Below are 54768 nucleotides of genomic sequence, written 5' to 3'. Positions count from 1 at the left end.
GCCAGGGTAAAGTTGGTGGCGATTTTGACCACGTTGGCCTGCGCCGGGTCGGCGCCGAAGTGCCAGGTTTTCTGGCCGAGGGCATCGAACAGCGGTTGCGCTTGCTTCAGCCGCTCGCTATCGCCGGCTGCCAGAATATTCAGCTTGCCGGCGGCGGCCACGTCGACCCGCCCCAGCACCGGCGCGGCGAGATAGCCGATGCCGTGTTCCGCATGCAGCGTCGTCAAACGCTTGGCGAGTTCGACCGAGATGGTCGCCATATTGATATGCAGCGCGCCCGGTTTCATCCGCTGCAGCAACCCGCTGTCCACCACCACCTGTTGCGTGGCGGCATCGTCGGCCAGCATGGTGATCAGCACGTCGGCATCGGCCAGCTGTTCCGGCCGTTCGGCCTGCCGCGCGCCGGCGTTTACCAGCGGCTGCGCCGCCTGCGGCGAGCGGTTCCATACCGTTAAGGTGAAGCCCGCCTGCAACAGGTTGGCCGCCATGGCGCTGCCCATCCCACCCAGTCCGGCAAATCCGATCTTCATCATGCGCTCCTTTTTCAGGTTGAAGGTTTTACCCTAGCGCGCCAGGCCAGGAACGCAAATGCCGGAGTGTAACGCCGTCTTACGCGCCGGCGGCGGGCTATTGACGCGCTGCCGCTGCGGGTATACCTTGATGGCATGAATATATCGATGCACTCCACCCACAATCAGTCATGGTGGCGCCTCTTCTGAGGCGGCACGAGTATTCACATCTCTTTTTAATGCCGCCGGTTTGGCGGCATTATTTTTTGTGGCGTTGATCCGGCGGTCTACAGACCTTCAGGAGCACTGTCATGAGTTACACCATTCTTACCGGCGATCGCGCCACCGGCCCACTGCATTTAGGTCACTTCGTCGGCTCGCTGCGCCAACGCGTCGAACTGCAGCACCAGCATAACCAAACGGTGATGGTGGCGGATCTGCAGGGCCTGACCGACAACGGCAACAACCCGCAAAAAATCAGCGCCAACGTGCTCAACGTCGTGGCCGACTATCTGGCGGTCGGCATCGATCCGCACAAGACCACGATCTGCCTGCAGTCGGCGCTGCCGGCGTTGGCCGAGTTGACGATGTACTACCTCAATCTGGTCAGCGTGGCGCGGCTGGAACGCAACCCGACGGTGAAAAACGAAATCGCCGAGAAGGATTTCGCCCGCAGCCTGCCGGCCGGTTTTCTGATCTATCCGGTCAGCCAGGCGGCGGACATCACCGCCTTCGGCGCCACCCACGTGCCGGTCGGCGAGGATCAGCTGCCGATGCTGGAGCAAACCAACGAGATCGTGCGGCGCTTCAACCACATCGTTGGCCAACCGATATTAACGGAGTGTCAGCCGCTGTTGAGCAACGTCGGGCGTCTGCCGGGGCTGGACGGGCAGGGCAAGATGTCGAAATCGCGCGGCAACGCCATCCAGCTTGGCGCCAGCGCCGACGAGGTTCACAAGGCGGTGATGAGCATGTTCACCGATCCCGGCCATCTCAACGTCAGCGATCCCGGCCGGGTGGAAGGCAACATGGTGTTCACCTACATGGACGCCTTCTGCGAAGACGCCGCGCTGGTGGCGGAGCTGAAGGCGCACTACCGGCGCGGCGGGTTGGGGGACGTGAAGATCAAACGGCTGCTGGAGGATTGCCTGCAGAGCCTGCTCGAGCCGATCCGCACCCGCCGCGCCGAATTCATCGCCGATAAAGGCGAGCTGACGCGCATCCTGCAGCACGGCACCCGCCGCGCGCATCAGGTCAGCCAGCAGACGCTGCGGCAGGTCAAGACGGCGCTGGGGCTGGACTTCTTTAGCCTGGAATGATGCGCATGCCGGGGCGGCACGCGTCACGCCCCGGCCATAAAACGATCATCCCACTGTCATAAACTTATCCGTTAATAGGTGCCCATAATGATTAGCCACTGAAACCAGAGAAATCATATGGCTCAGGCACTGTTAAAATTGGCACAGCACGACTTACCAGGGCAGCACGCCGCCGCATCCCGCAAAGTATTATCGGTAAAGGGACTCGGCAAGGCCTATAAAGCGCAGCAGCGCGTGCTGGATGACATCAATTTCGACCTGCACGCCGGCGAATTCGTGGCGGTGATCGGCCGCTCCGGCGCGGGCAAGTCCACGCTGCTGCACACCCTCAACGGCACCATTCCTTCCAGCTGTGGCGAGATGCTGCACTTCGAAGACGATGGCGTGGCGCAGGATATCGCCCAGCTTGCCGGCCGCCAGATGCGCCAGTGGCGCGCACGCTGCGGCATGATCTTCCAGGACTTCTGCCTGGTGCCGCGCTTGGACGTGATGACCAACGTGCTGCTGGGCCGCCTGAGCCACACCTCCACCCTGAAATCCTTCTTCAAACTGTTCGATGACGCCGACCGCGCTCGCGCTATCGAACTGTTGCAGTGGCTTAACATGCTGCCGCACGCGCTACAGCGCGCCGAGCACCTCTCCGGCGGCCAAATGCAGCGCGTCGCCATCTGCCGCGCGCTGATGCAAAACCCGCAAATCCTGCTGGCCGATGAGCCGGTCGCGTCGCTCGATCCGAAGAACACCCGCCGCATCATGGACGCGCTGCAGAAAATCAGCGAAGACGGCATCGCGGTGATGGTGAACCTGCACTCGGTCGAACTGGTGAAAGAGTATTGCTCGCGGGTGATCGGCATCGCCCACGGGAAGATCGTGTTTGACGGGCATCCTTCGCAACTGAACGAACGGATCCTGCACCAGCTGTATGGCGAAGAAGCCAATCAGATCCATTGAAGCACTTTTGACCTTTACCCTTTACACACAAGGCACACCTAATGAAAAAAGTATTGAGTCTGACCACCCTGATGGCCGGCGCGATGATGGTATTTAATGCTGCCGCAGCGGATGCGCCGAAAGAGCTGAACCTGGGCATTCTCGGTGGCCAGAACGCCACCCAGCAGATCGGCGATAACCAGTGCGTGAAGCAGTTCCTGGACAAGGAGCTGAACGTCGATACCAAGCTGCGCAACTCGTCCGACTATTCCGGTGTGATCCAGGGCCTGCTGGGCGGCAAGATTGACTTGGTGCTGAGCATGTCGCCGTCGTCGTTCGCTTCGGTCTACATCAAGGATCCGAAAGCGGTGGACATCGTCGGCATCGCGGTCGACGACGTCGACCAGTCGCGCGGCTACCACTCGGTGGTGGTGGTGAAGGCCGGCAGTCCGTACCAGAAACTGGAAGATCTGAAGGGCAAGGCCATCGGCTTCGCCGATCCGGATTCCACCTCCGGCTTCCTGATCCCGAACCAGGCGTTTAAAAAGCTGTTCGGCGGCACGGTCGACAACAAATACAACAACACCTTCTCCAGCGTCACCTTCTCCGGCGGCCACGAGCAGGACATTCTCGGCGTGCTGAACGGCCAGTTCGAAGGTGCGGTGACCTGGGCGTCGATGATCGGCGACTACAACACCGGCTACACCAGCGGCGCGTTCACCCGCATGATCCGCATGGATCACCCGGACCTGATGAAGCAGATCCGCATCATCTGGCAGTCGCCGCTGATCCCGAACGGCCCGATCCTGGTGAGCAACTCGCTGCCGGCCGACTTTAAGGCCAAAGTGGTCACCGCCATCAAGAAGCTGGATAAAGACGATCACCAGTGCTTTATCAAAGCAATGGGCGGCAAACAGCACATCGGCGACACCACCCTGGCGGAATACCAGAACATCATCGATATGAAGCGCGAGCTGACCAAAGGCGACCGTTAATTCCCGGCTGCCTAGGCCGTCCGAATGAAGGGGTTCAGCGTGCTGAACCCCTTGTTCCATAAAGATGGAAGACCTCTTTTGAATACCGATTTCGCACACTATTACCAACGGATCCGCAGCAAGCAAAAGCGCGAAGCACTGCTGTGGTCGCTCGGGCTGGTGGTGCTGTACCTGGGCGCCGGCAACCTCGCCGAGTTCAACCTGCACACCGTCTGGGTGTCTATTCCGCATTTCTTCGACTACCTGGCCGAAACCGTTCCGACGCTGCATTGGCCTCTGTTGTTCGCCGACGGGCGCACCGAAGGCTCACTGGCCTACTGGGGTTACCGCCTGAATATCCAGCTGCCGCTGATCTGGGAGACCCTGCAGCTGGCGCTGGCGGCGACCATTTTCTCGGTGCTGGTGGCGACCGTGCTGGCGTTTCTGGCGGCCGGCAACACCTATACCCCGGCCTCGGTGCGGCTGGCGATCCGCACGCTGGTGGCGTTTTTGCGCACCATGCCGGAGCTGGCGTGGGCGGTGATGTTCGTGATGGCGTTCGGCATCGGTGCCATTCCCGGCTTCCTGGCGCTGGCGCTGCACACCATCGGCAGCCTGACCAAGCTGTTCTACGAGTCGATCGAAACCGCCTCCAATAAACCGGTGCGCGGGCTGGCGGCCTGCGGCGCCACGCCGCTGCAGCGCATGCGCTTCGGCCTGTGGCCGCAGGTGAAGCCGGTATTTCTCTCCTACAGCTTCATGCGGCTGGAGATCAACTTCCGCCAGTCGACCATTTTGGGGCTGGTGGGCGCGGGCGGCATCGGCCAGGAGCTGATGACCAACATTAAACTCGACCGCTACGATCAGGTCAGCATGACGCTGCTGCTGATCATCGTGGTGGTTTCCGTGCTCGACTACGTGTCGGGCGAGCTGCGTAAGCGCGTGGTAGAGGGGGCAAAATGATAGCGGGCACTCCGGCATCGGCGGAAACGCTGCGCCAGTTGAAACAGCAGCATCCGGCGATCTTCGCGCAGCAGGGGCGCTACCTGCGCACCGTCGGCCTGATCGCGCTGGCGATCGTGCTGTATTACGTGTTCTTCTTCCTGGTCTTCGGCATTACCTGGCCGCAGTTTATCAACGGCTGCCAGCAGCTGGGGCGCTATTTCCTGCGCATGTTCGTCTGGCACGATTTCGTCAACTGGCCGTTCATGTACTACTTCCAGCAGATCGGCATTACTATCGCCATCGTGTTCGCCGGCACCATTACCGCGTCGCTGATCGCGCTGCCGCTGTCGTTTTTCGCCGCGCGCAACGTGATGTCGACGCCGCTGCTGCGGCCGATCTCCGTGCTGGTGCGCCGCTTGCTGGACGTGCTGCGCGGTATCGATATGGCGATCTGGGGGCTAATCTTCGTGCGCGCCGTCGGCATGGGGCCGCTGGCCGGGGTGTTGGCTATCGTGATGCAGGACGTCGGGCTGCTGGGCAAACTGTACGCCGAAGGGCACGAGGCGGTGGACAAGTCCCCCAGCCGCGGCCTGACGGCGGTGGGCGCCAACGGGTTGCAGAAGCACCGCTACGGCATCTTCACCCAATCGTTCCCCACCTTCCTGGCGCTCAGCCTGTACCAGATCGAGTCCAACACTCGCTCTGCGGCGGTGCTGGGCTTCGTCGGCGCCGGCGGCATCGGCCTGGTGTACGCGGAGAATATGCGGCTGTGGAACTGGGACGTGGTGATGTTCATCACCCTGATCCTGGTGGTGGTGGTGATGATCATGGACAAGGTCTCGTCGATGCTGCGCAACAAGTACATCATCGGCGAAGACATCCCGCTGTATCAGCAAAAAAGCCAAATCGATTGAGAAACCCCTTGCCGATCCCTATACTGCCGCACATTCAAGGTGTGCGGCCATACCCGTCATACTTGGAGCTGCCTCTTTGTTGGCTGCATTTGCGCGCCCCGGTCACATAGTTAACTATGCTCCGGGGGCTTACAAATTTGCCGCCGCGATGCAACTCCAACTATTTTGGGTATGGGGCATTTTTTTACAATGCGCACGTCCCCGTTAGACAAGTAAAGGCAATGCAATCCCATGATGAACAACGACGTGCTGCGCAGCGTGCGCTATATGCTGAGCATTAACAACGCCAAAATGGTCGAGATTATCAAACTGGACGATTTCGAGGTGGCGGTGTCGGCGATGGACGCTTACGTGATCAAAGAAGGCGAGCCGGGCTACGAGAAGTGCCCGGACGAAGTGATGGCGCACTTCCTCAACGGTCTGGTGTTCTTCAAGCGCGGCAAGGACGACAAGTTCCCGGCGCCGGCGGTTGAGCTGCCGATCACCAATAACCTGGTGCTGAAAAAGCTGCGCGTGGCGTTCGAGCTGAAAGACACCGACATGCACCAGATCTTCACCGCGGTGGACTTCCGCATCTCCAAGCCGGAGCTGAGCGCGCTGTTCCGCAAAGAAGGCACCAAGAACTACCGCCCATGCGGCGATCAGATGCTGCGCTACTTCCTCAAAGGGCTGGCGCAGCGCGTTCGCGGCGAGTAACGCGCTGCGTTCACCGAGCCTCAGGCGCAATCGCAAGGTTGCGCCTTTTTTATTGCCATTCTCCCGCCCGCCGTTGTTGTACTGGCCCTCAGCCATCCGCCATCGATGGAGGGCGGGCCGCCCCTCCGGTTACTTTCTCATGGTCAATTCAATCACCCAAACCATGAGGAAAGCAGGATGCCAACCATCACGAAAACCCAATCACTTTACACGTTGACCCGGCCGGTCTGGCTGGATGCGGCAGGCATGAGCAAAGGTATCGATCACGATCGCCAGCACCTGGGCATCATTCTCGCCGCCGGGCAGGTGCTGCGAGTGCGGCAGACCAACGCGGCGTTTACCGGCAAGCTCACGCTGCGCTTGCTGAATGACGACAGCAAAACGGAGGCTGAATTCAGCGTCGGCGCGAGCTGGGTCGAGGCCCAGGTCAATGCCGTCTCGGTGCCGTTTATCGATACGCCGTACGGGCAGGGCGAACCGGCGCTGGAGTTCGAGTATCCGGACACGGCGAAAGCGCTGCCGGTTTATCGCCGTGGCGAAAACGAAGCCACATTCTTCGCCCGCTGGGACGATCGGGACGCCGAGTTTGCCCTGATCGATGCGGAATACGCCGTGTTGCTGGTGCCGAAAATCAGTAAACCGGCGCTGAAGTCGCTGGGCGAAGCGAAAAACATCGACGGGCTGATCGCCTACTACGACCGCATTTTCACCTTCTACAATGCGCTGACCGGCGTCTCGTTCGAGGCTGAACATGAGTCCGATCGCAATATTCGCAACCGCTACTTTATGAAGGCCGATAAACACGGCGCCGGCGCCGCGTATTATGGCGGCCGCTGGACGGCGGAAACCAGCAGCTCGGTCAGCAGCTTCTGGCTGACGCCGAAAGACAGCAACTGGGGCAGCCTGCATGAGATCGCGCACGGCTATCAGGGGCACTTTATGGGCGACAAATATTTCTCCACCGGTGAGATGTGGAACAATATTTACGCCGCTTGCTATCAGGACGTGATGCTGGGAGAGCGCAAATACCAGGAAGGGTGGCTGTATAACTACGGCAACGCGGCCGGCGTCGAGAAGAAAATCGTCGATCTGATCGCTCAGGGCACGCCGCTCAACCAGTGGGATCTGCGCTCCAAGCTGTTCTTCGCGATGCTGATGGTCGACAAGGCAGGCAAGAACGCCTTCACGCACTTTAATCAGCAGTATCGTCAAAGCTGCAACACGGCGGGCTTCGTGCCGTCCGAACATGCCTTGCTGGATCTGCTGTCGGCAAGCTTCGCCGCGGCCGGCGAGCAAATCGACGTGACGCCGTTCGTCGAGCTGACCGGCGGCGTGATCACCCAAACGCAGCGCGACCTCAACGCGTTCAGCCACGCCAAGGCGGTGTACCCGCTGTATCAACTGGTGGATGCGCAGAGTTTGCCGGCGGTGCAGGCACAGCTGAAGCTGGATTCCTCCCTGCGCCTGGTCGATTCCTGTCAGCTCAAGGTGAGCGGCCTGAAAGGCGATGTCACCCTGAGTCTGGATATCGATGACTTTGCGCAGATCTACGGTGAGGATTTGATCCTGATGGAAGGGGCGCGCTATGCCCACAAGATCCGTATCGACGCGCCGACCCTGGCCCTGACTGCGCTGCCGATCGGCGTCTACACCCTGCGGTTGCCGACCGGCAAAGATCGCAAATATCGGCCGACGGCGGGTTACCTGACGGTGAAACAGGGGAAAAACGCGGTGACGCTTCGCTTCGTGCGTAAAGTTGCTTCGCCGATCGTTTCACAGGAGATCAATCTGTTGGGCCTGAGCGATGCGGTCTTCGCCACCGTGGTCGTCGATCGTGCCAAAGGGGCGGTGGTGGTTGACGTGACCAGCACCACGCCGCACGCCTACTTCCCCAGTGAAACCTATGCCCGGGTGACGCTGCGCGATCGGCAGGGCGCGGTGCGCTTCGCTAAGGAGATTCAGGGCACTCAGGCTACGTTGAGTCATGACGAACTGCCGTTTGCCGAAGGCGACGACATCGAGATTTACCATGTGGAGCCGAGCCGGGTGCGTTTGAATCCGGCGGCGGCCGGCGTCATCGATAACAAAAACAAAACCAACGTGCTGCGTATCGAAACCAGCGGGCTGAAAAACCCGGCGCTGTCCGGCGATCCCGAGCAGGCGCTGCTGACGCGCCTGGAGCAGGCGGCGCAGCGTTTACGCCGTCTGCTGCCGGCTTACTATGCGCCGTCGTCGTCGTTCAAGGATGATATCTATCTGGCGATCGGCGCCTTTGCCGAGCTGCAACGTGAGCCACTGTTGGCGACCTATCGGGATTGCCTGCCGGCCGACAATACGCCGCCGGGCGCTAACGTCGGCAATGCGTTTACCGTGGCGTGCAAAGGGATCGGCGATCGCCAGTTTCTGACCTGCGCCGTCGATCTGGTGAAGAAAACCGTGACCGTGACGCTGGCGGCGGGGATTGCTCACCACTACTTTACCGACAGCTACGCCTTCCTCAGCGTGACGGATGCGGACGGCAACACCTTGCTCAGCTACGACGTCATCGGCAGCCAAAATCAATCGGCTAAAACCTGGGTGCTGCCGCTGTCAGGCTACGGCGGTGAGGTGATCCATCTGCGGCATGAAGAGCCGGACAACCGCCTGGCGATCGTCAACGAAATGCAGCATGTGCGGCTGGCGGAGAAGGGCAAGCAGCAGACCTACTGCATTACGCCGGTCGGTTTGAAACGCATCAACGACTGAGCCACATTGGCCTCCGGGGCGGCGAGTGTCGTCGCCCCGATTTTCCTCTGCATCATCCCCTTATTGCACTCTTTTTGTTCTTCCGCTGCGCGCCGCTGGTGCAGCCCGTTCGTCGTCGCTGTCATAAGTTTTAATTATAATTTATTGAAATCATGAGATTAAAAATTGGCACGCCGGTTGCTCTGTTGAATCCCATCTTGTGTACCAGATGGAATTCAGCCGATGAGCGAACCTGTTGTAGCGTGCGGTTTTACCCTCAGTGAATGGCAGCACCATTATCAAACCCGTCCGGCGGGCGAGCGCCTCGCCTGTGTCAGCGCGACGATCGAAACCCTGGCCGCCGGGCTGAACCCGAACGATAACGCCTGGCTGTATCTCGCCACGCCGGCGCAGCGCGAGCAGCAGTATCGGCAGCTCGCGCAGTTGCTGGCGGCGGTTGACGGCGATCTCAGCCGCCTGCCGCTGTTCGGCGTGCCCTTTGCCATCAAAGACAATATCGACGTCGGCGGTTGGCCGACCAGCGCCGCCTGTCCGGCGTTCACCTATCAGGCCGCGGCGGACGCCACCGTGGTCGCCCACCTGCGCGCCGCAGGGGCGATCGCCCTCGGTAAAACCAACCTCGATCAGTTCGCTACCGGGTTGGTAGGCACTCGCTCACCGTATGGTGCGGTGGTCAACAGCTTCGACAGCCGCTACGTCAGCGGCGGTTCCAGCTCTGGCTCCGCCTCGGTGGTGGCACGCGGCCTGGTGCCGTTTGCGCTGGGCACCGACACCGCCGGTTCGGGGCGCGTGCCCGCCGGGTTCAACAACATCGTCGGGCTGAAGCCGACCAAGGGGCGGTTATCCAATCGCGGCGTGGTGCCGGCCTGCCGGTTGAACGATACGGTGTCGGTCTTCGCGCTGACGGTGGCCGATGCTGCCCAGGTGGCGGAACTGGCGAGCGGCTTTGACGAAGCAGATCCGTATTCCCGCCCCGATCCGCATACCGCGCCGGCGGATATCCCCGCCGCACCGCGTTTCGCCGTTCCCGCCCAGCTGGAGTTTTTCGGCGACGTTCAGGCCGAACGGGCGTTTCACCGTGCGCTGGCGCAGCTGCAGGCGGGCGGTGCCACGCTGGAACCCCTCGATTTCGCGCCGTTTCGCACCCTGGCGGAACAGCTGTATTACGGCCCCTGGGTGGCGGAGCGCACCGTGGCGATTGAGCAGGTGCTGGAAGCGAGCCCGCAGGCCATCGACCCGGTGGTGCGCGGCATCGTCGGCAACGGCCTCGGCTACAGCGCCTGCGACGCCTACAAGGCGGAATACCTGCGTGCCGAGCTGGCGCGGCAGATCGCCCAGCGGCTGGCGCCGTTCGACGCGCTGGTGGTGCCGACCGCGCCCACTATCCGCACCCTGGCGGAGATGGCGCAGGAGCCGGTGCTGTTCAATTCGCAATTCGGCACTTACACCAATTTCACCAACCTGGCCGATCTGAGCGCGCTGGCGCTGCCGGGGCCGCTGCGCGGAGACGGGCTGCCGGCGGGCATCACCCTGATTGCGCCTGCCTGGCATGACCGGGCGCTGGCGGCGTTTGGCCTGCGCTGGCAACGGCAAAACGCCTTGCCGCTCGGGGCCATCGGGCGGGCACTGCCGCCGCAGCCCACGCCGGCGCCGTCGGCGGGGCACGTGCGTCTGGCGGTAGTGGGCGCTCACCTCAGCGGTATGCCGCTCAACGTCCAGCTGACGCAGCGCGACGCGGTGCGGGTGGAGCAAACCGTCACCGCCCCCTGTTACCGCCTCTACGCGCTGGCCGATACCGAACCGCCGAAGCCGGGGCTGGCGCGCGCGGCGCAGGGGGCGGCGATCCGCCTTGAGCTGTGGGACATCCCGCTGGCCCGTTTCGGCGAGTTTGTGGCGGAAATCCCGGCGCCATTGGGCATCGGCACGCTGCTGCTGGCGGACGGCAGGCGGGTGAAGGGGTTTATCTGCGAAGCCTGGGCGCTGGAAGGCGCCACGGATATCACTGAGTTTGGCGGCTGGCGCGACTATCTCGCCAGCCTTAAGGGGCATGAACATGTTTAATACCGTACTGATCGCTAACCGCGGCGAAATCGCCTGCCGCGCCATTCGCACCCTGAAACGCCTGGGCGTCACCAGCGTGGCGGTTTATTCCGACGCCGACCGCAATGCGCCGCACGTCACCGAAGCCGATAAGGCGGTGGCGCTCGGCGGCGACAAGGCCGCCGACAGCTACCTGCGCATCGACAAGATCCTCGCGGCGGCAGCGGCCACCGGCGCACAGGCGATCTACCCCGGCTACGGCTTTTTGTCCGAGAGCGCCGAGTTTGCCGACGCCTGCGAGGCGGCGGGCATCGCCTTTATCGGCCCGACGGCGGCGCAGATCCGCGAGTTCGGCCTCAAGCACCGGGCGCGCGAGCTGGCGGCGTTGGCCGGGGTGCCGATGACGCCGGGCACCGGCTTGCTGGAGAGCGTTGAGCAGGCGGTGACCGCCGCCGCGCGCATCGGCTACCCGGTGATGCTGAAAAGCACCGCCGGCGGTGGCGGCATCGGCCTGACGCGCTGTGACGACGAGGCGGCGCTGCGCGACGCGTACGACAGCGTCAAACGGCTGGGAGAGCAGTTCTTCCGCGACGCCGGCGCCTTTATCGAACGCTTCGTCGATCGGGCGCGCCACGTCGAGGTGCAGATTTTCGGCGACGGCCAGGGGCGGGTGGCGGCGCTGGGCGAGCGCGACTGCTCGCTGCAGCGCCGCAACCAAAAGGTGGTGGAAGAAACCCCGGCGCCGCACCTGCCGGCGGCGACCCGCCAGGCGCTGCATCGGGCGGCGATTGTGCTGGGCGAGTCGGTGAATTATCGCAGCGCCGGCACCGTGGAATTCATTTATGACGCCGCGCGCGACGAGTTTTACTTCCTGGAAGTGAACACCCGCTTACAGGTCGAGCACCCGATCACTGAAATGGTCACCGGCCTGGATTTGATCGCATGCATGCTGCAGGTGGCGGCGGGCGACGCGCTGGATTGGGCGGCACTGCAGCGCGCGCCGCAGGGCGCGGCGATCGAAGTGCGCCTCTACGCCGAAGATCCGCTGAAAAACTTCCAGCCCAGTCCCGGCGTGTTGACCGAGGTGCATTTCCCTGACGACGTGCGGCTCGATGGGTGGGTGGCGACCGGCAGCGAAGTGTCGGCGTTTTACGACCCGATGATCGCCAAGCTGATCGTGCACGGCGCGGATCGGGCGCAGGCGCTGGAAAAATTGCGCGTGGCGCTGGCGGCGACCCGCTTGCACGGCATCGCCACCAACCTCGATTATCTGCGGCAGGTGATCGCCACGCCGCAATTTCAGCGCGGCGACGTCTGGACGCGCCTGCTGGACGATGTGCGTTTCCAGCCGCACTGCCTTGAAGTGCTGCAACCCGGCACCTACAGCAGCGTGCAGGATTATCCCGGCCGCCTCGGCTATTGGGACATCGGCGTGCCGCCGTCCGGCCCGATGGACGACTTCGCGTTTCGGCTGGCCAACCGCATCGTCGGCAACCACCCGGCGGCCGCCGGGCTGGAGTTTACCCTGCAGGGGCCGACGCTGCGCTTTCATTGCGACGCCACCCTCGCGCTGACGGGCGCGAGCTGCCCGGCCGATCTGGATGGCGAGGCGGTCGCCTACTGGCGGCCGATCGCGGTGCGGGCCGGGCAGGTGCTGACGCTGGGGCGCGCCACGCATGGCTGCCGCACCTATCTGGCGGTACGCAACGGCTTCGACGTGCCGGTGTATCTCGGCAGCCGCTCCACCTTTGCGCTCGGGCAGTTTGGCGGCCACGCCGGGCGCACCTTGCGGGTGGCGGACATGCTGGCGATCGCTCAACCGGCGCTGGCGGCCAGTACCACCCCGGCGCCGATCGCTGCACCGCAGGCGATGGACGACAGCCTGATCCCGCACTACGGCGATCAATGGCACATCGGCGTGCTTTACGGGCCGCACGGCGCGCCGGACTTTTTCACCGCCGAATCGATAGAGGCCTTCTTCGCCACCGACTGGCAGGTGCATTACAACTCCAACCGCCTCGGCGTGCGCCTGGCGGGGCCGAAGCCCGAGTGGGCGCGGGAGGACGGCGGCGAAGCCGGTTTGCATCCTTCCAACGTGCACGACTGCGAGTACGCTATCGGCGCGATCAATTTCACCGGCGACTTCCCGGTGATCCTGACCCGTGACGGGCCGAGCCTCGGCGGCTTCGTCTGCCCGGTGACCATCGCCAAGGCCGAGCTGTGGAAAGTGGGGCAGGTGAAGCCGGGCGACCGCATCCGGTTCCACCCGATCGGCTTTCGCCAGGCGCAGTCGCTGGAGCAGGCGCAGCTTGGCAGCATCGAAGCGCTGGCGGCGGTGAAGGCCATTACCCTGCCGCCGCCGGATCTGGCCCCGGCGGAGACCGTTTCCGCCACAGTGCTGGCGGCGCTGCCGGCGTCGGAAGGGCGCCCGGCGGTGGCGTATCGCCAGGCGGGGGACGGTTACATCCTGATGGAGTACGGCGACAACGTGCTCGATCTGGCGCTGCGGCTGCGCATTCATCTGCTGATGCAGTCGCTGCGAGAGGAGGCGATACCGGGCGTGGCGGAGCTGGCGCCGGGCGTGCGTTCGCTGCAGATCCGCTACGACAGCCGGCGGATAAGCCAGGCCGATCTGCTAGAGCGCCTGCTGGCGCGTGAACGGGCGCTGGGGGACGTCAGCCGCCTGAAGGTGCCGACGCGCACCGTGTGGCTACCGATGGCGTTCGAAGATTCGGCCACGCTGGGCGCGGTGGATCGCTATCAACAGACGGTGCGCGCCTCGGCGCCCTGGCTGCCGAACAACGTCGATTTCATTCAGCGCATCAACGGCCTGAGCCGACGCGAGCAGGTGCGCGACATTCTGTTCGACGCCAGCTACCTGATCCTCGGTCTGGGAGACGTCTACCTCGGCGCACCCTGCGCGGTGCCGCTCGATCCGCGCCATCGCCTGCTGAGCTCCAAATATAACCCGGCGCGCACCCACACCGCCGAAGGAACGGTCGGCATCGGCGGCATGTACATGTGCATCTACGGCATGGACTCGCCGGGCGGTTACCAGCTGGTGGGGCGCACGCTGCCGATCTGGAACAAATTCCTCAAAAACCCGCAGTTCACCGCCGGTGAGCCCTGGCTGCTGCGCTTCTTCGATCAGGTGCGCTTCTACCCGGTCAGCGAGCAAGAACTGGACGAGCAGCGCGAAGCGTTCCGCGAAGGGCGCATGCAGGTGCGCATCGAAGAGAGCGAATTCGACTTCGCTGCCTACACCGATTTCCTGGCCGACAACGCCGAGGCGATCGCCGACTTCCAGCATCGCCAGCAGCAGGCGTTCAGCGCCGAAGTGGCGCGCTGGCGCAGCGATGACGACGAGGCCGAGGCGCAGCTGTTGCCGCCGGAGGAAGAAGACGCGATCGACGGCGATCGGGTCAGCGCGGATCTGAACGGCAGCGTGTGGAAGATCCTGGTGGAGCCGGGGCAGGCGGTGGCGGCCGGGCAGCCGCTGATCGTGGTCGAGGCGATGAAGATGGAATTGGCGGTCACCGCGCCGCGCGCCGGGATCGTTAAACGCATCAGCTGCCGGCAGGGGCGGCCGGTCGGGCCGGGCGACGCCCTGCTGTGGCTGGAAAAAGCGGTCTGAACGGAGGAGCGATGATGCAAATCACCAACGGAGAGCACAAGGCGCGGCCGGAGGGGCTAGCGGAGCGCATTTATCTGCAGCTCAAGGCCGACATCTTCGAGTTTCGCCTGCTGCCGGGCGATCGCTTCAGCGAAAGCGACGTGGCGCAGCGCATGGCGGCCAGCCGCACGCCGGTGCGCCAGGCGCTGTTTCGACTCGAGCGCGAAGGCTATGTCGAGGTGCTGTTTCGCAGCGGCTGGCAGGTGCGGCCGTTCGACTTCGCCTACTTCGAAGAGCTGTATGACCTGCGCATCGTGCTGGAACAAGAGGCGGTGAAACGGCTGTGCGAACGTCCGGCTGGGGAAACGCCGGCCGCGCTGGCGGCGTTGAGCCATTTTTGGACCGCAGCGCCGCGCCTGGCTGACGGCAAGGCGGTGTCGCAGCACGATGAGCAGTTTCATCAGGCGTTGGTGGCCGCGGCGGGCAACGGCGAAATGGCGCGCATTCACCGCGAACTGACCGAAAAGATCCGCATCATTCGCCGGCTGGACTTCACCCAGCAGGCGCGGGTGGACGCCACCTACCGCGAACACGCCGCCATTTTGCAGGCGATCCTGCAGCGGCAAAGCGGGGCGGCGCAAGCGCTGCTCGGCGAGCATATCGCCGTCAGCAAGGCAGAGGTACGAAAAATAACGCTGCACATGTTGCACCAGGCGCGGGCCCAGCCGCCCGCGCGCTCGGCGCAACGATTTTGATTTCACACACATCAGGAGTTTGAACTATGCAACGTCGTCGTTTTATCAAAGCTTTTGCGCTGTCCGCCGCCGCTGTCGGCCTGGGCCTGGCCTGGAGCGCGCAGGCCGCCGACACCATCAAGGTCGGCATTCTGAGTTCGCTCTCAGGCACCATGGCGATTTCCGAAACGCCGCTGAAGGATGTGGCGCTGATGACCATCGACGAGATCAATGCCAAAGGCGGGGTGCTCGGCAAAAAGCTGGAGCCGGTGGTGGTGGATCCGGCCTCCAATTGGCCGCTGTTCGCCGAGAAGGCGCGCCAGCTGCTGAGCCAGGACAAGGTGGCGGCGGTGTTCGGCTGCTGGACCTCGGTGTCGCGCAAGTCGGTGCTGCCGGTGTTTGAGGAGTTGAACGGGCTGCTGTTCTACCCGGTGCAATACGAAGGCGAAGAGATGTCGCCGAACGTGTTCTATACCGGCGCGGCGCCGAACCAGCAGGCGATCCCGGCGGTGGAATACCTGCTGAGCGAGGACGGCGGCGGCGCCAAGCGCTTCTTCCTGCTGGGCACCGATTACGTCTATCCGCGCACCACCAACAAGATCCTGCGCGCCTTCCTGCACAGTAAAGGCGTGCAGGACAAGGATATCGAAGAGGTCTACACGCCGTTCGGTTACAGCGATTACCAGACCATCGTCGCCAACATCAAGAAGTTCGCCGCCGGCGGCAACACCGCGGTGATCTCCACCATCAACGGCGATTCCAACGTGCCGTTCTACAAAGAACTCGCCAACCAGGGCGTCAAGGCCACCGACGTGCCGGTGATCGCCTTCTCGGTCGGCGAGGAAGAGCTGCGTGGCATCGACACCCAACCGCTGGTGGGCAACCTGGCGGCCTGGAACTACTTCGAATCGCTGGATAACCCGACCAATAAACAATTCGTCAGTCAGTGGAAAGCCTACGCCAAGGCGCACAATCTGCCGAATTACGCCACCGCGGTGACCAACGATCCGATGGAAGCCACCTACGTCGGCCTCCACATGTGGGCGCAGGCGGTGGAAAAGGCCGGCACCACCGACGTCGATAAGGTGCGCGCGGCGATGGCCGGGCAAACCTTCGCCGCGCCGTCGGGCTTCACGCTGACCATGGACCAGACCAACCACCATCTGCACAAGCCGGTGATGATCGGCGAGATCGAGGGCAACGGCCAGTTCAACGTGGTGTGGCAGACCGAAGCGCCGGTGCGCGCGCAGCCGTGGAGCCCGTATATCGCCGGCAACGACAAGAAGCCGGATTACCCGGTGAAGGGCGGCAAGTAACGTCACTCAGCGCCGGCGCGGCCCAACGCCCGCCGGCCCAACAGAAGAGGCAGCTGATGCAATCTCCGTTTTTATCTTCTCTGCGCGTCGGGCTGTGGCTGCTGTGCGCCTGGCCCCTGCTGGCGCAGGCCGGGCCGGCCGATGAGTTTGCGGCGGCCAACCGTGCGCAGCAGGCCAAACTGCTGCAGGCGTGGGCGGCCGAGCCGGATGCCGCGCGCCTGCCGCTGCTGCAGGGGCTGCAGCAGGAAACCGTGGCGATCGACGGGGCGAAGCGCGCCTTTATCCGCCAGGGCGATCGCTATTTGCCGCTCGAGGGCGAGGCGGCCCCGGTTGGCGAACCGAAGAAGGTGTGGCTGAACAACCGGCTGCGCATTCTGATCGCCAATGCGCTGTCGGCGCAGCGGTTGGTCAGCGCGGACGCGGCGGTGCGGCTGCAGGCGGCGAGCGCGCTGCAGCGCGAAGCGAACGGCGAGCAGCTGCCGCTGTTGGCCCGGCAGCTGGCGCGGGAAACAGACCCGCAGGTGCATCAGGCGCTGAGCCTGGCGCTGGCTAACCTGCAGCTGGCCGACGGCAATCCGCAGGTGCGTTTCAAGGCGGTGCGGCTGTTGGGTGAATCGGGCGAGCCGGAAACCCGCGCCCGGCTGCAAGCGTTGACCGACGCCGCCCACGAGCCGGACGCCGCGGTGCGCGCCGAGGCGCAACGCAGCCTGCAACGCGTGCAGCACCGCCTGATGATCGGCGATCTGCTCGGCCAGGCGTTCAGCGGCCTGTCGCTCGGTTCGATCCTGCTGCTGGCGGCGCTCGGCCTGGCGATCACCTACGGCCTGCTCGGCGTCATCAATATGGCGCACGGCGAAATGCTGATGCTCGGCGCCTATTCGGCCTACCTGGTGCAGGGGCTGTTTCAGCAGTTTGCGCCGCAGTGGCTGGCGCTCTACCCGCTGGCGGCGCTGCCGGTGGCGTTCGCCATCACCGCCGGGATCGGCATGCTGCTTGAGCGCACGGTGATCCGCCACCTGTACGGCCGGCCGCTGGAAACCCTGCTGGCCACCTGGGGCATCAGCCTGGTGCTGATCCAGCTGGTGCGGGTGCTGTTCGGCGCGCAGAACGTCGAGGTCGCCAACCCGGCGTGGCTGTCGGGCGGTGTGCAGCTGCTGCCGAACCTGGTGCTGCCGTGGAACCGCATCGCGGTGATCGCGTTCGTGCTCTTGGTGCTGGCGATGACCTGGCTGCTGCTGAACAAGACCCGGCTCGGCATGAACGTGCGCGCGGTGACGCAAAACCGCGCGATGGCGGCCTGCTGCGGCGTGCCCACCGGGCGGGTGGACATGTTGGCCTTCGGGCTGGGATCCGGCATCGCCGGGCTCGGCGGGGTGGCGCTGTCGCAGTTGGGCAACGTCGGGCCGGAGCTGGGGCAAGGCTACATCATCGATTCGTTCCTGGTGGTGGTGCTCGGCGGCGTCGGCCAGTTGGCGGGGACGGTGGCGGCGGCCTTCGGCCTCGGCATCGTCAACAAGATCCTCGAGCCACAGATCGGCGCCGTGTTGGGCAAGATCCTGATCCTGGTGCTGATCGTTCTGTTTATTCAAAAGCGTCCGCAGGGGCTGTTCGCCCTTAAGGGCAGGGTGATTGACTGATGAGCCAACCATTGACCGTAACCGGCGTGCAGAAAGCGCCCCGGCTGGCGTTGAGCATCGGCGGGCTGGCGTTGCTGGCGCTGCTGGTGATGCCGTTCATGACGCTGTTGCCGGCGGATCATCCGCTGGCGGTGTCCACCTATACCCTGACGCTGGCGGGCAAGATCCTGTGCTACGCGGTGGTGGCGGTGGCGCTCGATCTGGTGTGGGGCTATGCCGGGCTGCTGTCGCTCGGCCATGGGCTGTTCTTCGCGCTCGGCGGCTACGCCATGGGCATGTACCTGATGCGGCAGGCGGCGGGCGACGGGCTGCCGGCGTTTATGGCGTTCCTCTCCTGGAATGAGCTGCCGTGGTTCTGGAGCGGCACCCAGCATTTCGCCTGGGCGCTGTGCCTGATCGTGCTGGTGCCGGGTCTGCTGGCCTTCCTGTTCGGCTACTTCGCCTTTCGCTCGAAAATCAAAGGGGTGTATTTCTCGATCATGACCCAGGCGCTGACCTATGCCGGCATGCTGCTGTTCTTTCGCAACGAAACCGGCTTCGGCGGCAATAACGGCTTTACCGGTTTCACCACGCTGCTCGGCTTTCCCATCACCGCCGCCGGCACGCGAGTGGCGCTGTTTCTGGCGACGGTGCTGCTGCTGGCCGCCAGCCTGGCCATCGGCTTTGCGCTGGCGCGCAGCAAATTCGGCCGGGTGCTGACCGCGGTGCGCGATGCGGAAAACCGCCTGACCTTCTGCGGCTACGATCCGAAGGGCTTCAAGCTGTTCGTCTGGACGCTGTCGGCGGTGCTGTGCGGGTTGGCCGGCGCGCTCTATGTGCCGCAGGTCGGCATCATCAACCCCGGCGAAATGTCGCCGACCAACTCGATCGAGGCCGCCATCTGGGTGGCGCTCGGCGGGCGCGGCACGCTGGTGGGGCCGCTGCTCGGCGCCGGCATCGTCAACGGCGCCAAGAGCTGGTTCACCATGGCCATTCCCGAATACTGGCAGTTCTTCCTCGGCCTGATGTTTATCGTCGTCACGCTGTTTCTGCCCAAAGGGGTGATCGGTCTGCTGCGCCGGAGGAAAACCTCATGAAAGCGATGCAAGTGACCGACGAGCTATTTACCCACCCGCTGCCGGCGGATAAATACCGGCAGCAAACCGATCCGGTGCTGCAGCTCGACAACGTCAACGTCAGCTTCGACGGTTTTCGCGCGCTGACCGATCTGTCGCTGCGCATTGGCGTCGGCGAATTGCGCTGCGTGATCGGCCCCAACGGCGCCGGCAAGACCACGCTGATGGATGTGATCACCGGCAAGACCCGGCCGGACAGCGGCAGAGTGTTTTACGATCAGACCGTCGATCTGACCCGGCTGGCGCCGATGCAGATCGCCCACGCCGGCATCGGCCGCAAGTTTCAAAAACCGACGGTGTTCGAGGCGCTGACGGTATTCGAGAATCTGGAGATCGCGCAGAAAACCCGCAAGTCGGTGTGGGCCTGCCTGCGCGCCCGCCTGAGCAGCGAACAGCGCGACCGCATCGACGAGATGCTGAAAACCCTGCGGCTGGGGCATGAACGCCACCGGCCCGCCGGGCTTTTATCTCACGGGCAGAAACAGTTTCTCGAGATCGGCATGCTGCTGGTGCAGGAGCCGCACCTGCTGCTGCTCGACGAGCCGGCGGCCGGCATGACCGACGCCGAAACCGACTACACCGCCGAACTGTTCCGCGAGCTGGCGGGCAAGCATTCGCTGATGGTGGTGGAACACGATATGGGGTTTGTGGAAACCATCGCCGATCGCGTGACGGTGCTGCACCAGGGGCAGGTGCTGGCGGAAGGATCGCTGGCGCAGGTGCAGGCCGATGAACGGGTGATTGAGGTATATCTGGGGCGCTGAGGAGGCGTAATCATGCTGCAGGTAGAGGAATTGAATCAGTATTACGGCGGCAGCCACATTCTGCGCGGCCTGTCGTTCGAGGCGCGCATCGGCGAGGTGACCTGCCTGCTGGGGCGCAACGGCGTGGGCAAGACCACGTTGCTGAAATGCCTGATGGGGCTGGTCCTGGCGCGCAGCGGCAGCGTCCGTTGGCAGGGCGAAACCATCACCGGTAAAAAGCCGCATCAGCGGGTGCAGGCGGGCATCGCCTATGTACCGCAGGGGCGGGAGATTTTCCCGCGTCTGACGGTGGAGGAAAATCTGCTGATGGGGCTGGCGCGTTTTTCCGGCGCCGCCGCACGCACGGTGCCGGATCCGATCTATGACTTGTTTCCGGTGCTGCGGCAAATGAAGGATCGGCGCGGCGGCGATCTCTCCGGCGGGCAACAGCAGCAGCTGGCGATCGGCCGGGCGCTGGCCTGCCGGCCGCAGTTGCTGATCCTCGACGAGCCGACGGAAGGGATCCAGCCTTCGGTGATCAAGGAGATCGGCGCGGTGATCAAACAGCTGGCGGCGCGGGGCGATATGGCGATCCTGCTGGTGGAGCAGTTCTATGACTTCGCCGCCGACCTGGCGGACAGCTATCTGGTGATGTCGCGTGGCAGCATCGTGCAGCGCGGCGCCGGCAGCGCTATGGAACAGGACGGCGTCCGCGCGCTGGTGGCGATTTAACGTTGGGTCAGCTGAAAAAGGATTGGCTGAGCGGATCGCGGGAATGATGCAGCACTCTGATGATATTCACCTCCCGCCTGTGCTGTCGAAAATAAATCAGGTGGTTGGCGACGGGCAATACCCATAGGCCGGGGCCGATTGCATCGATGTTTTTGCCGAGTTGGTGGTGGCTAAGGTTATCGAAAGCCTGATGCAGGCGGCGCAGATAATCTTCGGCCACCTGCAAGCCAAAGTGCGCCAACCCGTAAAAATAGATCTCTTCCATATCGTCCAGCGCTTTTGGACGAACGGTTACTCTCCTGCGCATCCTTTTGCTTTGCTCCGTATTCTTTCCATGAACACATCACGATCCCATTCGACGGCTTCGCCGCTGTTCTCTCCTTCGGCGATCAGGCGCCTAAGCTCTTCCAGTTTTGAGGCGGCGGTACGTTCGCGCAAAGTGCGCACGGATTCGCGGATGACTTCGCTGGGCGTTCGGTAATCGCCGCTGGCCACCAGGTCTTCGACGAAGCTACGCAGTTCGTCACCCAGATCTACCGTTAGTGTTCTGCCCATTGTTCCTCCTCATTTTCGGCTATGCTGCGTCATTGTAAGATTAGTTCTTACATTGTGCACGTCAAACTATCAGGATCTCAATAGCGGTCCCGTCATGAGGGCGGGAGTCACCCGTTTATTCATTAAGGATAACCATGAACGAAATCACTGTGTCACGCCTCGGTTGCATCGTCCTGTCTCTGTTTCCGGCCCTGTGGGGGCTGTTCAGCCTGTTGAACAATACGGCGGATTTCGCCGGTACCGCGCGCAATGCGGTGGGGCCATTGCTTGCCATGCAGGATACCTATCAGACGCCGGGGCTGATGTGGCGCGCGATCAGCGCCGACTGGGCCTGCATGTTGGGGTTGGCGGTCATCACCACGCTGGAAACGCTGGCCGGTCTATTCGCGGCGGCAGGCGTGGTGCTGATGATCGGGCGATTGAAAGGCCCTTACGCCGCCTTCGCCAAGGGCAAAGCCTGGGCGATGCTGGGGGCGCTTTGCGCAATTGCGGTGTGGGGCGTCGGCTTTATGGTGGTCGCCGGCGACTGGTTTATGGCCTGGCAGGCCAAGAAGGATCCGCTGGCGGTGCAGCTGGGGGCGCTGATCTACCTGGCGCCCAATGCGTTTGCCTTGCTGTTCCTGATGCTGCAGCGGGAGCCGCGCTAAACGACGGCGGAGCGGGGCGCGGTTACAGCGCCTTGCTCATCGTCCAAAGTTCGATGGCACCCTGTTCGCTGGTGTATTGGGCCTCGCCGCATACGGCCAGGCCTTGCCGCTGATAAAAGCGCTGGGCGTCGGCGTTCTGTTTCAGCACTTCCAGCCACAGCAGGGGCTGACGGCGTTCGACGGCCCGCCGCTGCACCTGTTCGAAAAATTGTCGGCCGAAACCGCGCCCGGCGTAGTCCGGCAGGAAGTAGATCTTTTGCAGTTCGGCGCCGCGCCGTTGGGTGGCGGCCAACAGGCTGTCGAAGTTCACGCGTGCATAGCCGACCAGGGCGTCATCCTCATAGGCTAACAGCCAGCACACGTCGGGATCGCGCAGCGTCTGTTCCAGCGCGGAGACGGAAAAATCCTCGGCCAAAAAGGCCTCCAGCTCGTGCGGGTAGTGCCACAGCTCACCGAAGTGCGCCCGATAGGTGCGGATGCCGATATCGCGCACCAGGGTTAAATCTTCCAGCAATGCCTGACGAACGGTGAACATCAGTGCCCCTTTGAGTAAGAAAAATTACAGCCGTTGTTCCAGATGCCGGTGGGGCACCATCGCCTGATGCAGAATGGCGAGAACGGTGATGCCGGCAGGGCGGTTGCGGTAGTAGATCCTATGGCTGGCGTAAGGAAAACTGCGTATCTCTTCGCCCAGATCGTGGAAGTGAGCTTTACCCGCTTCCGGCATATCTGCCAAATGATGCATGACCTCTCTCAACTGCTCAAGATAGCGGCGAGATTGCGCTTGGCCCCAGTGCTCGATGGTGAAATGACGAATAGCCAGCAGATCTTGTTGGGCCTGCGGGGTGAGGCGAAACGCGGGCATCTCAGTCTGTTTCATCGGTGAGCAGACGGTTGAAGAAGGCATCGCCGTCTACCGCCTTACCGGCGTCTTCCTCGGCGGTAGCCTGCGCGATTTTTTGCTGCAGCGCGCGTAATTTGAGATCTTCCAGCGCCTGGTAGTCTTCTACCGACATGACGACGGCGACCGGTTTGCCGTTGCGATTGATTTGCACCGGTTCACGCTGCGCCTTGAGCAGCAAATCGCCGAATTGGGTTTTGGCCTCGTTCGCGGTGAGTGCGTACATTTAATCGCTCCAGTTAATTAAATCGTTCGATTTAACCATTATACGGCGCGATGAAAAAATCACCAATGCTATTCCGGCGGGCAGGTTTCGTTGGACAGATGCCGCGGTGTTTCACGGCGAAAACCCAGGCCGATGATGCGGCCGAACAGGCGCGGCAGCCAGCGGCTGTTGCCGACGCGGGCGATCAGGCGCGAGCCGCCCGCCGCGCGGCGTTCGCCCGGCTTGCGCTGGCTCATTTTGATCTGCAAAAACTGGATGGCGCGAGTGGGGAGTTCGCGCCGGCGCTGCACGCTCAGCAGATGCTTCAGCTGCAGCCGATGCTGGCGCAGCGGCGGGATCAGGGCGTTGGCGGCGGCCACCGCGTCCTGAATCGCCAGGTTGACGCCCACGCCGCCGATCGGCGACATGGCGTGCGCGGCGTCGCCGATGCACAGCACCCCCGGTTTGGCCCAGCGATCCAGACGATCGATGCGAATGCTCAGCAGTTTGACCTGATCCCACTCGACGATCTCCTGCAGGCGATCGTCCTGGAACGGCGCCACCTCGGCGAGGTGCAGTAAAAATTTCTCCAGGCCGCTACCGCGGATCGCGTCGAAGCTGCCTTTATCGATCGAGTAGCCGCACTGCCAGTAGTCGCCGCGATCGATCATGATGAAGTTCTGCTTCGGCCCGGTGTGGCCCATCGACCAGGCCGGATCGCCCGGCTGCTTGCTGAGCTTCATCCACACAACGTCGCGCGGCGCGCCGAAGGAACGGCTGCTGAGCGCCGCCTGCTCGCGCACCACCGAGTTGCGGCCGTCGGTGCCGATCACCAGCTGGCTGCGCACGCGGATCGGGCCTTCCGGCGTGTCGGCCAGCACGCCGCATACCTGGCCGCGGTCGTACAGCAGCTCATGAACCTGCGCCGAGGTCAGCAGCCTGAAGTTGGGGAAGGCGGCGGCCTGCTGGGCCAAAAAGTTGAGGAACTCCCACTGCGGCATAAAGGCGATAAATTTGCAGCGCGTCGGCAGGCGGGTGAAATCCGCCAGCTTGATGTCGCGCCCGGCGACTTCGGCGTGCAGGGACTCCGCACGCTGGTGCGGCAACGTCAGCAGTTCGTCGAGCAGGCCCAGTTGGTGCATGACTTCCAGCGTCGAGGGGTGAATGGTGTCACCGCGAAAATCGCGCAGGAAGTCGGCGTGCTTCTCCAGCACCGTCACGTCGATCCCCGCCCGCGCCAGCAGATAGCCGAGCATTAGCCCGGCGGGGCCGCCCCCCACGATGCAGCAGGTGGTGGCGTAAGGTGTGATCGGTGATGACGGCATGGCGGTTGACCCCGGAGAGCGGCCGCATCCCGCGAGCCGCAAGTGAATGTTCAATATTGATAATGATTATCAATATCAAGTTTGGCTGTCAACCCGCAGCGCAGTGTGGTCAAAGGGGCGGACAGAGGATCGAAACCGACGGGCAGGGTGAAACGGTATTGCATCGCGAGCATAAGGATTCTCCGTAAAGACATTGACCCGGAGAGCGTGACACGCCATCTTTATCAGTAAAATCGGTATTATTTTTATCGATGGTTCAGAAAATCAGGATGGTCAGCATGGGACGAATAACGTTCGATCTCGAAGATTTGCGCAGCTTTGTCACCGGCGTCGAGCTGGGCAGCTTCGCCAAGGCGGCTGAACGGCTGGGGCGTTCGACGTCGGCGGTCAGCGCCCACCTGAAAAAGCTGGAACAGCAGGTCGGCGCGCCGATCCTGCGCAAGGCCGGGCGCGGCATGGTGATGACCGAGGCGGGGGAAACCCTGCTTGGCTACGCGCGCCGTCTGCTGGAGCTCAATGACGAAGCCGCCGCCGCGGTGCGCGGGTTGGATCTGCAGGGCACGGTGCGGCTGGGGTTGCAGGAGGATTTCGGCGAGACGTTTCTGCCGCAGGTATTGGGCAGCTTCGCACGCGCCAATCCGAAGGTGCGCATCGAGGCGCGCATCGCCCGCAATGCCGAGCTGATCGACTGGGTGCTGAAAGGCCAGCTGGATCTGTCGCTGGCGTGGGATGGCGGTTTGAGCACGCCGTATCATCAGGCGCTGGGGCAGCGGCAGCTGCACTGGATAGCCTCGCCCGGCTTCGCGCTGGCGCCGTGGCGAGAAGGGGACGAGCCGTTGCCGTTGGTGATGTTCGACGCGCCCTGTCTGATGCGCAGCGCGGCGACGCAGGCGCTGGATCGCGCCGGCATTCCCTGGCGCATCGCCTTTACCAGCCGCAGCCTGAATGGCGTGTGGGCGGCGGTGAGCGCCGGGTTGGGCGTCACGGTGCGCACGGCGGCGGGGTTGCCGCCCGGCCTGTCACCGCTGGCCCCCGATCTGCTGCCCGCTCTCGGCCAACTCGGTGTAGTGCTGCACCGCGCCGAGGATCAGCCCTCGGCGGCCGTGCAGCGGCTGGCGCAGATTGTGGTCGAGCGGATCGAAACTTAATCTTGGGCGATCGGCTGCTTGCCGCTCAGCTGGCCCCATTCGCTCCAGGCGCCGTCATACAGTTTGACCTGCGGTGCGCCGAGCGACAGCAGGCCAAACGCCAGCACCGCCGCCGTCACGCCGGAGCCACAGCTGGTGATGATCGGGCCGTTAATGTCCACGCCCTTGTCGCTGAAGATTTGGCGCAGCGCGTCCAGCGATTTGAAGCGGCCGTTTTCCAGCAGCTCGCCGTACGGAATGTTGATGCTGCCGGGAATATGACCGCGGTGCAGGCCGAGGCGCGGCTCCGGTGCTTCGGCATAAAAGCGCGGTGCGGCGCGCGCGTCGAGAATTTGCACCGGCGTGCCTAATGCTTGCTCCACTTGCCGCATATCCACCACCGCGTCGGCGTTGAACCGGGCGTTGAACGTCTGCGGTTCAGGCTGCGCCGGGCCGGTTGCCAGCGCTTGCCCCAGCGCGGTCCAGCCGTTCAGCCCTTCGTCCAGCACGTAAACGCGCTCGGCGCCGAAATTGCGGAAGGTCCACCAGCCGCGCGGTGCGGAGAACTGGTTGCCCTCATCGTAAATCACCAGGGTATCGCGCTCGCTGATGCCCAGCTTGCCCACCGCCGCGCCAAACTCCGCCGCCGTCGGCAGCATGTGCGGCAGCGCGGTGTTTTTGTCCGCCACCTCGTCGATATCGAAATAGACCGCGCCGGGGATATGGCCGCGTTCGAACTCGGCAAGCATGTCCTTTTTCGGCGTCAGCCCCACCGGCGACATCCGAACGTCGATCACCACCAGATTTTCATCGTTGATATGTTGCGCAAGCCATTGAGGGGTCACCAGAAACGGAGAGTTCATCGTTATTGTTCGCCTGTTGTGAAAACGGATTTTCACTATACACCAGGCCGCGCGGGGATGAAGTATGATGTTCAGTCAAAGGGGATGGGCGGGGAGCGGAGAAAACATGACGGACCAGGCGTTTGGCGGAGCCAAGATAGCGTTGCTGTGCGACGATCGCTTACTGGTTTATCTACGGGACGACAAACCGGGCATTCCGTGGCCCGGCCTGTGGGATCTGCCCGGCGGCGGGCGGGAAAACGGCGAAACGCCGCTGCAGTGCGTGCAGCGGGAAACGCAGGAAGAGTTTGGCGTGACGATCGCCGCACGTCAGGTTGTCTGGCGGCGGCGCTACGACGGCGTTCTGCCCGGCTCCCCGCCGACCTGGTTTATGGCCGGCGAGATAACGCCGGCGCAGATCGCCGCCATCCGCTTTGGCAACGAGGGCCAGCGTTGGCTGATGATGCCGGTAGCGCAGTTCATTGATCATCCGCAGGGCATCGAACATCTGCGCCGCCGGGTGGCGGAGTTTCTGCACCGTTAGGACTAAAGTTCCCGGTGCTTTCAACCCTGGCGATCAGCGCCGGAAGTTGTTGGTCAGAGAAGACTTCGATACCGTGTTGGCGCAGCAGCTCGGCGGTAACGCCGCGGCCGGGTTTGGTGCGGCCGTTGAAGGCACCGTCGTAAATCCGTTGACTGCCGCAAGAAGGGCTGCCGTCGGTCAGCAAGGCGAAACGGCAGCCGTGGCGGCGAGCGATTTCCAGCGCCAGTTGGGCACCGAGCAAGTATTGTGCGGTGACATCATCGCCGCTGGATTCCATCACCTGCGCCCGCTGCGCGATTACTGCCGCGCCGTCGGCATGCGGCGAGATTTCCGCTGAGGGGCGAGGCGTGGAAAAACCGGCGGCCAGCTCAGGGCAGCAGACGATCAGACGGCCTTCTTGCCGCCAACGTTGCAGCGTGGCGTCAAGCAAAGGTTTGTCGGTACCGTTGTAACGAACTTTGAAACCAGCCAGGCAGGCGCTGATAAGGATATTGGACGACATGTCTTTTTTCTCTGCGGCAGTGGCGAAAGCGCGGATGCCGTTGGCCCGCGCGCGCGGCTATAACATAGCAGGATACTCAGCATGATGGCAGCGCCGATCGAGTGACGCCCCCTGGTTTTTCGATGCGCGGCTGAGCTTGGGCGTTCGCGGCAAAAATTCAGTCCGCTGGCGTGATGACGCCAGCCGGCATCAGCGCCTGGATGGTGGCGCCGACCCGCTGTACCGCCTGTTCTATCTCCGTCGTCAGCGTCGGCGCATAGTTGATGCGCAGGCAGTTACGGTACTTGCCGGCGGCGGAAAAGATGCTGCCGACGGCAATTTGTACGCCTTGCGGTTCGAGATGGCGGTTCAGCCGCAGGGTGTCGAATGCCTCGTCCAGTTCGATCCACAGCATAAAACCGCCGCGCGGCCGGCTGACGCGGGTGCCGGCCGGGAAGTGTTTCAGGATCAGATCGGTCATGCGATCACGGTTTTGTTGATAGCGGGCGCGCATGCGCCGCAGGTGCTGCAGATAGTGCCCGCCGCGGATGAATTCGGCGATCGCCAGCTGCGGCTGGGTGGCGGTGGCGCCGGAGCCGATGAACTTCATGTGCAGCACCCGCTCCAGATAGCGGCCGGGTGCGATCCAGCCCACGCGCAGGCCCGGCGCCAGCGTTTTGGAAAACGAGCTGCACAGCAGCACGCGGCCATCTTCGTCGAACGATTTGATGGTGCGTGGCCGCGGGTAGTGATAGGCGATGTCGCCGTAAACGTCATCCTCGATGATTGCCGCATCGTGACGCTGCGCCAGCGTCAGCAACTGCTGTTTATGGGCGTCGGGCATGATGTAGCCCAGCGGGTTGTTGCAGTTGGGCGTCAGCAGAATGGCCTTGATCGGCCACTGTTCCAGCGCCATCTCCAGCGCGGCCAGGCTGACGCCGGTGAGCGGATCGGTGGGGATTTCCAGCGCCTTGATGCCCAGGCCCTTCAGCGTTTGCATGGTGCCGTGGAAGCAGGGCGAATCGACCGCCACGATGTCGCCGGGTTGGCAAACGGCGCGCAGCCCGGCGGAGATCGCTTCCTGGCAGCCGGTGGTGATCAGCAACTGATCGGGGCTGATTTGGCAGCCGGAATCCAGCAGCAGACGAGCGACCTGTTCGCGCAGCGCGGCCACGCCCTGAATGCTGTCGTAATACAGGCTGCGCAGGTCGCCGTGGCGGGCGGCGTTGCGCAGGGCGACGATCAGCGGTTTCATCGTCGGCTCGGCGATGTCCGGCATGCCGCGTCCCAGCTGGATCAGGCCTTCGCGCGGCCGGTTGCGCACCAGCTCCAGCACCTGCTCCCATTGCGAAATGTCCACCGGCCGCTGCACCGGCGCCGTCATGGCGGGCAGCTCGGCCTGTGCGCGCCGCGTATGCACGAAGTAGCCCGACTTCGGCCGCGCTTCCACCAGGCGCTGTTCCTCGAGCAGCCGGTAGGCTTGCTGCACCGTGCTGATGCTGACGCCGTGCTCCTGGCTGAGCGCGCGTACGGAAGGCAGGCGATGGCCGGCCGGATACAGCCCTTGCTGAATGCGTTGGCTGAGAATGGCGGCCAGCGTCGCGTAGCGTGTCATACAGAGGCCTCTCATCGATAGTCAGGGTTAAAAAACCGGTACAGATGCTCTCAAAGTAAACCATTCAGCGGGTTTTTTGGTGCAGCTGTATGAAAAAAAGAGCGTCAGCGTGAATCTGTATTGTTTTTCTCCCGGCGAGCATGATGACTGCAACGCGAAAACATCAGGGAGAATAACAAGATGGCTCTGTTTACTGGCGCGCCGCGGCGGCGCTCATCAGGTTGGTCACGCTGGCGTCTGTATCTGCAACGCTACAGGACGCGAAAAGAATTATTATTGCTGGACGATGCACGGCTGATCGATATTGGTTTGTCGCGAGCAGAAGCGCTGCGAGAAGGATGTAAACCTTTCTGGAAAGAATAGATAGAAGGAAAACCGATGCTGAGAGTCTTGGGCAAGGCTTCATCAATCAACGTGCGCAAAGTGTTATGGACCTGCCAGGAGCTGGGGCTGACGCTGGAACGAGAAGACTGGGGCAGCGGCTTTCGCTCCACGCAGGAGCCGGCGTTTCTGGCGCTGAATCCCAACGGCCTGGTGCCGGTGCTGATCGACGGCGAGCGGGTGCTGTGGGAGTCGAACACCATTTGCCGCTATCTGGCGGGGCGGGAGGGGCGCTGCGATCTGCTGCCGCAGGAACCCGGCGCGCGCGCGGCGGTGGAGATGTGGATGGACTGGCAGGCCACCGATCTGAATGGCGCCTGGCGCTATGTGTTCATGTCGCGGGTGCGTGGGCATGCGGATTATCAGGATGCTGCCAGCCTGGCCGTTGCCGAACGCGAGTGGAACCGGCTGATGGGGTTGTTGGATCGGCATTTGGCGCAGCACGGCCCTTATGCCGCCGGCGCCGCTTTCACGCTGGCGGACGTGGTGCTGGGGCTGTCGCTGAACCGCTGGCTGTTGACGCCGTTCGAGCGGCCGAATTATGCGGCGCTGGCGGCCTATCAGCAGAGCCTGCTGCAACGCCCTGGCTACGTTCAGCACGGTGCCAACGGTTTACCGTAATATGAAATAAATAGTTCATTTCATCCCGTCTGGATACGACCAGCCTTGTCCCGGCTTTCCTCGTTGCATCATCCCGTCAACGTTTCATGAAGGGCATCACGAATATGAACTTTATCTTCCCGTGTGCTTGTTATTGAAATTTATATTCCATATAAACCCGTTATCAACCGGCGCGTTTCATTGAGCGGCGCCTGGTTCTACACAGAATTTCGGTCACGGGAGAAAATGATGAAACAGGTACGCGTTGGGTTAATCGGCACCGGTTATATCGGGCGTTGTCACGCTATCGCCTATGCGCAGGCCGCCACGGTCTTTCCTCTGAAAGGGGAGCTGGTACTGGAGATGCTGGCGGAGGTGACCCCCGAGCTGGCGGCGCAGCGCGCCACCGAATTCGGCTTTGCGCGATCGACCGGCGACTGGCGGCAGCTGGTGGCCGATCCGGCGATCGACGTGGTAGACATCTGCGCCCCTAATTTCTTGCACAAAGAGATGGCGCTGGAGGCGATCCGCCACGGCAAGCACGTATATTCGGAAAAACCGCTGGCCCTGGACGCCGCCGATGCGGCGGAGATGGTGCAGGCCGCCCGCGCCAAGGGCGTGAAAACGCTGGTCGGTTTCAACTACATGAAGAACCCGACCAGCCAGCTGGCGCGCGAGATCATCGCCAACGGCGAAATCGGTGAGGTGGTGCATTTTTACGGCACCCACAATGAGGATTATCTGGCCGACCCGCGCACGCCGATCGACTGGCACTGCCGCCGCGCCAGCGCCGGGCTGGGCGCGCTGGGGGATCTGGCGGCGCACATCGTCAACATGGCGCACTACCTGGTGGGCGATATCGTGGCGGTCTGTGGCGATATGCAGACCGTGATCAAGCAGCGCCCGGACCCGCAAAATCCGGCGCGCCTGCTGCCGGTGGAAAACGAAGATCAGGCCAGCGCGCTGCTGCGTTTCGCCGGTGGGGCGATGGGCACTCTCGAAACCTCGCGCATCGCCTGCGGGCGCAAGATGGGGCTGACCTATGTGGTCACCGGCACCAAGGGCACGCTGAGCTATACCCAGGAAAGGATGGCGGAGCTGAAGCTGTATCGGCACGATGAGCCGGCGGAGCGGCAGGGGTTCAAAACGCTGTTGGTAGGGCCGAAGCACCCGGACTACGCGGCATTCTGCATCAGCGCCGGGCACGGCATCGGTTTTAACGATCAGAAGACGGTGGAGATCCGCGATCTGGTCAACGGCATCGCCGCGGGCGATCCCATGTGGCCGGACTTTGAAGAAGGCTGGAAAGTGTCTTGCGTGCTGGATGCGATAGCCGCCTCTGCCGAGCAGCGGCGCTGGCTGGAGATCAACCGCGATTGACAATAAAATGGCGCTCTCCCGTGGACAGCGCCATTAACTTACTATCTTGTTAACTTAACATATTATTAAGTTAGTTGCGTAATAAGTTGCTGGCCTGGCAACTTAGAACGAGAAGCACGAACAGCCGAACGCGCCCCAGAAGGCATTCTCGTCCGACACCGGGATGCTGGAGCGGCGCGCGATGTCATGCTGGTGCGCGTGTACGCCGCACGGGCCGCAGCATTGGTGCGCCTGGCTCACTACCCCGACGCGAGCTGCCGCCGACGGCGGCGCGGAGCGGTAGTGGCCCGGCACCTGGGTGACCGGCGACCACTCCGGCAGCACCGGCAGCGGCGGTGGCGCCAGCGGCGAGAAGCTGCCGGCGGCGTAGACCACTTTGCCGTCCACCACCGTCATTACCGACTCGATGCCTTTGATCTGCTCTTCCGGCACGCTGAAATAGTCCTGCGACAGCACCGCCACATCCGCCAACTGGCCGACCTTGATCTGGCCTTTCTTGCCCTGTTCGGTGGAGAACCAGGCGCTGCCTTGCGTCCACAGCATCAGCGCCGTTTCGCGATCCAGCCGGGCGCTGTCGTCGTACATCGCCATGCCGCCGACGGTGCGGCCGGAGACCAGCCAGTACAGCGCCGTCCACGGGTTGTAGCTGGCGACGCGGGTGGCGTCGGTGCCCAGCCCGACCGGCAGCTCAGCCGCCAGCATTTTCGCTACCGGCGGCGTATGTTTGGTGGCTTCGATGCCGTACCTGTCGGCGAAATATTCGCCCTGGAACGCCATGCGATGCTGCACCGCAATGCCGCCGCCCAGCGCCTTGACCCGTTCGATATTGCGTTCGGTAATGGTTTCGGCGTGGTCGAACAGCCAGTGCAGCCCGTTGAACGGAATGTCGCGGTTCACCTTCTCGAACACGTCCAGCATGCGGCTGATGGACTCGTCATAGGTGGCGTGCAGGCGGAACGGCCAGCGGTGCTCAACCAGATGGCGAACCACCCGTTCCAGCTCGTCCTCGGTGCCCGGCGGCAGATCCGGGCGCGGCTGCAGGAAGTCTTCGAAGTCGGCGGCGGAAAACACCAGCATCTCGCCGGCGCCGTTGTGGCGATAGAAATCGGTGCCCTGGCCCGGCTTGAGCATATCGGTCCACAGCTCGAAGTCTTCCAGCTCCTGCTTCGGCCGCTGGGTGAACAGGTTATAGGCGATGCGAATGGTCAGCTGCTTTTTCTCGTGCAGCTCGGCGATCACCTGATAATCCTCCGGGTAGTTCTGGAAGCCGCCGCCGGCGTCGATGGCGCTGGTGAGGCCGAGGCGGTTCAGCTCGCGCATAAACTGGCGGGTGGAGTTAACCTGCTGTTCCAGCGGCAGCGTCGGGCCTTTCGCCAATGTGGCGTACAGGATCATGGCGTTGGGCTTGGCGATCAGCATGCCGGTCGGGTTGCCGTTGGCGTCGCGCTGGATCTCGCCGCCCGGCGGATTCGGCGTGTCTTTGGTGTAGCCGACCACCTTCAGCGCCGCGCGGTTGAGCAGCGCGCGATCGTAGAGGTGCAGAATAAACACCGGCGTGTCCGGCGCTGCCTGGTTGATCTCGTCCAGCGTTGGCATGCGGCGCTCGGCGAACTGGAATTCGGTCCAACCGCCGACCACCCGCACCCACTGCGGGTTCGGCGTGCGCAGCGCCTGTTCTTTCAACATGCGCAGCGCGTCGGCCAGCGAAGGCACGCCTTCCCAGCGCAGCTCCAGGTTATAGTTCAGGCCGCCGCGGATCAGGTGCAGGTGCGAGTCATTCAGGCCCGGAATAGCGGTGTGGCCGTGCAGGTCGATCACCTGGGTTTCCGGCCCGGCGTGCTGCATGACTTCGCCTTCGCTGCCGACCGCCAGAAACTTGCCGTCGCGGATGGCCACCGCCTGTGCGGTAGGATTTTGGCGATCGACGGTGTGAAACTTGCCGTTGGTGATGATCAATGAAGCGTGGTGGTTCATAACATTCTCCCGGCGAACCGCCTAGCGGCGGGTCAGCCATTGATGAAAAACGCGAGTCACGATAGGCATCCACAGGTACACCACCAGGGCGACTACGGTGGCGTCATTGAGAAAATGGCCGAGCAGCGTGCCGTCCAGCTGCGGCAGCACCCGCCCCCAAAACCAGGGCACCAGATTGGTGGAAGGGAAGATCACCAGCAGGGTGATGATGAACTGCTTCCACTGGGGCGGCTGCCGCACGCCGGGGTTGGGCGGGGTAAACCAGAACTCCGCGCCGGGGCGGATCTCGATATGGTCGTTCTCCAGCAGCAGCGGGGTGACCTCTTCGATGTATTGCTTGCGCAGCGGCGAGTTGAGCCAGCGGTAGAGATTGTCGAGATTGTCGAAGCGGACCAGCACCGTATAGGCCTGTTCGCTGCCGGAAGGGCGAATCACGTTGACACCCAGATGGCCGGTGAAGCCTGCGGCATCGGGCATGATGCGGTTCAGCCAGGCCTCATAGGCCTGCTCGTTCCCCGGCGCCAAACGGTGGGTGATCACCAGCGTGACATGCTGCGGATGGGCCATAAAACCGACTCCTGAAAATACCCCGGCGCAGGGCCGGGGCAAGGGGGATTATTTCACCGTGCGCGCCGGTGCGTGGTGCACCATGGTGTAAGCGTAGTCGACGCCCATGCCGTAAGCGCCGCTGTGTTCGCGCACCAGCGCCATCACCGCGTCATAGGTGTCTTTGCGCGCCCAGTCGCGCTGGTACTCCAGCAGTACTTGCTGCCAGGTCACCGGCACGGCGCCGGCCTGCACCATGCGATCGATCGAACGCTCGTGCGCATCGACGGAGGTGCCGCCGGAAGTGTCGGTCACCACATACACTTCATAGCCGGCTTCCAGCGCCATCAGCGCAGGGAAGGTCAGGCACACTTCGGTCCACAGCGCGGAGATCACCAGCTTTTTGCGGCCGGTGGCTTCCACGGCTTTAACGAAGGCCGCGTCTTCCCAGGAGTTCATCGAGGTGCGTTCAATCGGGGTGATTTCAGGGTGTACCGCCAGCAGTTCCGGCCAGATATAGCCGCTGAAGCTTTCGGTTTCGACCGAGGTGAAAAGGGTAGGGACGTTGAAAATCTTGCCTGCCTTCGCCAAACCAACAACGTTGTTTTTCAGTTGCTGACGATCAATATTAGCCACGCCGAAGGCCATTTGTGGTTGATGATCGATAAAAATCAGTGCGGAATTGTCTTTATCAAGCAGTTGAAACTTGGACATAATTTACCTTCCCAGTGATATTTCGGTTGAACATCTGATGAGTGTAACGCCGATAAAACGCATGGTAGGCAGAGGGCGATTTCAAAGATACCGCAGAATTTTTGCCGACTTGTTGAGTTTTTTTATACACGGGAGAAAGCATGAGATTAAACCTGGAAGCGCTGCTGATTTTGGACGCGCTGGACCGGCACGGATCTTTCGCCGCCGCGGCCGCCGCACTGTTTAAAACCCCTTCGGCACTCAGCTATATGGTGCAAAAGCTGGAGAACGATCTCGACATCACCCTGCTGGACCGCTCCGGCCACCGGGCGAAGTTCACCGATACCGGCAAGCTGATGCTGGAAAAAGGCCGGGTGCTGCTGCGGGCGGCGCAGGATCTGGAGCAGCAGGCGCGCTATGTCGAAAACGGCTGGGAAAGCGAGATCACGCTCGGGATCGACGCCTCCTTCCCCTTTGCCCGCCTGTTGCCGCTGATCGACGAATTCTATCGGCAGCATCACCATACCCGGCTGCGTTTCAGCCACGAGGTGCTGGCCGGTTCCTGGGAATCGCTGGTTTACGGCTGCGCTGACATTATCATCGGCGCCATCTGCGAGCCGCCGTCGCGAGTGGGTTATGCGTTCAGCCGCCTGGGGCAGCTGGATTACGTGTTCGCCGTCGCGCCGCAGCACCCGCTGGCGGCGTTGCCGGAACCGTTGCCGAAGGATGAGATCCGTCAGCACCGGGCGGTGGTGGTGCGCGATACTTCGCGCGTCAACGCGCCGCAGAGCCTGAACCTGCTGGAAGAGCAGGATACGTTGACGGTCTTCGGCTTCGACGCCAAACTGCAGGCGCAGTTGGCCGGGCTGGGCTGTGGCTATCTGCCGCGTTCTCTGGCAGAACCTTACCTGAACAGCGGCGAACTGGTGGCGAAACGCGTTGAATCTGAGCGCTGCAGCGACGTTGCCTATTTCGGCTGGCGGGAAAGCGCCAGCGGCCTGGCGGCCAAGTGGTGGCGCGAGCGGTTGCAGCGTTATGCGGATGACGGCGAGGCTTACCCGGCGGCGCAGTGAGGGCCGCCCGATAAGGATATCGGGAATGAAAAAGACATTAGGCCTGTTGGCGCTGTTGTTGTTGAGCGGCTGTGGCGCGGGGGCCGGCCGTCAGACCGGCTCCCCGTTGCCGGGTCCGCAGGCCGAGGCGCAGGCCACGGCACCGCTCAGTTATCCGGTGCGGGTGCATAACGCGGTGAGCCGCGAGCTGCGTTTGCCGGAACACGCGCGCGGCCAACGTTGCACCATCAGCATACGGCTGCGGCCGGACGGCAAGCTGGCGAGCAGCAAGATCGTGAGGGGCGATGCGCCCCTGTGTGCGGCGGCCAGCGCGGCGGTGCAGCACGCGCAGTTTCCGCCGATGGCCAGCGCCACCGAGTACGCGCTGTTCAACGCCGTGGTGCTCGATTTCGTTCCCTGAAGGGATGTGACCGACGGGCCGCCTGCGCGGCCCGTTTTTTCGCTTTTACGCGTCCGCAACCCGCTGAATTTTCACTTAGCTTTGCCATTTTCGTTATTTTGAACGCCGCCACGGCTCACGGATACTGGGAGAAAATTCCCAACCGCGAGCCGCAGCATGTCCCACGCCCACTATTTGCACCCCGAACAGCGCGAACGAATCAGGCAGCTTTATCGGCGCCGGCATTGGCGGCTGGAGTTGCCCACCTGGGGGATCATGGCGGCGGTGTACGGCGGCTGGTTCGGCGTGGCGCTGGGGTGGCAAACGCTGGGCCCGTGGCTTGGCGCGCCGCTGTTGATCCTCCTGACCACCTGGTACCTGTCGTTGCAACACGAGCTGATTCACGGCCACCCGACGCGCTGGCCGCGCGTCAATCAGCTGTTCGGCCTGTTGCCGCTGGCGGTGTGGTATCCCTACGGGCTGTATCGCGATTCGCATCTGCGTCACCACCGCAACGACCACCTGACCGATCCGCACGAAGATCCTGAAAGCTATTACTTCAGCGCCGCGCAGTGGCGGCGCTATCCCCGCCTGTTGCCGCTGCTGGCCGCCGTGCGCAATACGCTGATCGGCCGGGTGATCCTCGGCCCGGCGCTGGATATCGCCGCGACCCTGGCCGGGGCGGTGAAGGCGCTTGCTGCCGGGGAGTGGCGCGCCTGGGGCATGTGGGGAGTGCACCTGTCGCTGTTGGCGATGTTGCTGAACTGGCTGCAGGCGCAGGGTATCGGCGCGGTGTTTTACCTGCTGGCCATCAGCTACCCGGCGCTGGCGCTGACCAAGGTAAGATCGTTTTTTGAGCATCGCGCCGTGGACGCACCGCAGGCACGTTCTATTATTAATGAGGCGGGCTGGCCGTGGCGGCTGCTGTTTCTCAATCTGAACTACCATTTAGTGCATCACGATCTGCCCGGCCTGCCCTGGTATGGTTTGCGCGAAGTGTATCTGGCGGAGCGTGAGGCGTATCAGCGGCGCAGTCAGGGATTTGTCGCGCAAGGCTATGGCGAGTGGCTGCGCGATTACGCCCTGACGCCGATCGACGTTGGTGTGCATCCGTTGCGCCCCGGTGAACCGCAGGGGGAAGGGGATGCCCCGCCGACGGAAAAATTTATTGCGCGCTGGAAGCGCGTTTCTCAGGATTTTCCAACCTAACCGGCCCATGAGCCGGAAAACATATAACCAGAGGAAAAGTATGGCAATCACCTTATCACGCGGACGTTCCTTTGCCATCGCATTGGCCCTGCTGGCCACCGGCGGCCTGGCGCAGGCGGCCGACTCGGTGCGCGTTGGCTCCAAGATCGATACCGAAGGTTCGCTGCTCGGCAACCTCATCGTGCAGGTGCTGGAAGCCAACGGCATCAAGACCACCAACAAGCTGCAGCTCGGCACCACCAAGGTGCTGCGCGGCGCCATCACCTCCGGCGAGATCGACATCTACCCGGAATACACCGGCAACGGCGCGTTTTTCTTCGCCGATGAGAAAGATCCGGCGTGGAAGAACGCCCAGGCCGGCTTCGAAAAGGTGAAGCAGCTCGACTACGACAAAAACAAAATCGTCTGGCTGGACGCGGCGCCGGCCAACAACACCTGGACCATCGCCATTCGCCAGGACGTGGCGGAGGCCAACCATCTGAAGACGCTGTCGGATCTCGGCAAGTGGATCAACGGCGGCGGCAAGTTCAAGCTGGCGGCCTCGGCGGAATTTATCGAGCGGCCGGATGCGCTGCCGGCGTTCCAGAGCGCCTACGGTTTCAAACTGAATCAGGATCAGCTGCTGTCCTTGGCCGGCGGTGACACGGCGGTGACCATCAAGGCGGCGGCGGAGCAAACCTCCGGCGTCAACGCGGCGATGGCTTACGGCACCGATGGCCCGGTAGCGGCGCTGGGGTTGCAGACCTTGGCGGACCCGAAAGGCGTACAGCCGATCTACGCGCCGGCGCCGATCGTGCGCGAAGCGGCGCTGAAGGCGCACGCCAATCTGCCTGAGCTGCTCAAGCCGGTGTTCGCCTCGCTGGACGGGCCGACGCTGCAAAAACTCAACGCGCAGATCGCCGTGGAAGGGCAGGACGCCAAACAGGTGGCGGCCGCTTACCTGAAAGAGAAAGGGTTTGTTAAGGGATAATGCCGAGGTGCCCCCTCTGCCGTCGGGAGAGGGGGTAAACCGAGGGAGCCGGAGCGTTTCTTTGACTATCGCCGTAAAATATCGCGTCTTGTTGACGCTGTTCATGCTGTTGCTGCTGGCCGCGTTCGGCCTGCCGTTCCTCAGTTATGCCCCCAATCGCCTGTTGTCGGGCAAAAGCCTCTCCTTGTTCTCCCTGCTGCATGGCTCGGCGCTGTGGCTGCTGTTACCGCTGGCGGCATTGGCGATCCTCAGCCTGTTGCCGCCGACGCGGGGGCGGGCGCTGTTGGCGGCGCTGGCCGCCTGCGGGGTGCTGACGCTGGCCTTTTGGATCAGCGGGCAGGCCGCCGGGCACCTGGCGCAGGAGGGATCGCGCCTGGCGCGCACCTCCTGGGGCAGCGGGTGCTGGCTGACGATGGCGCTGAGCCTGCTGATCGCCGCCGACGCCATGGCGCGCCTCACCGCGTCGCACCTGTGGCGCATGCTGGGCAACGCGCTGGTGCTGGTGCCGCCGGCGCTGCTGCTGTTCGGGCATCAGCTCGATCAGCTGTCGCTGCTGAAGGAGTACCACAATCGCCAGGAGGTGTTTGACGCCGCGCTGCTGCAGCACCTGACCATTCTGCTGGCGACGATGGTCCCGGCGCTGGCGATCGGCGTGCCGCTCGGGGTGCTGTGTTTTCGCTCCGAACGCTGGCAGCGGCCGATTTTCTCCGCGCTGAACATTATCCAGACCGTGCCGTCCATCGCGCTGTTCGGCCTGCTGATCGCGCCATTGGCGGGGCTGGCGACGGCGGTGCCCTGGCTGGCGGAACACGGCGTCAGCGGCATCGGCATGGCGCCGGCGATCGTGGCGCTGGTGCTGTACGCGCTGTTGCCGCTGGTGCGCAGCGTGGTGGCGGGGTTGCAAAGCGTGCCGGCCGGGGTGATCGAATCCGCCACCGGCATGGGGCTGACGCGCGGGCAGATCTTCCTGCGCGTGCAGCTGCCGTTGGCGCTGCCGCTGTTCCTGACCGGCGTGCGCATCCTGGCGGTGCAAACCGTCGGTATGGCGGTGGTGGCGGCGCTGATCGGCGCCGGCGGCTTTGGCGCCATCGTGTTCCAGGGGCTGCTCAGCAGCGCGCTGGATCTGGTTTTGCTGGGGGTGATCCCGGTGGTCATGATGGCGGTCATCGTCGATTCGCTGTTTAAATTTTGGGTTTCAATCCTGGACGTATCGCGCCGATGATTCACTTTGAGCAAGTCAGCAAAATTTTTCAGGGCAAGCCGGCGGTTGACGATCTCACGCTGCACATCGCCGAGGGCGAATTCACCGTGTTGATCGGCACCTCGGGTTCCGGCAAGTCCACGACGTTAAAAATGATCAATCGTCTGATCGAACACGATCGGGGCAAGATTATCTTTGCCGGCGCAGAGATCCAGTCGTTCAAACCGCAGGATCTGCGGCGGCGCATGGGCTATGCGATCCAGTCGATTGGCCTGTTTCCGCACTGGACGGTGGAGGAGAACATCGCCACCGTGCCGCAGCTGCTGAAATGGCCGCGCGCACGCATTCGCGATCGGGTGACCGAGCTGCTGGAGCTGTTGCATCTGGAGCCGGATCTGTTTCGCCGTCGCTACCCGCACCAGCTGTCCGGCGGGCAGCAGCAGCGGGTGGGGGTGGCGCGCGCGCTGGCCGCCGATCCCGAGGTGTTGCTGATGGACGAACCGTTCGGCGCGCTGGATCCGGTCACCCGCGCGGCGCTGCAGGCGGAGATCGCGCGCATCCATCAGCTCTCCGGCCGCACCATCGTGTTGGTGACGCACGACATCGACGAAGCGCTGGGCTTGGCGGACCGCCTGGTGCTGCTCGATCAGGGGCGGGTGGTGCAACAGGGCACGCCGCTGGCGCTGCTGACCGCGCCGGCCAACGATTTCGTGCGCGATTTCTTCGGGCGCAGCGATCGCGGCATCAAGCTGCTGTCGCTGGGAACGGTGGCGGAGCGGGTGCGGCCCGGCATCGCCGAGGGCGAGCCGATCGCCGCCGCCATGAGCCTGCGCGAGGCGCTGTCGGTGTTTGTGGCGCGCGGCAGCGACTGCCTGCCGGTGGTGGATGAACGGGGCGAAGCGTTGGGGGTGTTGCACTTCAACGATCTGATCGCCGGGCAGGCGCTGTCATGAGCGGGCGCATCTGGCGCCTGCTGCGCGATCCGCTGCCCTGGACGCTGGCGCTGCTGTTGGCGCTGGTGTTCGGCATGGATCATCTGCGCGGCTTGTTCGCCGCCTGGTTCCCCGATCTGGAGCGGCCCATTAATCAGCAGGACAGCTTTATCGCGCTGGTGGGGGCGCACCTGTCGCTGGTGGCGATCTCCAGCCTGATCGCGGTGGCTCTCGGCGTGGCGGCCGGCGTGGCCGTCACCCGGCGCAGCGGTCGGGAGTTTCGTTCGCTGGTGGAAACGGTGGTGGCGGTGGGGCAGACCTTCCCGCCGGTGGCGGTGCTGGCGGTAGCGGTGCCGGTGATGGGCTTCAGCGAACAGCCGGCGATCATTGCGCTGGTATTGTACGGCCTGCTGCCGATCCTGCAGGGCACGCTGGCGGGCATCGAATCGGTGCCGCCCGCCACGCGCGAGATTGCCCGCGGCGTGGGGATGAGCGCCTGGCAAATTCTATGGCGGGTCGAACTGCCGCTGGCGGCGCCGGTGATCGTCGCCGGGATCCGCACGTCGGTGATCATTAACATCGGCACGGCGGCCATCGCTTCCACCGTCGGCACCAAGACCCTCGGCTCGCCGATCATCATCGGTCTGAGCGGGTTTAACACCGCCTATGTGATCCAGGGCGCGGCGGTGGTGGCGTTGTTGGCTATTATCACCGATATGCTGTTCGAACGTTGGGTGCGTTATCTCACCGCCTGGCGCCAGCAGACGCTGGCGACCACTCCGGCGGGGTAAGGGGGAAATGATGCAGGTGTCTCTACCGATGTACGGCGTTGGCCGGGAGCAGGCCGAATCCTTCTGGCAGGTATTGCGCGACAAGCTGCTGCGGCTGGGGCTGCCGGCGGCGCCGGAGCGGCTCAGCTGGCCGGACGATCTGGCGCAGCACTGGCGGCGCGACGATCTGCTGCTCAGCCAAACCTGCGGTTATCCGTTGGTCAGCACCCTGTCGCAGGTGCAGCTGATCGGCACCTACCACTACCGGGTTGAAGGGTGCGACGGGCCGAATTACCGCAGTTGGCTGGTGGTGCGTGCGGGCGACCCCGGCGAACGGCTGGCGGATTTTCGCGGCCGGACGGTGGCTTACAACAGCACCGATTCCCAGTCCGGCTACAACGGCCTGCGCGCGCTGATCGCGCCGTTGGCGCAGGATGGGAAATTCTTCGGTGCGGCGATTGCCTCCGGCGCGCATTATCAGTCGCTGAAGCTGATTCGCAGCGGGCAGGCGGATATCGCCGCCATCGATTCGATCAGCATGGAACTGCTGCGTCGCGCGCAGCCGCAGGCGCTGGAGGGGCTGAAAATCATCGGCCGCACGGCGGCGGTGCCCGGCTTGCCGCTGATCACCGCGGCGGGCACGCCGCCGGAACAGGTGGAAATCCTGCGCGCCGGCGCCCGGGCGATGCTGGATGAGGCGGTCAGCGACCGCCTGCTGATCGGCGATTTCAGCCTGGTGCCGCGTTCGGCCTATCAGATTATCACCGTGCTGGAACAGCAGGCCGCCGGGCAGGGCGTGACGGCGCTCTAGCCGCCGTTACAACAGGCCGCCGCCGTCGATGTCGATCACGCTGCCGGTCACGAAGCCGTTCTCCATCGCCAGCAGGTAACCTGCCGCGACGTCGGCCGCCTGGCCGACCCTGCCGACTGGCAGGCTACCGCCAACCCGTTCGAACAGCGCCTGACGCTGCGCGGCGCTCATGCCGTCGTAGGCTTCGGTGGCGGTGATGCCGGGGCTGACCACGTTCACCCGCCGCGGCGCCAACTCCTTCGCCAGCTGCTTGCCGGCCGCTTCCAGCGCGGCGTTGATGGCGGTTTTGACCAGCTGACCGCCGAGGTATTTACGCGACAGCTGGCCGGAAGTCAGGGTGATGGAGCCCTGCGGCGCCAGCGTCGGCAGCGCCGCCTGCACCGCGCGCAAACTGCCCCAGAATTTGACGTTGAAGTCGGCCTGTGCCCGTTCCAGGGTAGTCTCCGCCAGCGGCTTCGCCTCCACCAGCGGCCCGGCGGTGATCACCAGATGGTCGAAGGCGCCGACGGCGGCAAACAGCGCATGCAGCGACGCTTCATCGGTCAGATCGGCCTGCATCAGGCGCAGCGCGTCGTTCTTCTCCCTGGCGTGGGGCAGGCGGCGCGAAGCCAGCACCACTTCAGCGCCGCGCGCCGCCGCCGCGTAGGCCACCGCGGCGCCAATGCCGCTGGTACCGCCCAGGATCACCAGTTTTTGTCGTTTCAGTGGGGAGTCGGGAATTGTCATGCTAAGGCCTCTTTTAAGGTAAGTTTCAACGGGATCTATCTTTCCTGATTGAAAATGAGGAAAAAACCCCGCCTAATAGCAAACACTTGTAAATTAATATTAATAATCGATGGCGCTAAAGGAGGGGAGCTGATGACCTCATTTGTCGATCTCGAGGTGTTTGTTCGCACGGTGGACGGCGGCAGTTTTTCCGCCGCGGCGCGTGCGCTGGATATGACGCCGGCGGCGGCCAGCATCGCGGTGAAAAGGCTGGAGCAGCAGCTGGGCGCGCGGCTGCTGGTGCGTTCCACCCGCAGCCTGAGGTTGACGGAGGAGGGGGCCCGCTATCTCGACAGCGCACGCCTGGCGCTGGGCGCGTTGGCCGAAGGCGAGCAGGCGATCCGCGAGAAGCATCAGGGGCTGTCCGGGGTGCTGCAGATTTCCGCGCCGTCGGATTTCGGCCGCAATCTGCTGCTCGGTTGGCTGGATGAGTTCCGGCTACAGCATCCGCATATTCAGCTGCAGCTCCTGATCAACGACCGGCAGGCCGATTTGTTTCGCGAGCCGGTGGACGTGGCGCTGCGTTTCGGGCCGTTGGCCGACTCTGCGCTGGTGGCACTGCCCATTTTGCCGCAGCACCGGCGGTTGATCTGCGCCAGCCCCGATTACCTGCGGCGACACGGCGCGCCGCAAACGCCGGCCGATTTGGCCCTGCACAGCATTCTGGTGTATCAGCCCAGCGGCAAACGGCATGTGGAATGGCGGCTATGGCGCGGTGAGGAACTGATCGAAGTACCGCTGAACGGCAGCTATTTTACCGATGACGGCGAAGTGGCGCGGCGCTGGGCGCTGGCCGGACACGGCGTGGTGCGCAAGTCGGCGATCGACGTGGTGGCCGACATTCGGGCCGGGCGGCTGGTGCCCCTGTTGCCGGAATGGCGCAGCGACGCGGTGCCGATCAATCTGGTTTGCCCGCATCGCTCGCAGGTATCGGAACGCGTCCGGCAGCTGCAGCGCTTTTTACAGCAGCGCTGCCAGCGTTGGATGGACGATCACTTGGCCTGAAGGGTTTCGGTTTGCGCCGGCGTGGCGGCGGTATCCCCGGCAGGCGCGCTTTCTTCGTGCGGGGTGGTAGAACGGGTGTAGATGTTCAGCCCGGCGAGGAATACGCCGCCCAGAGAACCGAAGGCGCACAGGGCGATGACGATGACGAACGCTTTTTTCAGCATAGGAATAATTTCGCAGGTTGCTTGGAACAGCGGGAATTATAGCCCCTTCGCCGGGTGAAACAAGAATCGTTTTTAACGGCGGCGCGCAGACCGCCCTTTGTGATCACTGCCGTTCACTGTCGATGGCCTGCACGCGAGCCGGCCGGGCGAACAGGTATTTTCCCAGCGTCACCAGCACCACTGCCGCCACGATGATCACCAGCGCCAGCCACTCGCGCGGTGCCAGCGATTCGCCGGCAAAGCCGATGCCGAGCAGCACCGCCACCACTGGATTGACGTAGGCATAGCTGGTGGCGACCGCCGGGCGTACGTTCTTCAACAAGAACATATAGGCGCTGATCGCCAGCATCGAGCCGAAGACAATCAGATACCCCAGCGCCAGAAAGCCGCTGGTGCTCGGCATCTGAGCCAGGTGCTCGCCGCTCAGCCGGCTGGCGACCAATAACACCACGCCGGCGACCAGCATTTCCGCCGCGCCGGCCATCGGCCCGGCCGGCAGCGAGATGCGCGATCCCAATACCGAGCCGAAGGCCCAACTGGCCGACGCCAGCAAAATCAGTAGCGCGCCGGTCGGGTTGCCCACCAGGTTGTTGCCGGTGTTGAGCAGCACGATGCCCACTAACCCGATCGCAATACCGGCCCATTCCAGTTTGGTGTTGCGCATGCCCCACAGCAGGCTGAAGCAAAGGGTGAACAGCGGCACCGTCGCCACCATCACCGCGGCGATGCCGGACGGCACGTGTTGGTGTTCCGCCACCGTCACCAGGCCGTTGCCTACCGCCAGCAGCAGAATGCCGATGGCACCGGCGGCCAGCCACTGCTTCGGCGTCGGCAGCGCGTGGCCGCGCCAGGCCAGGAAGCTGAACAGCACGATGCCGGCGGTCAGAAAGCGAATGCCGGCCATCATCAGCGGCGGCCACTGCGCGACGCCGAGGCGAATGACGAAATAGGTGGAACCCCAAACGATATATAACGTGAACAACGCCCCGATCAACGGCAGGACGCTACGGCTTGGTTGGCTAAGCATAGGATTGTATTTTGCAGGGATGATTATTATTAGAACGCTCAGTAAACCCGATCGGGCAACCGATAAGCAATGGCCTTCGGCATTATTTTTCCCGGCCGCCGCAAGCCGTTCAGCTGTCCTGTCGTTTCCACTGCAGCCAGCTGACGGCCGGCAGGTAAATCGACCAGCCGACGGCCAGCAGCAGCAGCATGAACTCCGGCGGTACGCCGGGCAGCAACGCGTCCAGCTTCCAGGACACGGCGTAGGCGAAGGGGCCGACGGCGGCGCCCAACACCGCCAGTGGCCAGGGCGCTGCTCTGACCACGTCCAACAGCCAATACCACCAGCAGCCGAAACCGATCCACAGCGCGATGGCCCAGAGCGGCAGGCCGTGTTGCCCACTGTAGTGCAGTACGCCACTGTAGCTCCACAGCCCATCCATGCCGATACCGCCCAAAGCGGTCAGGGCTGCGCCTTTGCGGCGGGCGGCAGGGGTAAAGATCAGCGCCAGCGCGGCGCCGGCCAGCAGTATGCCGTTGAGCCGATCGCGAGTCAGCAGCGCCAGCAGCCAGCAGACGCCCAGTCCCAGCGTCGCCAGCCAGAATCCGGCATGCGGCTTCTTCATCGTTCAACTCCCGTGGGGTTACTCTGCCGCCGTGCGCTCAGTGCGCTGACGGGTTTGCCAGAGCGGGCGCGAGGCCCGCTGTTTGTCTGAATGTTCGTTAATTCAACCTTAGAAGGGAAGGTGCGGGGTGCACAAGCAGAATAATCTGTACCGGTTGAAAACGTGGGCAAAAACCGGTGTTACAGGAGCGAAATGCGGTAGGCGCAGCGCCGCGAGCCGGCCAGAATGTGTTCGGCGCGCTCTACCTGCGCCTGCAGCACTTCGGTGAAGATACTCAACTCCGCCCGGCAGAAGCCCTGGCAGACGGTAGCGGCGGCGCAGATCGGGCAGTGGTTTTCCACCAACAGGTAGGAACCGTCCTCCTCCTGACGCCATTCGGCCATATACCCTTCGCGGCTGCGGATCTCGGTGAGCCGTGCCACGCGTTCGCGCAGATCGGTGGCGCCGATCATCGCCTGCTTATAGTTGATGCGGTTTTCCTGCTCGCGGGTCTCGATCAGCACGTCGAGCGCCTGTTCGCCCAGCTTGTCGCGCACGGTGCGCAGCAGCTGCACCGTCAGATCCGCATGGGTGTCGGGAAAGCGCGCGTTGCCGGCCGAGGTCAAATGCCACAGCTGCACCGGGCGGCCGACGCCGCGCGTTTCCGCCACCGCTTCGACCAGCCCCTCTTTCGCCAGCTTGACGAACTGCTGGCGGGCCGCCTCACCGGTGGTGCCGAGCACCTTTCCTGCGTCAGAAGCTTGCTGCGGGCCGCGGGTTTTCAATAGCGTCAGCAAGCGGTCACTGACCGATTGTGCGGTGCTGCCGCTATTTTCCAAGTTTATTCTTGACATATTTCTCCGCCTCGCCCTAACTTATTCCAAGATAACTCTTGTTAAATTTAACGCAATCTCATGACCAACTCAATGCCATTCCTCTGAAAACAGGACGACAACCGTGATAACCCATGACGATAGCCGCTGGAGCGACCTCTTCTCCGGCAAAAATGCGGCCAGTGCGATCGCGCTTTCGCTCGGCGTAGCGCTGCATGCCATCAATATTCTGGTCGCCACCACCATTCTGCCCTCGGTGGTGCAGGATATCGGCGGGCTGGATCTCTACGCCTGGAACACCACGCTGTTCGTGGTGGCGTCGATCCTCGGTTCCGCGCTGTCGGCCCGGCTGCTCAGCGGCTACGGCGCGCGCAGCGCCTATCTGGTGGCTTCGCTGTTCTTCATCGCCGGGGCGGCGCTGTGCGCGTTGGCACCGAGCATGCCGGTGATGCTGATCGGCCGCACGGTGCAGGGCTTCGGCGGCGGGCTGATCTTTGCGCTCTCCTACGCGATGATCAACCTGGTGTTCGAGCAGCGATTGTGGCCGCGCATCATGGCGCTCATTTCGGCGATGTGGGGCATCGCCACCCTGGTGGGGCCGGCGGTAGGCGGCATTTTTGCCGAGCTGCACGCCTGGCGCTGGGCCTTCGGCATTCTGCTGCCGATCATGGTGCTGTACGCCGCGTTTACCTTCCTGATCCTGCCCAAGGGCAAAGCGCAGCAGGCGGCCGCACCGTTGCCGGCCGCGCAGCTGCTGCTGCTGACCGTGGCGGTGCTGGTGGTGTCCGCCGGCAGCCTGGCGCACAGCGCCTGGATCAACCTGGCGGGTATCGCGCTCTCGCTGGTGCTGATGGCCTGGCTGCTGAAGCGCGAAGCGTACTCGCGGGCTCGCCTGTTGCCGCACGGCGCACTGCGGCGCGGCTCATCGCTGGCGGCGCTCTACATCACGACCGCGTTGCTGGTGATCGGCATGACCAGCGAGATCTTCGTGCCTTATTTCCTGCAGCAGCTGCACGGCCAGTCGCCGCTGATCTCCGGCTATATCGCCGCCGCCATGGCCGCCGGCTGGACGCTGTCCGAGATCCTCAGTTCCGGTTGGCGCGGGGCGGGCATTCGCCGGGCGATCGTCAGCGGGCCGCTGTTTGTGCTGGTGGGGCTGCTGGCGCTGGCGATCCTGATGCCGGTGCCGTCCGGCGGCCACTGGCAGGCGCTGGCGCCGATCGTCATTGCGCTGTTGCTGGTGGGATTCGGCATCGGCTTCGGTTGGCCGCACCTGCTGACGCGCATTTTGCAGGTGGCGCCTGAAGCGGACAAAGATATCGCCGGCGCTTCCATTACCACGGTACAGCTGTTTGCCACCGCATTCGGTGCGGCGCTGGCTGGGATGATCGCTAACCTGGCGGGGCTGAACGATCCGGGCGGCGCGGCGGGCGCGGCATCGGCGGCGCGTTGGCTGTTCTTGGCGTTCGCGCTGGCGCCGCTGCTGGCGATATTCAGCGCCTGGCGCTGCGCGGCGATCGCGCCGCCGGGGGCCGAGACGGGCAATTTTGTACAAAACCCGCCCTCGCGCGAATGCTAGAATGCCTCTCATTCAGCGGAGGTAGGCAAGATGAAGGTGGAAGGCGCAGCGCGCAAAGCATCCCGGGAACAGGCCCATTTCATGCACGTCGACGATCTCGGCGGGCTGGAAGTGCTGCAGGCCACCTACCGCCGCCAAACCTTCTCGCGCCACAGCCATGAAGGCTTCTGCGTGGGCGTCATCGACGACGGCGCCCAGCGCTTCTACCGTACCGGCGGCGAACATGTGGCGCCGTTGGGCAGCATCATTTTGGTCAACGCCGACGATATCCACACCGGCAGTTCCGCCACCGAAGAGGGCTGGTCGTATCAGGCGATGTATCCGACGCCGGAGCTGCTGGCCTTTTTATCGCGCGATCTGAACATCGGCGCCGGCGCGACGCCTTATTTCCCCAACCCGGTGGTGCATGACGTCGGCCTGGCCGGCCAGCTGCGGATGGCGTTCAGCCTGCTGCGCAGCGATGAGAACCGGCTGATGAAAGAGACCATGGTGTTTTCGGCGCTGACCTGGCTGATGCTGCGACACGGCAAAAGCCGTATCGACCCTGCGCCGCAGAGCCGGGCGCAAAGTCAGGTGGCGCGGGTGAAAGCCTTTCTCGACGATTTCCCCGAGGCGGATGTTTCGCTGCTGGAGCTGGCGGAGCGGGTGGCGCTCAGCCCTTATTACCTGCTGCGGCAGTTTCAACAGGCCACCGGCCTGCCGCCGCATGCCTATCAAATTCAGGCGCGGCTGCGCAAGGCGCGCGGCATGCTGAAGGCCGGCAGCAGCGTGCTGGACAGTGCGCTGAGCTGCGGTTTTCACGATCAAAGCCATTTCCACCGCCATTTTCGCAAGTCGATGGGCATCACGCCGGGCGACTACGTCAAATCGCTGAAATAGTCGGGCAATCGGGTGCAATACCCGTGTGCGCCTGCGCCGTAAGCTGACTTCTTCAACCGAAGGAGAAGCCCATGACTGATTCAATCCCCCTCATCACGCCGCCGTCTGCCCGCCTGCGCCCCGCGCTGCAGGGTGGAGTGGCGATCTTGCCGCTGTGCCTGGCGGTGGTGCCGTGGGGCATACTGGCGGGCTCGATGGCCCTGCAAAGCGGCCTGACGCCGGCGCAGGGGCTGGGCATGTCGGCTATCGTGTTCGCCGGGGCGTCGCAGCTGGTGGCGATGGGCATGATCAAGGGCGGTGCCGGGCTGCTGGCGCTCCTGCTGTCGACCTTTTTCGTTACCGCCCAGCACTTTCTTTACGCGCTGCGGCTACGGGAGCGCATCGCGCCGCTGCCGTTGCGCTGGCGGCTGGCGCTGGGATTCTTGCTCACCGATGAACTGTTCGCGCTGACTGGCGAACAGACGCCGGCGCGTTTCAACCGTTGGTATGCGCTGGGCGCCGGGCTGACTTTTTACCTGTGCTGGTTTCTCTCCACGCTGCTCGGCATCGTAGCCGCCGGCAGCGCCGGCGATCTGGACGGTTACGGGTTGGATTTCTCCATCGCCGCCACCTTTATCGCCATCGTGGTGCCGCTGGTGCGCAACCTGCCGGTGTTGGCCTGCGTGCTGACCGCGCTGCTGCTTTCCATCGTGTTGCACCATTTCCAGACGCCGGGCGCATTGGTGATCGCCACCGTGGCGGCGATGCTGGTCGGGCTGCTGTGCAGCGGGGGACGCCGATGATCTGGCTGACGATCGTTTTGATGGGGTTGGTGGTGTTCTTCAACCGCTACTGTTTTCTGGCGCCGGGGCTGCCGCTGCGTCTGTCGCCGCGCGTTAAAACCCTGCTGAGCTTTTCCGTGCCGGCGGTGCTGACGGCGATCTGCGGGCCGATTGTCGCCTTCAGCGGCGACCAGCTGCGCGCCGCGCCGGACAACCCTTACCTGTGGGGGACGGTGTTTGCGGTGATATTGGCGTTCTTTCTGCGCAACATGCTGGCGGTGGTGTTGCTGAGCATGCTGATTTTCATCGCGCTGCGCGACATTTTTTAAAATCCGCTTGCTATATCTCTAATTTGAGATTATTTCTCTTATATGGGATTTTGAGGTGGAGCGTGAGCGATGGATAATGGTTTGGAGACTGCCGACCTGAGGTTAGCGCAGCGGCTGGCGGATTTGCGCCAGCAGCGGGCGTGGTCGCTGGAGGCGCTGGCGCAGCGCACCGGCCTTAGCCGGGCGACGCTTTCGCGGGTGGAGCGCGCCGAAACCAGCCCGACGGCGTCGCTGCTGAACCGGCTATGTGCCGCCTACGGGTTGACCATGTCTCGCTTGCTGAGCGAAATCGAAGACGAACCGCCGGAGCTGCTGCGGCCGCCGCAACAGCCGGTGTGGGTCGATCGGGCCAGCGGTTTTCACCGTCGCTCCGTTTCCCCGCCCGCCGCACTGTATAAGGCCGAGTTTATCGAAGCCCGGCTGGATGCCGGCGCGCAGATCGATTATGACCTGCCGTCGATTCCGGCGCTGGAGCATCACCTCTGGCTGCTGTACGGGCAGCTGGAATTGACGCTGGAAGGGCGCGTTTTCCGGCTGTCGCCCGGCGACTGCCTGCGCTACCGCCTGTTCGGCGCCTCCCGTTTCCATGTCCCCGGCGATGAGCCGGCCCATTACACGCTCGTTATCTGCAGGCCATAGCCATGATTGAATTGCAACAGTGGGACGCCGACGCGGCGCAAAGCGCCATGGCCGACCTGGCCGAGATGCTGCACGCCAGCGTGGCGCACGGCGCCAGCATCGGTTTTGTCATGCCTTTTACGCTGGAACAGGCGCGGGCGTTTTGGCAGGGGCTGCTGCCGGCCCTGGCGCGGGGAGAGCGTGCGATGCTGGTGGCGCTCGAGAACGGTCGGCCGGTCGGCACCGTGCAGCTGCTGTTGGCGATGCCGGACAACGGCCGCCACCGGGCGGAAGTGGTCAAGCTGATGGTGCACCCGCAGGCGCGGCGGCAGGGCGTCGCGCGGCTGTTGATGCAGGAAGTGCAGGCGCTGGCGGCGCGTCATCGCCGCAGCCTGTTGGTGCTGGATACCCTGAGCGGCAGCGCGGCGCAGGGGTTGTACTGCCAATTGGGGTTCGAAGCGGCAGGTGACATCCCACAATACGCCCGCGCCAGCGACGGCGGGGCGTTGGAAGCCACCTGTTATATGTACAAACTGCTGTGAGGTTTAGCGCCCGCCCCAGGCGTTGATCGCCTGCTGGCGCACCTGCAGCTTCTGCTGCGGCGTCAGCTTGTTGTAGTCGCGGGCCAGCCCGCTTTCCCAATCGCCGTACATCGGATTGGGCAGCACGATGAATTCGGTGCCGAATTTGCCCTGGTTCTCGCTGACGAACGCCCGGCGCTGCGCATTGTCCTTATGGTAAGTCGCGGCGCCGAAGTCGTTCAGGTTGTCGCCTGCGTACACCACGATGTCATAGCCGGCTTGTTTGATGGCGTCGAAGCGCGCCTGCTTATTGGAGGTGTCGGTGCTGAGCAGTACGGTCTTTTCCGACATGCCGGTGAAACCGAGCTTCTGCATGTTGGCCACCGTGGCGGCGTATTCGCTCTGCTTGCGGTTCGACACGTAGAACATCGTTCCCTGATGGGTGTTAACGTAGCGGGCGAACGACACCGCGCCCGGTACCGCACCGGCCTGTTCGGCCTGCGTCCATTTGGCCCAGGTGGCGCCGTCGTACGGCTGGCCCTGCTGCGCCTGCCAGCCGGAGTAGGCGCTGTTGTCCAGCATGGTTTCATCCAGATCGACCACCACCGCCTTTTTACGGCCCGGCGCGGCCTTGGCCTGATCGAAGGCGCGCTGCGCGCTGTTGAACGCCTGATGTGCCAGCGCCCGGTATTCGCCGGACTGTTGGAACCAGTTCACCGCCAGCACCGACTGATCCGCCAGCCGTTGCTGGGCCTGCGCATCGGTGTGCGGCGGCTGTGCGCACCCGGCCAGCGTCAGCAGCGCGACGCCGACCGCCGCGCCGAGGGTGAGTGTGCGTACCTGTTTTCCTGCCATCGTTATCTCTCTCTTTTTTATTGTGGGCTGTCCAGCAGCATATCCATCTCGAACTGACGCAGGGGATCCTGCCGCCAGCCAAGATGCGTAAAGAAGGGGGCCGCCACCTCGGGCACAAAGACGTTGGCGGTCAGCGGCAAAGGGGCGAACTGCGCTTGCAGGGCCGCGAGCAAGGTGCGGGCATGCCCCTGGCCGCGGTGCTGCGGCGGCACATAGATCAGGCGCAGCCAGCAGTGCTCGGCGCCGGGCATTACCACGGCGTAGGCTTGGCGATTGAGCGTATAGGCTTGCGGTTTGCCCGGCAGCTTGAACAGCGATTCGGGGGCGATCAGCCAGGGCAGGTCGGTGGCGCCTTCCGCCGTCAGACGATGGCTGACGGTCAGCGGATCGACCGCCTGCAGCGCCGCCGTGCCTGGCGGCACGTCCTTCGGCGCCTGATGGCCCGTCAGGGTGCGCACGATGCGCAGCCCGGCGCGATGATACAGCGCCAGTGCGGCTTCGTTGCCTTCAATCACTTCCAGCGACAGCCGATGGTCGCCGCGGCGACGTGCATCCGCCACCAGCCGCTGCATCAGCGTTTTGCCCAGCCCCTGGCCGCGCATCTCCGGGCGCACGGAAAAGGCCGCAACCCGGCTGTGCCGGCCGCGGCGGGCGATCAGCGCCACCGCCACCGGTTCATTGCGGTGGGTGACGATCAGGCTGTCATTCAGGCTGAGATCTTCGGCGCCGAAGCGGGCAGCGAAGGTCGGCCCATCGAGCACGAAACGCACGATGTAGTTTTCAAAACAGTGGCTGAGGATGTTTGCCAGTTCGTCGCTGCTGTAGCGCACGGCGTTGTGATAGTCGAAGCGTCCGTCGTTATGCATGGCTGATTCCGCTTGGGGAAAGCTATACATGTAGACCCGTTTGTTTTGCAAGGCAAGCGGGGGGCATTCGTTGGCGGGAAAATAAAAACAAAAAAGCCGGACGCAGCCGCCCGGCGAAATAAAACTCTGGGTATCAAGTGACGCTAAAGTTTGCAGTGGTGGTTATTCATTCATCACATCAGAACTGGTAGGTCAGGGCGACGGCAATCACGTTGTCGTCTTTCAGACCCAGCTTGTTATTGCTGTCGAGCTGGTTGATTTTATAATCGACATAGGTCGACATGTTCTTGTTGAAATAGTAATACGCGCCGACATCGATATATTTCACCAGGTCGGCATCGCCGATGCCTTCAATATCTTTGCCTTTCTGCTGAACGTAGCCCAGCGATGGACGCAGGCCGAAATCGAACTGATATTGCGCAACCAGTTCCAGGCCTTCCGCTTTATTGGCGAAACCGCTGACGGAGGTGGAACGGTTATTGATGGTGGCGGTGCCGGAAATAGGCGCGATGTTGCGGCTTTCCGAGTAGGTGGCAGCCAGATAGACATCGTTGTTGTCGTATTTCAGACCGGCGGCCCAGATATCGGCCTTGTCGCCTTTGCCGAAGGTGCCCGCTTTCTGGCTGGCGGTACGGTTGGATGAGGCATAGGCGGCGCCCACGCTCAGGCCGTCGATGATTTCGTAGCTGGAGGAAAGGCCCCAACCGTCGCCGTTCGCCTTGCTGGCGGAGCGGCCGTCGTTTTCGTTCTTGCCCTGATACTGCACGGCGAATTTCAGGCCGTCGACCAGACCGAAGAAGTTGTTATTACGGTAGGTGGCAACGCCGTTGGTGCGGCCGTTCATGAAGTTGTCGGTTTTGACGTAAGCATCGTCGCCGAATTCAGGCAGCATATCCGTCCAGGCGCCGACGTCGTAAATAATGCCGTAGTTGCGACCGTAGTCGAAAGAACCGAAGTCCTTATATTTCAGACCGGCGAAGCCCAGGCGCGTTTTAGTGTCTTTGGTGCCGTCGGATTCAGAATGGTTAGCGGCGATCTGATATTCCCACTGGCCGTAACCGGTCAGCATGTCATTAATCTGGGTCGCGCCTTTAAAGCCGATACGGACGTAGGTTTTATCACCGTCGTTGCCGGCATCATCGGAGAAATAATGCAGGGCTTTCACACGACCGTAAAAATCGAGTTTGTTGCCGTCTTTATTGTAGATTTCTGCTGCCTGTGCCGCTTGCGCAAGTAAAAGTGCCGGAATAATAACGGCCAGAAGATTACGTTTCATGAGTTACCCTGCTTTATTCGATTGAAAGACGCTTATCATCAGTTGCATTGCTGTTTTACTGTGCCGCCTGATTGTTTGCGGCGGAGAATTTTTACCGTAGTAATGTGATCTATTTATGACAAAAAATTCATTTTTATGTCGAACGATTAAAAAAGTCGCGCAAAGGGTGAATTTTTTCTTCAGCTGACGGTCGGCGGCTGGTCTACAGTTACCGATACCTTGTTCCGCTGCGGGAGGAATCATGCACGATACTTATACTTTGTTCGGTACGCAGGGCTGCGGCTCGACGATCGTGGCCGCCGCGTTGGCGTTGACCGCTTTCCCCTGGGGTTATGAGGAAGTGGACTACGCGCAGGACGGCCCGGAGCGCGATCGCCTGCTGGCGCTGAACCCGCTGGGGCAGGTGCCCACCTTGGTGTTGCCCAATGACGAAGTGATGACGGAGAGTGCGGCGATTATTCTGCTGCTGCACGATCGTGCACCGCATGCCGAGCTGGCGCCGCCCGGCGGTTCGCCGCTGTTGCCGCGTTTTCTGCGCTGGCTGCTGTTCATCAACGCGGAGATTTACCCCACCTTCACCTATG

The 54768-nt window shown here is 63.2% G+C and carries 59 protein-coding genes (2 of these 59 cut by a window edge); 37 read left to right on the top strand and 22 right to left on the bottom strand.

Annotated features, from left to right (window positions below; all coding sequences use genetic code 11):
• A protein-coding gene (locus FHU12_RS14510; RefSeq protein ID WP_141972996.1) for an NAD(P)-dependent oxidoreductase crosses the window boundary here: on the bottom strand, positions 1 to 530 show its 5' portion. The gene continues 346 nt to the left of window position 1, outside the view; 530 of the gene's 876 nt are visible here — the first part of the coding sequence; its start codon is at positions 528 to 530; its stop codon lies beyond the left edge, outside the window.
• Positions 531 to 820: 290 nt separating this feature from the next.
• Here FHU12_RS14510 and trpS point away from each other — a divergent pair, with 290 nt between their 5' ends.
• The 15 genes from trpS to urtE all read left to right on the top strand — a co-directional run bounded on the left by trpS (position 821) and on the right by urtE (position 20962).
• Entirely contained in the window at positions 821 to 1828 is a 1008-nt protein-coding gene (gene trpS / locus FHU12_RS14505) for a tryptophan--tRNA ligase (protein WP_141970145.1), read from the top strand.
• Between the two features lie 117 nt (positions 1829 to 1945).
• Positions 1946 to 2779 carry a phosphonate ABC transporter ATP-binding protein gene (gene phnC / locus FHU12_RS14500; protein WP_099816745.1) on the top strand — a complete coding sequence of 278 codons (834 nt, stop codon included), beginning with the start codon at positions 1946 to 1948 and terminating at the stop codon, positions 2777 to 2779.
• Positions 2780 to 2820: 41 nt separating this feature from the next.
• Complete coding sequence (phnD, locus tag FHU12_RS14495; RefSeq protein WP_019454696.1) at positions 2821 to 3753, top strand: phosphonate ABC transporter substrate-binding protein; 933 nt, start codon at positions 2821 to 2823, stop codon at positions 3751 to 3753.
• 78 nt (positions 3754 to 3831) lie between these two features.
• Positions 3832 to 4695: a phosphonate ABC transporter, permease protein PhnE gene (phnE, locus tag FHU12_RS14490; RefSeq protein WP_063991254.1), complete on the top strand. Its 864-nt coding sequence runs from the start codon at positions 3832 to 3834 to the stop codon at positions 4693 to 4695.
• The gene (gene phnE, locus FHU12_RS14485) at positions 4692 to 5591 is read left to right on the top strand and encodes a phosphonate ABC transporter, permease protein PhnE (protein WP_033637591.1); all 900 of its coding nucleotides are present in this window, start codon (positions 4692 to 4694) and stop codon (positions 5589 to 5591) included. Before phnE (FHU12_RS14490) ends, phnE (FHU12_RS14485) begins: the two co-directional genes overlap by 4 nt.
• 231 nt (positions 5592 to 5822) lie before the next feature.
• On the top strand, positions 5823 to 6287 hold the full coding sequence (locus FHU12_RS14480) for a YehS family protein (RefSeq protein ID WP_004939471.1): 465 nt from the start codon (positions 5823 to 5825) through the stop codon (positions 6285 to 6287).
• Positions 6288 to 6464: 177 nt separating this feature from the next.
• Positions 6465 to 9032 carry a putative mucin/carbohydrate-binding domain-containing protein gene (locus FHU12_RS14475; protein ID WP_141970143.1) on the top strand — a complete coding sequence of 856 codons (2568 nt, stop codon included), beginning with the start codon at positions 6465 to 6467 and terminating at the stop codon, positions 9030 to 9032.
• Positions 9033 to 9254: 222 nt separating this feature from the next.
• The gene (gene atzF / locus FHU12_RS14470; RefSeq protein WP_141970142.1) at positions 9255 to 11093 is read left to right on the top strand and encodes an allophanate hydrolase; all 1839 of its coding nucleotides are present in this window, start codon (positions 9255 to 9257) and stop codon (positions 11091 to 11093) included.
• Positions 11086 to 14706 carry an urea carboxylase gene (gene uca / locus FHU12_RS14465; RefSeq protein ID WP_141970140.1) on the top strand — a complete coding sequence of 1207 codons (3621 nt, stop codon included), beginning with the start codon at positions 11086 to 11088 and terminating at the stop codon, positions 14704 to 14706. Before atzF ends, uca begins: the two co-directional genes overlap by 8 nt.
• Positions 14707 to 14720: 14 nt before the next feature.
• Positions 14721 to 15440 (top strand): GntR family transcriptional regulator, encoded by a 720-nt coding sequence (locus tag FHU12_RS14460; RefSeq protein ID WP_141972994.1) that lies wholly within the window; start codon positions 14721 to 14723, stop codon positions 15438 to 15440.
• 26 nt (positions 15441 to 15466) lie between these two features.
• A complete protein-coding gene (urtA, locus tag FHU12_RS14455; RefSeq protein ID WP_063991257.1) occupies positions 15467 to 16735 on the top strand; it encodes an urea ABC transporter substrate-binding protein in 1269 nt (422 codons plus the stop codon).
• 56 nt (positions 16736 to 16791) lie between these two features.
• Positions 16792 to 18372: an urea ABC transporter permease subunit UrtB gene (gene urtB / locus FHU12_RS14450; protein ID WP_141970138.1), complete on the top strand. Its 1581-nt coding sequence runs from the start codon at positions 16792 to 16794 to the stop codon at positions 18370 to 18372.
• Positions 18372 to 19448 carry an urea ABC transporter permease subunit UrtC gene (urtC, locus tag FHU12_RS14445; RefSeq protein ID WP_016928582.1) on the top strand — a complete coding sequence of 359 codons (1077 nt, stop codon included), beginning with the start codon at positions 18372 to 18374 and terminating at the stop codon, positions 19446 to 19448. Before urtB ends, urtC begins: the two co-directional genes overlap by 1 nt.
• Positions 19445 to 20251 carry an urea ABC transporter ATP-binding protein UrtD gene (gene urtD, locus FHU12_RS14440; RefSeq protein ID WP_015377102.1) on the top strand — a complete coding sequence of 269 codons (807 nt, stop codon included), beginning with the start codon at positions 19445 to 19447 and terminating at the stop codon, positions 20249 to 20251. The genes urtC and urtD overlap by 4 nt, the downstream gene beginning before the upstream one ends.
• 12 nt (positions 20252 to 20263) lie before the next feature.
• Positions 20264 to 20962, top strand: a complete 699-nt coding sequence (urtE, locus tag FHU12_RS14435) for an urea ABC transporter ATP-binding subunit UrtE (protein ID WP_141970136.1) — start codon at positions 20264 to 20266, stop codon at positions 20960 to 20962.
• A gap of 7 nt (positions 20963 to 20969) precedes the next feature.
• On the opposite strand, the gene FHU12_RS14430 is transcribed toward urtE, so the two are convergent.
• Together FHU12_RS14430 and FHU12_RS14425 are read right to left on the bottom strand one after the other, a co-directional pair.
• Complete coding sequence (locus tag FHU12_RS14430; RefSeq protein ID WP_042783942.1) at positions 20970 to 21269, bottom strand: type II toxin-antitoxin system RelE/ParE family toxin; 300 nt, start codon at positions 21267 to 21269, stop codon at positions 20970 to 20972.
• On the bottom strand, positions 21254 to 21517 hold the full coding sequence (locus tag FHU12_RS14425; protein ID WP_004939442.1) for a type II toxin-antitoxin system ParD family antitoxin: 264 nt from the start codon (positions 21515 to 21517) through the stop codon (positions 21254 to 21256). Before FHU12_RS14425 ends, FHU12_RS14430 begins: the two co-directional genes overlap by 16 nt.
• Positions 21518 to 21651: 134 nt before the next feature.
• On the opposite strand from FHU12_RS14425, the gene FHU12_RS14420 reads away from it, so the two are divergent.
• The gene (locus FHU12_RS14420; protein WP_043136947.1) at positions 21652 to 22164 is read left to right on the top strand and encodes a DUF2165 family protein; all 513 of its coding nucleotides are present in this window, start codon (positions 21652 to 21654) and stop codon (positions 22162 to 22164) included.
• Between the two features lie 22 nt (positions 22165 to 22186).
• On the opposite strand, the gene FHU12_RS14415 is transcribed toward FHU12_RS14420, so the two are convergent.
• From FHU12_RS14415 to FHU12_RS27295, 5 genes are all read right to left on the bottom strand, one after another.
• Complete coding sequence (locus FHU12_RS14415; protein ID WP_049203896.1) at positions 22187 to 22699, bottom strand: GNAT family N-acetyltransferase; 513 nt, start codon at positions 22697 to 22699, stop codon at positions 22187 to 22189.
• 24 nt (positions 22700 to 22723) lie between these two features.
• A complete protein-coding gene (locus FHU12_RS14410) occupies positions 22724 to 23029 on the bottom strand; it encodes a type II toxin-antitoxin system RelE/ParE family toxin (protein WP_028127915.1) in 306 nt (101 codons plus the stop codon).
• 1 nt (position 23030) lies between these two features.
• The gene (locus FHU12_RS14405; protein ID WP_015377106.1) at positions 23031 to 23291 is read right to left on the bottom strand and encodes a type II toxin-antitoxin system Phd/YefM family antitoxin; all 261 of its coding nucleotides are present in this window, start codon (positions 23289 to 23291) and stop codon (positions 23031 to 23033) included.
• A gap of 68 nt (positions 23292 to 23359) precedes the next feature.
• Positions 23360 to 24595 carry an FAD-dependent oxidoreductase gene (locus FHU12_RS14400; RefSeq protein ID WP_141970134.1) on the bottom strand — a complete coding sequence of 412 codons (1236 nt, stop codon included), beginning with the start codon at positions 24593 to 24595 and terminating at the stop codon, positions 23360 to 23362.
• A 50-nt stretch (positions 24596 to 24645) separates the two neighbouring features.
• Complete coding sequence (locus FHU12_RS27295; protein ID WP_221627851.1) at positions 24646 to 24768, bottom strand: DUF4865 family protein; 123 nt, start codon at positions 24766 to 24768, stop codon at positions 24646 to 24648.
• Between the two features lie 105 nt (positions 24769 to 24873).
• Here FHU12_RS27295 and FHU12_RS14395 point away from each other — a divergent pair, with 105 nt between their 5' ends.
• Complete coding sequence (locus tag FHU12_RS14395) at positions 24874 to 25743, top strand: LysR substrate-binding domain-containing protein (protein ID WP_141970132.1); 870 nt, start codon at positions 24874 to 24876, stop codon at positions 25741 to 25743.
• Here FHU12_RS14395 and sseA read toward each other — a convergent pair.
• Positions 25740 to 26585 (bottom strand): 3-mercaptopyruvate sulfurtransferase, encoded by an 846-nt coding sequence (gene sseA, locus FHU12_RS14390; RefSeq protein ID WP_141970130.1) that lies wholly within the window; start codon positions 26583 to 26585, stop codon positions 25740 to 25742. The genes FHU12_RS14395 and sseA overlap by 4 nt on opposite strands.
• A 106-nt stretch (positions 26586 to 26691) precedes the next feature.
• On the opposite strand from sseA, the gene FHU12_RS14385 reads away from it, so the two are divergent.
• Positions 26692 to 27108 carry an NUDIX hydrolase gene (locus FHU12_RS14385; protein ID WP_141970129.1) on the top strand — a complete coding sequence of 139 codons (417 nt, stop codon included), beginning with the start codon at positions 26692 to 26694 and terminating at the stop codon, positions 27106 to 27108.
• On the opposite strand, the gene FHU12_RS14380 is transcribed toward FHU12_RS14385, so the two are convergent.
• The gene (locus FHU12_RS14380) at positions 27044 to 27610 is read right to left on the bottom strand and encodes a 2-thiouracil desulfurase family protein (protein ID WP_141970127.1); all 567 of its coding nucleotides are present in this window, start codon (positions 27608 to 27610) and stop codon (positions 27044 to 27046) included. The two genes, FHU12_RS14385 and FHU12_RS14380, sit on opposite strands and share 65 nt — an antisense overlap.
• Positions 27611 to 27767: 157 nt before the next feature.
• A complete protein-coding gene (locus FHU12_RS14375; RefSeq protein WP_141970125.1) occupies positions 27768 to 29204 on the bottom strand; it encodes an aminotransferase-like domain-containing protein in 1437 nt (478 codons plus the stop codon).
• A 180-nt stretch (positions 29205 to 29384) separates the two neighbouring features.
• On the opposite strand from FHU12_RS14375, the gene FHU12_RS14370 reads away from it, so the two are divergent.
• From FHU12_RS14370 to FHU12_RS14360, 3 genes are all read left to right on the top strand, one after another.
• Positions 29385 to 29567 (top strand): DUF1127 domain-containing protein, encoded by a 183-nt coding sequence (locus FHU12_RS14370; RefSeq protein ID WP_141970123.1) that lies wholly within the window; start codon positions 29385 to 29387, stop codon positions 29565 to 29567.
• A 15-nt stretch (positions 29568 to 29582) separates the two neighbouring features.
• Positions 29583 to 30206: a glutathione S-transferase family protein gene (locus FHU12_RS14365; protein ID WP_141970121.1), complete on the top strand. Its 624-nt coding sequence runs from the start codon at positions 29583 to 29585 to the stop codon at positions 30204 to 30206.
• A 228-nt stretch (positions 30207 to 30434) separates the two neighbouring features.
• Positions 30435 to 31565 carry a Gfo/Idh/MocA family protein gene (locus FHU12_RS14360; RefSeq protein ID WP_141970119.1) on the top strand — a complete coding sequence of 377 codons (1131 nt, stop codon included), beginning with the start codon at positions 30435 to 30437 and terminating at the stop codon, positions 31563 to 31565.
• Between the two features lie 102 nt (positions 31566 to 31667).
• Here the strand turns inward: FHU12_RS14360 and FHU12_RS14355 are convergent, their stop codons facing one another.
• Genes FHU12_RS14355 through FHU12_RS14345 form a run of 3 tightly spaced genes read right to left on the bottom strand, consistent with a single transcriptional unit; the run spans position 31668 to position 34799 of the window.
• Entirely contained in the window at positions 31668 to 33539 is a 1872-nt protein-coding gene (locus FHU12_RS14355) for an amidohydrolase (protein ID WP_141970117.1), read from the bottom strand.
• 21 nt (positions 33540 to 33560) lie between these two features.
• Positions 33561 to 34106 carry an antibiotic biosynthesis monooxygenase gene (locus tag FHU12_RS14350; RefSeq protein ID WP_141970115.1) on the bottom strand — a complete coding sequence of 182 codons (546 nt, stop codon included), beginning with the start codon at positions 34104 to 34106 and terminating at the stop codon, positions 33561 to 33563.
• A 48-nt stretch (positions 34107 to 34154) separates the two neighbouring features.
• Complete coding sequence (locus tag FHU12_RS14345; RefSeq protein ID WP_004939390.1) at positions 34155 to 34799, bottom strand: hydrolase; 645 nt, start codon at positions 34797 to 34799, stop codon at positions 34155 to 34157.
• Between the two features lie 140 nt (positions 34800 to 34939).
• Between FHU12_RS14345 and FHU12_RS14340 the strand changes: the two genes are divergently transcribed.
• From FHU12_RS14340 to FHU12_RS14305, 8 genes are all read left to right on the top strand, one after another.
• Positions 34940 to 35851: a LysR substrate-binding domain-containing protein gene (locus tag FHU12_RS14340; protein WP_033646934.1), complete on the top strand. Its 912-nt coding sequence runs from the start codon at positions 34940 to 34942 to the stop codon at positions 35849 to 35851.
• A 25-nt stretch (positions 35852 to 35876) separates the two neighbouring features.
• Positions 35877 to 36251 carry a cell envelope integrity TolA C-terminal domain-containing protein gene (locus tag FHU12_RS14335; protein ID WP_141970113.1) on the top strand — a complete coding sequence of 125 codons (375 nt, stop codon included), beginning with the start codon at positions 35877 to 35879 and terminating at the stop codon, positions 36249 to 36251.
• A gap of 156 nt (positions 36252 to 36407) precedes the next feature.
• Complete coding sequence (locus FHU12_RS14330; protein WP_141970112.1) at positions 36408 to 37439, top strand: fatty acid desaturase; 1032 nt, start codon at positions 36408 to 36410, stop codon at positions 37437 to 37439.
• Positions 37440 to 37479: 40 nt separating this feature from the next.
• The gene (osmF, locus tag FHU12_RS14325) at positions 37480 to 38409 is read left to right on the top strand and encodes a glycine betaine ABC transporter substrate-binding protein OsmF (RefSeq protein WP_141970110.1); all 930 of its coding nucleotides are present in this window, start codon (positions 37480 to 37482) and stop codon (positions 38407 to 38409) included.
• A 61-nt stretch (positions 38410 to 38470) separates the two neighbouring features.
• Complete coding sequence (locus FHU12_RS14320) at positions 38471 to 39631, top strand: ABC transporter permease (protein WP_141970108.1); 1161 nt, start codon at positions 38471 to 38473, stop codon at positions 39629 to 39631.
• Positions 39628 to 40563: an ABC transporter ATP-binding protein gene (locus FHU12_RS14315; protein WP_141970106.1), complete on the top strand. Its 936-nt coding sequence runs from the start codon at positions 39628 to 39630 to the stop codon at positions 40561 to 40563. Before FHU12_RS14320 ends, FHU12_RS14315 begins: the two co-directional genes overlap by 4 nt.
• The gene (locus FHU12_RS14310) at positions 40560 to 41333 is read left to right on the top strand and encodes an ABC transporter permease (protein WP_141970104.1); all 774 of its coding nucleotides are present in this window, start codon (positions 40560 to 40562) and stop codon (positions 41331 to 41333) included. Before FHU12_RS14315 ends, FHU12_RS14310 begins: the two co-directional genes overlap by 4 nt.
• 28 nt (positions 41334 to 41361) lie before the next feature.
• Positions 41362 to 42123, top strand: a complete 762-nt coding sequence (locus FHU12_RS14305) for a phosphate/phosphite/phosphonate ABC transporter substrate-binding protein (RefSeq protein ID WP_141972991.1) — start codon at positions 41362 to 41364, stop codon at positions 42121 to 42123.
• Between the two features lie 6 nt (positions 42124 to 42129).
• On the opposite strand, the gene FHU12_RS14300 is transcribed toward FHU12_RS14305, so the two are convergent.
• The gene (locus FHU12_RS14300; RefSeq protein ID WP_141970102.1) at positions 42130 to 42849 is read right to left on the bottom strand and encodes an SDR family oxidoreductase; all 720 of its coding nucleotides are present in this window, start codon (positions 42847 to 42849) and stop codon (positions 42130 to 42132) included.
• A 132-nt stretch (positions 42850 to 42981) separates the two neighbouring features.
• Between FHU12_RS14300 and FHU12_RS14295 the strand changes: the two genes are divergently transcribed.
• Positions 42982 to 43893, top strand: coding sequence for a LysR family transcriptional regulator (locus FHU12_RS14295; protein WP_141970100.1), 912 nt, complete (start codon positions 42982 to 42984; stop codon positions 43891 to 43893).
• Here the strand turns inward: FHU12_RS14295 and FHU12_RS27155 are convergent.
• The 4 genes from FHU12_RS27155 to FHU12_RS14280 form a co-directional block, all read right to left on the bottom strand.
• Complete coding sequence (locus tag FHU12_RS27155) at positions 43881 to 44057, bottom strand: YohO family small membrane protein (RefSeq protein WP_004939348.1); 177 nt, start codon at positions 44055 to 44057, stop codon at positions 43881 to 43883. The genes FHU12_RS14295 and FHU12_RS27155 overlap by 13 nt on opposite strands.
• 103 nt (positions 44058 to 44160) lie before the next feature.
• Positions 44161 to 45084 (bottom strand): drug/metabolite exporter YedA, encoded by a 924-nt coding sequence (gene yedA, locus FHU12_RS14290; RefSeq protein WP_141970098.1) that lies wholly within the window; start codon positions 45082 to 45084, stop codon positions 44161 to 44163.
• Positions 45085 to 45193: 109 nt separating this feature from the next.
• Positions 45194 to 45688, bottom strand: a complete 495-nt coding sequence (locus tag FHU12_RS14285) for a DUF2878 domain-containing protein (RefSeq protein ID WP_141970097.1) — start codon at positions 45686 to 45688, stop codon at positions 45194 to 45196.
• Between the two features lie 179 nt (positions 45689 to 45867).
• On the bottom strand, positions 45868 to 46521 hold the full coding sequence (locus tag FHU12_RS14280; protein WP_141970095.1) for a helix-turn-helix transcriptional regulator: 654 nt from the start codon (positions 46519 to 46521) through the stop codon (positions 45868 to 45870).
• Positions 46522 to 46624: 103 nt separating this feature from the next.
• Between FHU12_RS14280 and FHU12_RS14275 the strand changes: the two genes are divergently transcribed.
• The 6 genes from FHU12_RS14275 (at position 46625) to FHU12_RS14250 (ending at position 51208) form a co-directional block, all read left to right on the top strand.
• Positions 46625 to 48079, top strand: coding sequence for an MFS transporter (locus FHU12_RS14275; protein WP_141970093.1), 1455 nt, complete (start codon positions 46625 to 46627; stop codon positions 48077 to 48079).
• A 30-nt stretch (positions 48080 to 48109) separates the two neighbouring features.
• The gene (locus FHU12_RS14270) at positions 48110 to 48958 is read left to right on the top strand and encodes an AraC family transcriptional regulator (RefSeq protein ID WP_141970091.1); all 849 of its coding nucleotides are present in this window, start codon (positions 48110 to 48112) and stop codon (positions 48956 to 48958) included.
• 71 nt (positions 48959 to 49029) lie between these two features.
• Positions 49030 to 49740 carry an AzlC family ABC transporter permease gene (locus FHU12_RS14265; protein WP_141970089.1) on the top strand — a complete coding sequence of 237 codons (711 nt, stop codon included), beginning with the start codon at positions 49030 to 49032 and terminating at the stop codon, positions 49738 to 49740.
• A complete protein-coding gene (locus FHU12_RS14260) occupies positions 49737 to 50048 on the top strand; it encodes a branched-chain amino acid transport AzlD family protein (protein ID WP_141970087.1) in 312 nt (103 codons plus the stop codon). Before FHU12_RS14265 ends, FHU12_RS14260 begins: the two co-directional genes overlap by 4 nt.
• 69 nt (positions 50049 to 50117) lie before the next feature.
• Entirely contained in the window at positions 50118 to 50687 is a 570-nt protein-coding gene (locus tag FHU12_RS14255; RefSeq protein ID WP_141970085.1) for a helix-turn-helix domain-containing protein, read from the top strand.
• Between the two features lie 2 nt (positions 50688 to 50689).
• Entirely contained in the window at positions 50690 to 51208 is a 519-nt protein-coding gene (locus FHU12_RS14250; RefSeq protein WP_141970084.1) for a GNAT family N-acetyltransferase, read from the top strand.
• Positions 51209 to 51211: 3 nt separating this feature from the next.
• On the opposite strand, the gene FHU12_RS14245 is transcribed toward FHU12_RS14250, so the two are convergent.
• The 3 genes from FHU12_RS14245 to ompC all read right to left on the bottom strand — a co-directional run bounded on the left by FHU12_RS14245 (position 51212) and on the right by ompC (position 54184).
• Entirely contained in the window at positions 51212 to 52042 is an 831-nt protein-coding gene (locus FHU12_RS14245) for a 5'-nucleotidase, lipoprotein e(P4) family (RefSeq protein WP_141970082.1), read from the bottom strand.
• 17 nt (positions 52043 to 52059) lie between these two features.
• The gene (locus FHU12_RS14240; RefSeq protein ID WP_141970080.1) at positions 52060 to 52908 is read right to left on the bottom strand and encodes a GNAT family N-acetyltransferase; all 849 of its coding nucleotides are present in this window, start codon (positions 52906 to 52908) and stop codon (positions 52060 to 52062) included.
• A 178-nt stretch (positions 52909 to 53086) separates the two neighbouring features.
• Entirely contained in the window at positions 53087 to 54184 is a 1098-nt protein-coding gene (ompC, locus tag FHU12_RS14235) for a porin OmpC (RefSeq protein ID WP_141970078.1), read from the bottom strand.
• Positions 54185 to 54425: 241 nt separating this feature from the next.
• On the opposite strand from ompC, the gene FHU12_RS14230 reads away from it, so the two are divergent.
• Positions 54426 to 54768 carry the 5' portion of a glutathione S-transferase family protein gene (locus FHU12_RS14230; protein WP_141970076.1) on the top strand. Its footprint extends 314 nt past the window's final position, so only the first 343 of its 657 coding nucleotides appear in the window; it begins with the start codon at positions 54426 to 54428; the stop codon falls past the right edge of the window.

This window comes from Serratia marcescens, from assembly GCF_006715005.1.
In the GTDB taxonomy this organism is placed as follows: Bacteria; Pseudomonadota; Gammaproteobacteria; order Enterobacterales; family Enterobacteriaceae; genus Serratia; species Serratia montpellierensis.
The sequence above is the reverse complement of the archived record's forward strand: the minus strand, read 5'-3'. Positions and strand labels throughout refer to the sequence as shown.

Coding starts and splice junctions, on each gene's coding strand:
- FHU12_RS14420 (WP_043136947.1), top strand. CDS start 21,652: ATGAACGAAATCACTGTGTCACGCCTCGGTTGCATCGTCCTGTCTCTG.
- FHU12_RS14270 (WP_141970091.1), top strand. CDS start 48,110: ATGAAGGTGGAAGGCGCAGCGCGCAAAGCATCCCGGGAACAGGCCCAT.
- FHU12_RS14265 (WP_141970089.1), top strand. CDS start 49,030: ATGACTGATTCAATCCCCCTCATCACGCCGCCGTCTGCCCGCCTGCGC.
- FHU12_RS14330 (WP_141970112.1), top strand. CDS start 36,408: ATGTCCCACGCCCACTATTTGCACCCCGAACAGCGCGAACGAATCAGG.
- FHU12_RS27295 (WP_221627851.1), bottom strand. CDS start 24,768: ATGCTCGCGATGCAATACCGTTTCACCCTGCCCGTCGGTTTCGATCCT.
- FHU12_RS14405 (WP_015377106.1), bottom strand. CDS start 23,291: ATGTACGCACTCACCGCGAACGAGGCCAAAACCCAATTCGGCGATTTG.
- FHU12_RS14360 (WP_141970119.1), top strand. CDS start 30,435: ATGAAACAGGTACGCGTTGGGTTAATCGGCACCGGTTATATCGGGCGT.
- FHU12_RS14315 (WP_141970106.1), top strand. CDS start 39,628: ATGATTCACTTTGAGCAAGTCAGCAAAATTTTTCAGGGCAAGCCGGCG.
- FHU12_RS14295 (WP_141970100.1), top strand. CDS start 42,982: ATGACCTCATTTGTCGATCTCGAGGTGTTTGTTCGCACGGTGGACGGC.
- FHU12_RS14380 (WP_141970127.1), bottom strand. CDS start 27,610: ATGTCGTCCAATATCCTTATCAGCGCCTGCCTGGCTGGTTTCAAAGTT.
- phnE (WP_033637591.1), top strand. CDS start 4,692: ATGATAGCGGGCACTCCGGCATCGGCGGAAACGCTGCGCCAGTTGAAA.
- sseA (WP_141970130.1), bottom strand. CDS start 26,585: ATGAACTCTCCGTTTCTGGTGACCCCTCAATGGCTTGCGCAACATATC.
- FHU12_RS14400 (WP_141970134.1), bottom strand. CDS start 24,595: ATGCCGTCATCACCGATCACACCTTACGCCACCACCTGCTGCATCGTG.
- FHU12_RS14475 (WP_141970143.1), top strand. CDS start 6,465: ATGCCAACCATCACGAAAACCCAATCACTTTACACGTTGACCCGGCCG.
- phnD (WP_019454696.1), top strand. CDS start 2,821: ATGAAAAAAGTATTGAGTCTGACCACCCTGATGGCCGGCGCGATGATG.
- phnC (WP_099816745.1), top strand. CDS start 1,946: ATGGCTCAGGCACTGTTAAAATTGGCACAGCACGACTTACCAGGGCAG.
- FHU12_RS14370 (WP_141970123.1), top strand. CDS start 29,385: ATGGCTCTGTTTACTGGCGCGCCGCGGCGGCGCTCATCAGGTTGGTCA.
- FHU12_RS14245 (WP_141970082.1), bottom strand. CDS start 52,042: ATGGCAGGAAAACAGGTACGCACACTCACCCTCGGCGCGGCGGTCGGC.
- FHU12_RS14285 (WP_141970097.1), bottom strand. CDS start 45,688: ATGAAGAAGCCGCATGCCGGATTCTGGCTGGCGACGCTGGGACTGGGC.
- urtD (WP_015377102.1), top strand. CDS start 19,445: ATGAAAGCGATGCAAGTGACCGACGAGCTATTTACCCACCCGCTGCCG.
- uca (WP_141970140.1), top strand. CDS start 11,086: ATGTTTAATACCGTACTGATCGCTAACCGCGGCGAAATCGCCTGCCGC.
- FHU12_RS14260 (WP_141970087.1), top strand. CDS start 49,737: ATGATCTGGCTGACGATCGTTTTGATGGGGTTGGTGGTGTTCTTCAAC.
- FHU12_RS14300 (WP_141970102.1), bottom strand. CDS start 42,849: ATGACAATTCCCGACTCCCCACTGAAACGACAAAAACTGGTGATCCTG.
- FHU12_RS14415 (WP_049203896.1), bottom strand. CDS start 22,699: ATGTTCACCGTTCGTCAGGCATTGCTGGAAGATTTAACCCTGGTGCGC.
- FHU12_RS14305 (WP_141972991.1), top strand. CDS start 41,362: ATGTACGGCGTTGGCCGGGAGCAGGCCGAATCCTTCTGGCAGGTATTG.
- FHU12_RS14340 (WP_033646934.1), top strand. CDS start 34,940: ATGAGATTAAACCTGGAAGCGCTGCTGATTTTGGACGCGCTGGACCGG.
- FHU12_RS14430 (WP_042783942.1), bottom strand. CDS start 21,269: ATGCGCAGGAGAGTAACCGTTCGTCCAAAAGCGCTGGACGATATGGAA.
- atzF (WP_141970142.1), top strand. CDS start 9,255: ATGAGCGAACCTGTTGTAGCGTGCGGTTTTACCCTCAGTGAATGGCAG.
- FHU12_RS14410 (WP_028127915.1), bottom strand. CDS start 23,029: ATGCCCGCGTTTCGCCTCACCCCGCAGGCCCAACAAGATCTGCTGGCT.
- FHU12_RS14280 (WP_141970095.1), bottom strand. CDS start 46,521: ATGTCAAGAATAAACTTGGAAAATAGCGGCAGCACCGCACAATCGGTC.
- FHU12_RS14395 (WP_141970132.1), top strand. CDS start 24,874: ATGGGACGAATAACGTTCGATCTCGAAGATTTGCGCAGCTTTGTCACC.
- FHU12_RS14375 (WP_141970125.1), bottom strand. CDS start 29,204: ATGACACGCTACGCGACGCTGGCCGCCATTCTCAGCCAACGCATTCAG.
- FHU12_RS14350 (WP_141970115.1), bottom strand. CDS start 34,106: ATGGCCCATCCGCAGCATGTCACGCTGGTGATCACCCACCGTTTGGCG.
- urtC (WP_016928582.1), top strand. CDS start 18,372: ATGAGCCAACCATTGACCGTAACCGGCGTGCAGAAAGCGCCCCGGCTG.
- urtE (WP_141970136.1), top strand. CDS start 20,264: ATGCTGCAGGTAGAGGAATTGAATCAGTATTACGGCGGCAGCCACATT.
- FHU12_RS27155 (WP_004939348.1), bottom strand. CDS start 44,057: ATGCTGAAAAAAGCGTTCGTCATCGTCATCGCCCTGTGCGCCTTCGGT.
- FHU12_RS14480 (WP_004939471.1), top strand. CDS start 5,823: ATGATGAACAACGACGTGCTGCGCAGCGTGCGCTATATGCTGAGCATT.
- ompC (WP_141970078.1), bottom strand. CDS start 54,184: ATGAAACGTAATCTTCTGGCCGTTATTATTCCGGCACTTTTACTTGCG.
- FHU12_RS14240 (WP_141970080.1), bottom strand. CDS start 52,908: ATGCATAACGACGGACGCTTCGACTATCACAACGCCGTGCGCTACAGC.
- FHU12_RS14365 (WP_141970121.1), top strand. CDS start 29,583: ATGCTGAGAGTCTTGGGCAAGGCTTCATCAATCAACGTGCGCAAAGTG.
- FHU12_RS14310 (WP_141970104.1), top strand. CDS start 40,560: ATGAGCGGGCGCATCTGGCGCCTGCTGCGCGATCCGCTGCCCTGGACG.
- FHU12_RS14355 (WP_141970117.1), bottom strand. CDS start 33,539: ATGAACCACCACGCTTCATTGATCATCACCAACGGCAAGTTTCACACC.
- FHU12_RS14335 (WP_141970113.1), top strand. CDS start 35,877: ATGAAAAAGACATTAGGCCTGTTGGCGCTGTTGTTGTTGAGCGGCTGT.
- FHU12_RS14385 (WP_141970129.1), top strand. CDS start 26,692: ATGACGGACCAGGCGTTTGGCGGAGCCAAGATAGCGTTGCTGTGCGAC.
- FHU12_RS14255 (WP_141970085.1), top strand. CDS start 50,118: ATGGATAATGGTTTGGAGACTGCCGACCTGAGGTTAGCGCAGCGGCTG.
- FHU12_RS14460 (WP_141972994.1), top strand. CDS start 14,721: ATGCAAATCACCAACGGAGAGCACAAGGCGCGGCCGGAGGGGCTAGCG.
- FHU12_RS14345 (WP_004939390.1), bottom strand. CDS start 34,799: ATGTCCAAGTTTCAACTGCTTGATAAAGACAATTCCGCACTGATTTTT.
- yedA (WP_141970098.1), bottom strand. CDS start 45,084: ATGCTTAGCCAACCAAGCCGTAGCGTCCTGCCGTTGATCGGGGCGTTG.
- urtB (WP_141970138.1), top strand. CDS start 16,792: ATGCAATCTCCGTTTTTATCTTCTCTGCGCGTCGGGCTGTGGCTGCTG.
- FHU12_RS14250 (WP_141970084.1), top strand. CDS start 50,690: ATGATTGAATTGCAACAGTGGGACGCCGACGCGGCGCAAAGCGCCATG.
- FHU12_RS14425 (WP_004939442.1), bottom strand. CDS start 21,517: ATGGGCAGAACACTAACGGTAGATCTGGGTGACGAACTGCGTAGCTTC.
- urtA (WP_063991257.1), top strand. CDS start 15,467: ATGCAACGTCGTCGTTTTATCAAAGCTTTTGCGCTGTCCGCCGCCGCT.
- osmF (WP_141970110.1), top strand. CDS start 37,480: ATGGCAATCACCTTATCACGCGGACGTTCCTTTGCCATCGCATTGGCC.
- trpS (WP_141970145.1), top strand. CDS start 821: ATGAGTTACACCATTCTTACCGGCGATCGCGCCACCGGCCCACTGCAT.